General features: G+C 59.8%; 53 protein-coding genes and 1 pseudogene (1 of these 54 running past the window's edge). 32 read left to right on the plus strand and 22 right to left on the minus strand.

Features of this window, described 5'->3' with window-relative positions:
• Nucleotides 1-220: 220 nt before the first annotated feature.
• Nucleotides 221-895, minus strand: a complete 675-nt coding sequence (gene rpiA / locus J2W17_RS25950) for a ribose-5-phosphate isomerase RpiA (protein ID WP_064680309.1) — start codon at nt 893-895, stop codon at nt 221-223.
• 305 nt (nt 896-1,200) lie between these two features.
• Between rpiA and ilvA the strand changes: the two genes are divergently transcribed.
• Together ilvA and J2W17_RS25960 are read left to right on the plus strand one after the other, a co-directional pair.
• Nucleotides 1,201-2,715 (plus strand): threonine ammonia-lyase, biosynthetic, encoded by a 1,515-nt coding sequence (ilvA, locus tag J2W17_RS25955; RefSeq protein ID WP_307341443.1) that lies wholly within the window; start codon nt 1,201-1,203, stop codon nt 2,713-2,715.
• A 38-nt stretch (nt 2,716-2,753) separates the two neighbouring features.
• The gene (locus tag J2W17_RS25960) at nt 2,754-3,179 is read left to right on the plus strand and encodes a DUF2269 domain-containing protein (protein ID WP_307341445.1); all 426 of its coding nucleotides are present in this window, start codon (nt 2,754-2,756) and stop codon (nt 3,177-3,179) included.
• A 168-nt stretch (nt 3,180-3,347) separates the two neighbouring features.
• Here J2W17_RS25960 and J2W17_RS25970 read toward each other — a convergent pair whose 3' ends face one another.
• Complete coding sequence (locus J2W17_RS25970; protein WP_307341447.1) at nt 3,348-4,004, minus strand: HAD family hydrolase; 657 nt, start codon at nt 4,002-4,004, stop codon at nt 3,348-3,350.
• A 143-nt stretch (nt 4,005-4,147) separates the two neighbouring features.
• Here J2W17_RS25970 and J2W17_RS25975 point away from each other — a divergent pair, with 143 nt between their 5' ends.
• Both J2W17_RS25975 and ptsP read left to right on the plus strand, forming a co-directional pair.
• A complete protein-coding gene (locus J2W17_RS25975; RefSeq protein WP_307341449.1) occupies nt 4,148-4,627 on the plus strand; it encodes an RNA pyrophosphohydrolase in 480 nt (159 codons plus the stop codon).
• Between the two features lie 22 nt (nt 4,628-4,649).
• On the plus strand, nt 4,650-6,929 hold the full coding sequence (gene ptsP, locus J2W17_RS25980; protein ID WP_307341451.1) for a phosphoenolpyruvate--protein phosphotransferase: 2,280 nt from the start codon (nt 4,650-4,652) through the stop codon (nt 6,927-6,929).
• A 131-nt stretch (nt 6,930-7,060) separates the two neighbouring features.
• Here ptsP and J2W17_RS25985 read toward each other — a convergent pair whose 3' ends face one another.
• Nucleotides 7,061-7,807, minus strand: coding sequence for an NRDE family protein (locus J2W17_RS25985; protein ID WP_307341453.1), 747 nt, complete (start codon nt 7,805-7,807; stop codon nt 7,061-7,063).
• 133 nt (nt 7,808-7,940) lie between these two features.
• Between J2W17_RS25985 and J2W17_RS25990 the strand changes: the two genes are divergently transcribed.
• The 3 genes from J2W17_RS25990 to J2W17_RS26000 all read left to right on the plus strand — a co-directional run bounded on the left by J2W17_RS25990 (nt 7,941) and on the right by J2W17_RS26000 (nt 10,632).
• Nucleotides 7,941-8,723, plus strand: coding sequence for a sulfite exporter TauE/SafE family protein (locus J2W17_RS25990; RefSeq protein WP_128873646.1), 783 nt, complete (start codon nt 7,941-7,943; stop codon nt 8,721-8,723).
• Between the two features lie 82 nt (nt 8,724-8,805).
• Complete coding sequence (gene lgt / locus J2W17_RS25995) at nt 8,806-9,612, plus strand: prolipoprotein diacylglyceryl transferase (RefSeq protein ID WP_128873645.1); 807 nt, start codon at nt 8,806-8,808, stop codon at nt 9,610-9,612.
• Between the two features lie 48 nt (nt 9,613-9,660).
• Nucleotides 9,661-10,632, plus strand: a complete 972-nt coding sequence (locus J2W17_RS26000; protein ID WP_307341460.1) for a thymidylate synthase — start codon at nt 9,661-9,663, stop codon at nt 10,630-10,632.
• A gap of 135 nt (nt 10,633-10,767) precedes the next feature.
• Here J2W17_RS26000 and cadR read toward each other — a convergent pair whose 3' ends face one another.
• Nucleotides 10,768-11,217, minus strand: coding sequence for a Cd(II)/Pb(II)-responsive transcriptional regulator (cadR, locus tag J2W17_RS26005; RefSeq protein WP_307341463.1), 450 nt, complete (start codon nt 11,215-11,217; stop codon nt 10,768-10,770).
• Nucleotides 11,218-11,301: 84 nt separating this feature from the next.
• Between cadR and J2W17_RS26010 the strand changes: the two genes are divergently transcribed.
• The 5 genes from J2W17_RS26010 to J2W17_RS26030 all read left to right on the plus strand — a co-directional run bounded on the left by J2W17_RS26010 (nt 11,302) and on the right by J2W17_RS26030 (nt 18,527).
• Nucleotides 11,302-13,566, plus strand: coding sequence for a heavy metal translocating P-type ATPase (locus J2W17_RS26010; protein ID WP_307341466.1), 2,265 nt, complete (start codon nt 11,302-11,304; stop codon nt 13,564-13,566).
• Between the two features lie 16 nt (nt 13,567-13,582).
• Nucleotides 13,583-14,446 carry a LysR family transcriptional regulator gene (locus tag J2W17_RS26015; RefSeq protein ID WP_307341469.1) on the plus strand — a complete coding sequence of 288 codons (864 nt, stop codon included), beginning with the start codon at nt 13,583-13,585 and terminating at the stop codon, nt 14,444-14,446.
• Between the two features lie 222 nt (nt 14,447-14,668).
• Entirely contained in the window at nt 14,669-15,745 is a 1,077-nt protein-coding gene (locus tag J2W17_RS26020) for a putative 2-aminoethylphosphonate ABC transporter ATP-binding protein (protein ID WP_307341472.1), read from the plus strand.
• On the plus strand, nt 15,745-17,469 hold the full coding sequence (locus J2W17_RS26025) for a putative 2-aminoethylphosphonate ABC transporter permease subunit (protein ID WP_307341475.1): 1,725 nt from the start codon (nt 15,745-15,747) through the stop codon (nt 17,467-17,469). Before J2W17_RS26020 ends, J2W17_RS26025 begins: the two co-directional genes overlap by 1 nt.
• 32 nt (nt 17,470-17,501) lie before the next feature.
• A complete protein-coding gene (locus tag J2W17_RS26030; protein ID WP_307341478.1) occupies nt 17,502-18,527 on the plus strand; it encodes a putative 2-aminoethylphosphonate ABC transporter substrate-binding protein in 1,026 nt (341 codons plus the stop codon).
• 184 nt (nt 18,528-18,711) lie between these two features.
• Here the strand turns inward: J2W17_RS26030 and J2W17_RS26035 are convergent, their stop codons facing one another.
• Together J2W17_RS26035 and J2W17_RS26040 are read right to left on the minus strand one after the other, a co-directional pair.
• Nucleotides 18,712-20,088, minus strand: coding sequence for a GTPase/DUF3482 domain-containing protein (locus tag J2W17_RS26035; RefSeq protein ID WP_307341481.1), 1,377 nt, complete (start codon nt 20,086-20,088; stop codon nt 18,712-18,714).
• The gene (locus J2W17_RS26040) at nt 20,081-21,451 is read right to left on the minus strand and encodes a DUF2868 domain-containing protein (RefSeq protein WP_307341484.1); all 1,371 of its coding nucleotides are present in this window, start codon (nt 21,449-21,451) and stop codon (nt 20,081-20,083) included. Before J2W17_RS26040 ends, J2W17_RS26035 begins: the two co-directional genes overlap by 8 nt.
• Nucleotides 21,452-21,536: 85 nt before the next feature.
• Between J2W17_RS26040 and J2W17_RS26045 the strand changes: the two genes are divergently transcribed.
• The gene (locus J2W17_RS26045; RefSeq protein WP_307341486.1) at nt 21,537-22,049 is read left to right on the plus strand and encodes a dihydrofolate reductase; all 513 of its coding nucleotides are present in this window, start codon (nt 21,537-21,539) and stop codon (nt 22,047-22,049) included.
• Between the two features lie 113 nt (nt 22,050-22,162).
• Here J2W17_RS26045 and J2W17_RS26050 read toward each other — a convergent pair whose 3' ends face one another.
• Nucleotides 22,163-23,554 carry an L-cystine transporter gene (locus J2W17_RS26050; RefSeq protein WP_307341489.1) on the minus strand — a complete coding sequence of 464 codons (1,392 nt, stop codon included), beginning with the start codon at nt 23,552-23,554 and terminating at the stop codon, nt 22,163-22,165.
• A gap of 255 nt (nt 23,555-23,809) precedes the next feature.
• Here J2W17_RS26050 and J2W17_RS26055 point away from each other — a divergent pair, with 255 nt between their 5' ends.
• The 5 genes from J2W17_RS26055 to J2W17_RS26075 all read left to right on the plus strand — a co-directional run bounded on the left by J2W17_RS26055 (nt 23,810) and on the right by J2W17_RS26075 (nt 28,602).
• Nucleotides 23,810-24,877, plus strand: coding sequence for a haloacid dehalogenase-like hydrolase (locus tag J2W17_RS26055; RefSeq protein ID WP_307341492.1), 1,068 nt, complete (start codon nt 23,810-23,812; stop codon nt 24,875-24,877).
• A 645-nt stretch (nt 24,878-25,522) separates the two neighbouring features.
• A complete protein-coding gene (locus tag J2W17_RS26060; RefSeq protein ID WP_307341495.1) occupies nt 25,523-26,995 on the plus strand; it encodes a DUF2515 family protein in 1,473 nt (490 codons plus the stop codon).
• Nucleotides 26,992-27,609: a hypothetical protein gene (locus J2W17_RS26065; RefSeq protein WP_307341498.1), complete on the plus strand. Its 618-nt coding sequence runs from the start codon at nt 26,992-26,994 to the stop codon at nt 27,607-27,609. Before J2W17_RS26060 ends, J2W17_RS26065 begins: the two co-directional genes overlap by 4 nt.
• A gap of 28 nt (nt 27,610-27,637) precedes the next feature.
• Entirely contained in the window at nt 27,638-27,988 is a 351-nt protein-coding gene (locus tag J2W17_RS26070; RefSeq protein ID WP_307341501.1) for a DUF2515 family protein, read from the plus strand.
• Nucleotides 27,985-28,602, plus strand: coding sequence for a hypothetical protein (locus J2W17_RS26075; RefSeq protein WP_307341504.1), 618 nt, complete (start codon nt 27,985-27,987; stop codon nt 28,600-28,602). Before J2W17_RS26070 ends, J2W17_RS26075 begins: the two co-directional genes overlap by 4 nt.
• Nucleotides 28,603-29,207: 605 nt before the next feature.
• Here the strand turns inward: J2W17_RS26075 and ilvD are convergent.
• A complete protein-coding gene (ilvD, locus tag J2W17_RS26080; protein WP_307341507.1) occupies nt 29,208-31,049 on the minus strand; it encodes a dihydroxy-acid dehydratase in 1,842 nt (613 codons plus the stop codon).
• Between the two features lie 436 nt (nt 31,050-31,485).
• Between ilvD and J2W17_RS26085 the strand changes: the two genes are divergently transcribed.
• Entirely contained in the window at nt 31,486-31,944 is a 459-nt protein-coding gene (locus tag J2W17_RS26085; RefSeq protein ID WP_307341510.1) for an REP-associated tyrosine transposase, read from the plus strand.
• 130 nt (nt 31,945-32,074) lie between these two features.
• Here the strand turns inward: J2W17_RS26085 and J2W17_RS26090 are convergent, their stop codons facing one another.
• On the minus strand, nt 32,075-33,271 hold the full coding sequence (locus J2W17_RS26090; RefSeq protein WP_150767638.1) for a class I SAM-dependent rRNA methyltransferase: 1,197 nt from the start codon (nt 33,269-33,271) through the stop codon (nt 32,075-32,077).
• A 374-nt stretch (nt 33,272-33,645) separates the two neighbouring features.
• On the opposite strand from J2W17_RS26090, the gene J2W17_RS26095 reads away from it, so the two are divergent.
• The 3 genes from J2W17_RS26095 to J2W17_RS26105 are packed head-to-tail and all read left to right on the plus strand — an operon-like array spanning nt 33,646 to nt 35,674.
• Nucleotides 33,646-34,461 (plus strand): HDOD domain-containing protein, encoded by an 816-nt coding sequence (locus tag J2W17_RS26095; RefSeq protein WP_307341785.1) that lies wholly within the window; start codon nt 33,646-33,648, stop codon nt 34,459-34,461.
• A gap of 24 nt (nt 34,462-34,485) precedes the next feature.
• Nucleotides 34,486-35,298 (plus strand): bifunctional DNA-formamidopyrimidine glycosylase/DNA-(apurinic or apyrimidinic site) lyase, encoded by an 813-nt coding sequence (gene mutM / locus J2W17_RS26100; protein ID WP_307341515.1) that lies wholly within the window; start codon nt 34,486-34,488, stop codon nt 35,296-35,298.
• Nucleotides 35,299-35,350: 52 nt separating this feature from the next.
• On the plus strand, nt 35,351-35,674 hold the full coding sequence (locus J2W17_RS26105; RefSeq protein ID WP_307341518.1) for a multidrug transporter: 324 nt from the start codon (nt 35,351-35,353) through the stop codon (nt 35,672-35,674).
• Nucleotides 35,675-35,827: 153 nt separating this feature from the next.
• On the opposite strand, the gene J2W17_RS26110 is transcribed toward J2W17_RS26105, so the two are convergent.
• The 4 genes and pseudogenes from J2W17_RS26110 to J2W17_RS26125 form a co-directional block, all read right to left on the minus strand.
• On the minus strand, nt 35,828-36,079 hold the full coding sequence (locus J2W17_RS26110; protein ID WP_056738918.1) for a YfhL family 4Fe-4S dicluster ferredoxin: 252 nt from the start codon (nt 36,077-36,079) through the stop codon (nt 35,828-35,830).
• 194 nt (nt 36,080-36,273) lie between these two features.
• Nucleotides 36,274-36,753 carry a pantetheine-phosphate adenylyltransferase gene (coaD, locus tag J2W17_RS26115; RefSeq protein ID WP_307341523.1) on the minus strand — a complete coding sequence of 160 codons (480 nt, stop codon included), beginning with the start codon at nt 36,751-36,753 and terminating at the stop codon, nt 36,274-36,276.
• A 151-nt stretch (nt 36,754-36,904) separates the two neighbouring features.
• Nucleotides 36,905-36,985 (minus strand): annotated as a pseudogene (locus J2W17_RS26120) (twin-arginine translocation pathway signal protein); the annotation flags it as partial.
• Between the two features lie 28 nt (nt 36,986-37,013).
• Nucleotides 37,014-38,444 (minus strand): coniferyl aldehyde dehydrogenase, encoded by a 1,431-nt coding sequence (locus J2W17_RS26125; protein ID WP_307341525.1) that lies wholly within the window; start codon nt 38,442-38,444, stop codon nt 37,014-37,016.
• A 145-nt stretch (nt 38,445-38,589) separates the two neighbouring features.
• Here J2W17_RS26125 and J2W17_RS26130 point away from each other — a divergent pair, with 145 nt between their 5' ends.
• Together J2W17_RS26130 and J2W17_RS26135 are read left to right on the plus strand one after the other, a co-directional pair.
• Nucleotides 38,590-39,261: a TetR/AcrR family transcriptional regulator gene (locus J2W17_RS26130; RefSeq protein WP_307341527.1), complete on the plus strand. Its 672-nt coding sequence runs from the start codon at nt 38,590-38,592 to the stop codon at nt 39,259-39,261.
• Nucleotides 39,262-39,303: 42 nt separating this feature from the next.
• Nucleotides 39,304-40,158 carry a sulfurtransferase gene (locus tag J2W17_RS26135; protein WP_307341531.1) on the plus strand — a complete coding sequence of 285 codons (855 nt, stop codon included), beginning with the start codon at nt 39,304-39,306 and terminating at the stop codon, nt 40,156-40,158.
• Between the two features lie 13 nt (nt 40,159-40,171).
• Here J2W17_RS26135 and J2W17_RS26140 read toward each other — a convergent pair whose 3' ends face one another.
• From J2W17_RS26140 to J2W17_RS26165, 6 genes are all read right to left on the minus strand, one after another.
• Nucleotides 40,172-41,170 carry a hydrolase gene (locus J2W17_RS26140; protein WP_307341534.1) on the minus strand — a complete coding sequence of 333 codons (999 nt, stop codon included), beginning with the start codon at nt 41,168-41,170 and terminating at the stop codon, nt 40,172-40,174.
• Between the two features lie 156 nt (nt 41,171-41,326).
• Complete coding sequence (locus J2W17_RS26145; protein ID WP_307341537.1) at nt 41,327-42,595, minus strand: M16 family metallopeptidase; 1,269 nt, start codon at nt 42,593-42,595, stop codon at nt 41,327-41,329.
• A gap of 361 nt (nt 42,596-42,956) precedes the next feature.
• Nucleotides 42,957-44,198 (minus strand): M16 family metallopeptidase, encoded by a 1,242-nt coding sequence (locus J2W17_RS26150; RefSeq protein ID WP_307341540.1) that lies wholly within the window; start codon nt 44,196-44,198, stop codon nt 42,957-42,959.
• Nucleotides 44,199-44,331: 133 nt separating this feature from the next.
• Nucleotides 44,332-44,946 carry a 16S rRNA (guanine(966)-N(2))-methyltransferase RsmD gene (gene rsmD, locus J2W17_RS26155; protein ID WP_307341544.1) on the minus strand — a complete coding sequence of 205 codons (615 nt, stop codon included), beginning with the start codon at nt 44,944-44,946 and terminating at the stop codon, nt 44,332-44,334.
• Nucleotides 44,946-46,436: a M16 family metallopeptidase gene (locus tag J2W17_RS26160; protein ID WP_307341547.1), complete on the minus strand. Its 1,491-nt coding sequence runs from the start codon at nt 46,434-46,436 to the stop codon at nt 44,946-44,948. The genes rsmD and J2W17_RS26160 overlap by 1 nt, the downstream gene beginning before the upstream one ends.
• Entirely contained in the window at nt 46,429-47,784 is a 1,356-nt protein-coding gene (locus tag J2W17_RS26165; protein ID WP_064680269.1) for a M16 family metallopeptidase, read from the minus strand. Before J2W17_RS26165 ends, J2W17_RS26160 begins: the two co-directional genes overlap by 8 nt.
• Before the next feature lie 343 nt (nt 47,785-48,127).
• Here J2W17_RS26165 and ftsY point away from each other — a divergent pair, with 343 nt between their 5' ends.
• The 4 genes from ftsY to rpoH all read left to right on the plus strand — a co-directional run bounded on the left by ftsY (nt 48,128) and on the right by rpoH (nt 52,375).
• A complete protein-coding gene (gene ftsY, locus J2W17_RS26170; RefSeq protein WP_307341550.1) occupies nt 48,128-49,720 on the plus strand; it encodes a signal recognition particle-docking protein FtsY in 1,593 nt (530 codons plus the stop codon).
• Nucleotides 49,717-50,388 carry a cell division ATP-binding protein FtsE gene (gene ftsE, locus J2W17_RS26175; protein WP_064680267.1) on the plus strand — a complete coding sequence of 224 codons (672 nt, stop codon included), beginning with the start codon at nt 49,717-49,719 and terminating at the stop codon, nt 50,386-50,388. Before ftsY ends, ftsE begins: the two co-directional genes overlap by 4 nt.
• Nucleotides 50,385-51,407, plus strand: coding sequence for a permease-like cell division protein FtsX (gene ftsX, locus J2W17_RS26180; protein WP_307341555.1), 1,023 nt, complete (start codon nt 50,385-50,387; stop codon nt 51,405-51,407). Before ftsE ends, ftsX begins: the two co-directional genes overlap by 4 nt.
• 113 nt (nt 51,408-51,520) lie before the next feature.
• Complete coding sequence (rpoH, locus tag J2W17_RS26185; protein ID WP_007897890.1) at nt 51,521-52,375, plus strand: RNA polymerase sigma factor RpoH; 855 nt, start codon at nt 51,521-51,523, stop codon at nt 52,373-52,375.
• Between the two features lie 209 nt (nt 52,376-52,584).
• On the opposite strand, the gene mtgA is transcribed toward rpoH, so the two are convergent.
• Entirely contained in the window at nt 52,585-53,307 is a 723-nt protein-coding gene (gene mtgA / locus J2W17_RS26190) for a monofunctional biosynthetic peptidoglycan transglycosylase (RefSeq protein WP_307341558.1), read from the minus strand.
• A 74-nt stretch (nt 53,308-53,381) separates the two neighbouring features.
• Between mtgA and J2W17_RS26195 the strand changes: the two genes are divergently transcribed.
• The 4 genes from J2W17_RS26195 (at nt 53,382) to trmB (ending at nt 55,737) form a co-directional block, all read left to right on the plus strand.
• The gene (locus J2W17_RS26195) at nt 53,382-53,753 is read left to right on the plus strand and encodes a DUF423 domain-containing protein (protein WP_307341562.1); all 372 of its coding nucleotides are present in this window, start codon (nt 53,382-53,384) and stop codon (nt 53,751-53,753) included.
• A 193-nt stretch (nt 53,754-53,946) separates the two neighbouring features.
• The gene (thiS, locus tag J2W17_RS26200) at nt 53,947-54,147 is read left to right on the plus strand and encodes a sulfur carrier protein ThiS (protein WP_007897898.1); all 201 of its coding nucleotides are present in this window, start codon (nt 53,947-53,949) and stop codon (nt 54,145-54,147) included.
• A gap of 60 nt (nt 54,148-54,207) precedes the next feature.
• Nucleotides 54,208-55,002 carry a thiazole synthase gene (locus tag J2W17_RS26205; RefSeq protein ID WP_218395306.1) on the plus strand — a complete coding sequence of 265 codons (795 nt, stop codon included), beginning with the start codon at nt 54,208-54,210 and terminating at the stop codon, nt 55,000-55,002.
• 9 nt (nt 55,003-55,011) lie between these two features.
• Nucleotides 55,012-55,737, plus strand: a complete 726-nt coding sequence (gene trmB / locus J2W17_RS26210; RefSeq protein ID WP_307341566.1) for a tRNA (guanosine(46)-N7)-methyltransferase TrmB — start codon at nt 55,012-55,014, stop codon at nt 55,735-55,737.
• Nucleotides 55,738-55,857: 120 nt separating this feature from the next.
• Here the strand turns inward: trmB and J2W17_RS26215 are convergent, their stop codons facing one another.
• Both J2W17_RS26215 and hemW read right to left on the minus strand, forming a co-directional pair.
• Nucleotides 55,858-56,181 (minus strand): DUF3392 domain-containing protein, encoded by a 324-nt coding sequence (locus J2W17_RS26215; RefSeq protein WP_307341570.1) that lies wholly within the window; start codon nt 56,179-56,181, stop codon nt 55,858-55,860.
• 9 nt (nt 56,182-56,190) lie between these two features.
• On the minus strand, nt 56,191-56,240 hold the 3' portion of the coding sequence (hemW, locus tag J2W17_RS26220) for a radical SAM family heme chaperone HemW (RefSeq protein ID WP_307341573.1). The gene runs 1,156 nt beyond the window's last position; 50 of the gene's 1,206 nt are visible here — the last part of the coding sequence; its start codon lies off the right edge, out of view; its stop codon occupies nt 56,191-56,193.

Genomic DNA, 56,240 nt, shown 5'->3' on the forward strand with positions numbered 1-56,240 from the left:
CACATTCACCACAGATGTTGGCAGTGACACCACCTTCGCCCCTGTAGGAGCTGGCTTGCCAGCGAAGGGGCCAGCACATTCACCACAGATGTTGGCAGTGACACCACCTTCGCCCCTGTAGGAGCTGGCTTGCCAGCGAAGAGGCCATCACCTTCAACATCGATTTGAATGTTACGCCGCCTTCGCTGGCAAGCCAGCTCCTACAGGGGGGGCGTTCGAATTACTTCGCGCGCAGGGTTTTCACGCCTTCGCTGGTGCCCAGCAGCAACAGATCCGCCGGACGTGCCGCGAACAACCCGTTGGTGACCACGCCGACGATGGCATTGATCTGCGTCTCCAGCTCGACGGGGTTGGTGATCTGCATGTTGAACACGTCGAGGATGATGTTGCCGTTATCGGTCAGCACACCTTCACGGTAAACCGGGTCGCCGCCGAGCTTCACCAGCTCGCGGGCCACGTGGCTGCGGGCCATCGGGATCACTTCCACCGGCAGCGGGAATTCGCCGAGCACCGGCACCAGCTTGCTGGCGTCGGCGATGCAGATGAAGGTCTTGGCCACGGCCGCGACGATCTTCTCGCGGGTCAGCGCTGCGCCGCCGCCCTTGATCAGGTTCAGGTGCTCATCGCTTTCGTCGGCGCCGTCGACGTAGAACTCCAGGTCGCTGACCGTGTTCAATTCATACACCGGAATGCCATGGCCCTTGAGGCGCGCGGCGGTGGCTTCGGAGCTGGCGACCGCGCCGTCGAACGCGCCCTTGTGCCGGGCCAGGGCGTCGATGAAGCAGTTCGCGGTGGAGCCGGTACCGACCCCGACGATGCTCTTGTCATCGAGTTTCGGGAGGATGAAGTCGACGGCGGCCTGAGCCACTGCCTGTTTGAGTTGATCCTGGGTCATGCGGGCTCCGAGGTGCCGAAGGGGGACGAAAGGCCGGCATTATAGGCTTCGGGGCGGGGAAGGTCATTGCCCGATTGGCGGGTCAACGTCATGTCCGACACCTGTAGGAGCGAGCTTGCTCGCGATGGACGTGAACGATAACGCGAATTGTCTGAGTGAACGTGTCGCTCCAAGTCCATCGCGAGCAAGCTCGCTCCTACACGTATGAGCTATCCGGTCCAAAACCATGTGTTTAGTGTGGTCGCCCGGCCGAAAGCCGGGTTAGACTCCTTGACCCTGCCCAACTCGCTCAGTGATGCTTTCCGATGCTCGAACAGTACGTCAAAAAGATCCTCACCTCGCGCGTTTATGACGTTGCCGTAGAAACCCCGCTGCAGACCGCCCGCCAGCTCTCCGAGCGGTTGGGCAACGATATCTGGCTCAAGCGTGAAGACTTGCAGCCCGTGTTCTCCTTCAAGATTCGCGGCGCTTATAACAAGCTCACCCAGCTGTCCGACGAAGAGCGCGCGCGCGGCGTCGTGACCGCGTCGGCGGGCAACCACGCGCAAGGCCTGGCCCTGGCGGCCAAGGTGCTGGGGGTGAAAGCCACCATCGTCATGCCCAAGACCACGCCGGAAATCAAAGTGGAAGGCGTGCGCTCACGTGGCGGCAAGGTCGTGCTGCATGGCGATTCGTTCCCGGAAGCCCTGGCCTACTCGCTGAAACTGGTGGACGAAAAAGGGTATGTCTACATCCACCCCTACGACGATCCCCACACCATCGCCGGGCAGGGCACGGTGGCAATGGAGATTCTGCGCCAGCACCCTGGCCGCCTGGACGCGATTTTCGTCCCGGTGGGCGGTGGCGGGCTGATTGCCGGGATCGCCGCGTATGTGAAATACCTGCGTCCTGAAATCAAGGTCATCGGTGTCGAACCTGACGACTCCAATTGCCTGCAAGCCGCCATGGCTGCCGGTGAGCGCGTGGTGCTGCCGACTGTGGGCCTTTTCGCCGACGGCGTCGCGGTGGCCCAGATCGGCCAGCACACCTTCGATATCTGCAAGGAGCATGTCGACGCAGTGATCACCGTCAGCACTGACGAAATTTGTGCAGCCATCAAGGATATCTACGACGATACCCGCTCGATCACCGAACCTGCCGGCGCATTGGGCGTCGCCGGGATCAAGAAATACGTCGAACAACATGGCATCACCGGGCATACCTTCGTCGCAATCGATTCCGGGGCCAACGTCAACTTCGATCGCCTGCGTCACGTGGCCGAACGTGCCGAGCTGGGTGAGGGCCGTGAAGCTATCATCGCCGTGACCATCCCCGAGAAGCCAGGCAGCTTCAAGGCGTTCTGCGAAGCCATCGGCAAACGCCAGATCACCGAATTCAATTACCGCTACAACACCGGCAGCGAAGCCCATATCTTCGTCGGCGTGCAAACGCACCCGGAAAATGATCCGCGCAGCGCGCTGCTTGCCAGTCTGACCGAACAGGGCTTTCCGGTACTCGACCTGACCGACAACGAACTGGCCAAGTTGCATATCCGCCATATGGTCGGCGGGCGTGCGGCCCATGTCGTCGATGAAGTGGTGCTGCGTTTTGAGTTCCCGGAGCGGCCGGGTGCGCTGTTCAACTTCCTCAACAAGCTCGGCGGGCGCTGGAACATCTCAATGTTCCACTACCGCAACCACGGCGCGGCCGATGGCCGTGTGGTCGCCGGGCTGCAGGTGCCCCATGACGAACGTCATCTGGTGCCGGCGGCACTGGAAGAAATCGGCTACCCCTACTGGGATGAAAGCGACAACCCGGCCTATCAGTTGTTTCTCGGCTGAGGGGCTACGCTGATGGGCAGCCTATAAGGAATCGAACAATGGAAACGTTAACCGCCCTGAAAGTGGCGCACATCGTCGCAACGGTGCTGCTGTTGATCAGCGCGCTGGGGCTGGCGGTGTGGGTCTGGCGGACGCGGCGCAACGGCGATGCGACGGCTCACACTCGCACGCTGCAGCGGCCGGGGGTGTTTATCTGGGTGCTGATGGGGCTGGCATTGCTGAGCATGCCGTTCACCGGGTGGTGGATGGTGCATCTGGTGGGCTGGCCGCTGGGGCAGACCTGGTTGCTGGCCTCGAGTGTGCTGTACACCGTGGCGGCGTTGGGTTGGTTCTGGTTGGTGGTGCGGCTCAACAAGTTGCGCAAAGGGCCAGGAGGCAATGGCAGGTTCACTTTTGCCTTGGCATTGTTCAGCTTTGTTTGTTTGATCGCCATTGCGGGGTTGATGGGCGCCAAACCAGTGTAGGAGCGAGCCTGCTCGCGAAAAACTCAAGGTCGCCGCGGGGAGTCAGATGCCCCGCCTCATCGTTGACGACCAGCGCGGGCAAGCCAGCTCCTACATGTGATGCGTCGTGCCGAAATTTGGTGTTCAACGCAAAACCTTGTAGGAGCTGGCTTGCCAGCGAAGGCGTCATCAGTCGCGCAACGAAATCACCGGCCAGCCACGCTTCTCGGCTTCGGCCCGCAGATTAGGATCCGGGTCAACCGCCACCGGATTCGCCACCTGCTCCAGCAACGGCAAATCATTCATCGAGTCGCTGTAGAAATAACTGTCTTCCAGCGAATACCCGCTTTCTTCCAGCCAGCGCGCCAGCCGTGTGACCTTCCCTTCGCGAAAGCATGGAATGTCGGTGCTGCGCCCGGTGTATCGGCCATCGACCATTTCGCATTCCGTGGCGATCAAGGTTTCGACGCCGAGTCGCTGGGCAATCGGCCCGGTCACGAAACGGTTGGTCGCGGTGATGATCACCAGCTTGTCGCCGGCCTCGCGGTGCTTGGCCAATAGTTCGATGGCCTTGGGCAGTACGATCGGTTCGATGCAATCGCGCATGTAATCCAGGTGCCATTCATCAAGCGTGGTCATCTCCGTGCGACCCAGGACTTCGAGGCAGAAGTTCAGGTACGCATCGTTATCCAGCTTGCCGGCCAGGTAATCCTGATAAAACTCGTCGTTGCGAGCCTTGTACGCGACGGCATCGAGGAAGCCGCGTTCGCACAGGTAGTCGCCCCAGGCGTGGTCACTGTCACCGCCCAAAAGCGTGTTGTCCAAGTCGAATAAAGCCAGGCGCATTGCAGTTACTCGCTGAAAAGTCTGTAGAAAGGCGTCAAGAATACGGACTTTTCACAAGAGTGCACATAAGGTAGACCGGCTCGTTGCTGCTTTCACAACCTTTGTGGAACAATGCGGGGACATGCGTTTGCGAGGTTGTTGCCGTGATCGACCCCGATGGTTTCCGCCCCAATGTCGGGATCATTCTGACGAATGATGCCGGCCAGGTGCTATGGGCTCGCCGTATCAATCAAGATGCCTGGCAGTTTCCACAGGGAGGAATCAACCCCCAGGAGACGCCGGAAGACGCCTTGTACCGCGAGTTGAACGAAGAAGTAGGCCTGGAACGTGAAGATGTTGAAATTCTCGCCTGCACCCGGGGCTGGTTGCGCTATCGTTTGCCGCAACGTCTGGTAAGGACTCACAGCCAACCGCTGTGCATCGGCCAGAAGCAGAAATGGTTTCTCCTGCGCCTGATCTCCAACGAGCGGCGGGTGCGGATGGATTTGACCGGTAAACCGGAATTCGATGGCTGGCGCTGGGTCAGTTATTGGTATCCGTTGGGCCAGGTGGTGACATTCAAGCGCGAGGTGTATCGACGCGCTCTCAAAGAGCTTGCCCCGCGCCTTTTAACGCGCGACTGACGACGGAGTTCGACCCCGAGCCATGCTCAATACGCTGCGCAAGATCGTCCAGGAAGTTAACTCCGCCAAGGATCTCAAGGCGGCGTTGGGGATTATTGTGTTGCGCGTCAAAGAGGCCATGGGCAGCCAGGTCTGCTCGGTCTACTTGCTCGACCCCGAGACCAATCGCTTCGTGCTGATGGCCACCGAGGGCTTGAACAAGCGCTCGATCGGCAAAGTCAGCATGGCGCCCAACGAAGGCCTGGTCGGTCTGGTCGGCACGCGTGAAGAACCCCTGAACCTGGAAAACGCCGCGGATCACCCGCGCTATCGCTACTTCGCCGAGACCGGTGAAGAGCGCTTTGCCTCGTTCCTCGGCGCACCGATCATTCACCACCGTCGCGTCGTCGGCGTGTTGGTCATCCAGCAAAAGGAACGTCGCCAGTTCGATGAAGGTGAAGAAGCCTTCCTCGTCACCATGAGCGCGCAGCTCGCCGGCGTTATCGCCCACGCCGAGGCCACCGGTTCGATCCGTGGCCTGGGGCGTCAGGGCAAGGGCATCCAGGAAGCAAAGTTCGTCGGCGTACCGGGCTCGCCGGGTGCGGCGGTCGGTACCGCGGTGGTCATGTTGCCGCCGGCCGATCTGGATGTGGTGCCTGACAAGACCATTACTGACATCGCCGCCGAACTCGGGCTGTTCAAGACCGCCATCGAAGGCGTGCGCGCCGACATGCGCGCCTTGTCGGCCAAGCTCGCGAACCAGTTGCGCCCGGAAGAGCGCGCGCTGTTCGACGTCTACCTGATGATGCTCGACGATGCCTCGCTCGGCAGCGAAATCACCACCGTGATCAAGACCGGCCAGTGGGCCCAGGGGGCGTTGCGCCAGGTGGTCACCGAGCACGTCAACCGCTTCGAATTGATGGACGACGCCTATCTGCGTGAACGCGCCTCGGACGTCAAGGACCTCGGTCGGCGCTTGCTGGCTTATCTGCAGGAAGAGCGTCAACAGACCCTGGTCTATCCCGACAACAGCATTCTGATCAGCGAAGAACTGACGCCGGCGATGCTCGGCGAGGTGCCGGAAGGCAAGCTGGTCGGCCTGGTCTCGGTACTCGGCTCCGGCAACTCCCACGTGGCGATCCTGGCGCGAGCCATGGGCATTCCGACGGTGATGGGCCTGGTCGACCTGCCATACTCCAAGGTCGACGGCATCCAGATGATCGTCGACGGCTATCACGGCGAGGTCTACACCAACCCCAGCGAAGTGCTGCGCAAGCACTTCGCCGAGATAGTCGAGGAAGAGAAGCAGCTGGCCCTCGGGCTGGACGCGCTGCGGGATCTGCCGTGCATCACCCTCGACGGCCACCGCATGCCGCTGTGGGTCAATACCGGCCTGCTGGCGGACGTGGCACGGGCACAGAAGCGAGGCGCCGAGGGCGTCGGTCTGTACCGCACCGAAGTGCCGTTCATGATCAACCAGCGCTTCCCGAGCGAAAAAGAGCAACTGGCGATCTATCGCGAGCAGCTCGCCGCGTTTCACCCGCAGCCGGTGACCATGCGCAGCCTGGACATCGGTGGCGACAAATCGCTGTCGTACTTCCCGATCAAGGAAGACAACCCGTTCCTCGGCTGGCGCGGCATTCGCGTCACCCTCGACCACCCGGAAATCTTCCTGGTCCAGACCCGCGCGATGCTCAAGGCCAGCGAAGGCCTGAACAACCTGCGGATTCTGCTGCCGATGATCTCCGGCATCCACGAACTGGAAGAAGCCCTGCACCTGATTCACCGGGCCTGGGGCGAAGTGCGCGACGAAGGCTGCGATGTGCCGATGCCACCGATCGGCGTGATGATCGAAATTCCGGCGGCGGTATATCAGACCAAGGAGCTGGCGCGGCAAGTGGACTTCCTGTCGGTCGGCTCCAACGACCTGACCCAGTACCTGCTGGCCGTGGACCGCAACAACCCGCGAGTCGCCGACCTCTACGACTACCTGCACCCGGCGGTGCTGCAAGCGCTGCAGAACGTGGTGCGTGATGCCCATGCCGAAGGCAAGCCGGTCAGTATCTGCGGCGAGATGGCCGGTGACCCGGCAGCGGCGGTGCTGTTGATGGCAATGGGTTTCGACAGCCTGTCGATGAACGCCACCAACCTGCCGAAAGTGAAGTGGATGCTGCGCCAGATCAACCTGAGCAAGGCCAGGGAATTGCTGGCGGAGTTGATGACCATCGACAACCCGCAAGTGATCCACAGTTCGCTGCAACTGGCGCTGAAGAATCTTGGGTTGGCGCGGATGATCAATCCGGCTTCGGCCAAGACCCTTTAAAAGGCTGATGGCCTCATCGCGAGCAAGCTCGCTCCCACAAGGTTCTGCTGTATGGCATAGATGGCATATACACCAGAGAACGCTGTGGGAGCGAGCTTGCTCGCGATGGGGCCAGTCCTCACAACACACAACTAAACCTTGATCTCCACCTCCCCGAGATGCCCGCCATACGGCCCGAAACTGCGCTCGACCATATGCCGCGTCCCATCCGCATGCACGATCAACGCCGTACTCGCCCGCGTCCCGTAAGTCGGGCTGGCAATAAACACACTCGACAGTAACGTCTCGGTCGCCAACCCCACCCCGGTATCCGGCAACTCGGCAAAGGGCGCGGTCTGTGGGTCATTCAATAACGTCAGCAATGCCTCAGGCCGGGGATCTTCCAACACCGCCTCCAGCGCCTGGCGAGCCTTGAGCAATTTCGGCCACGGCGTATCCAGACCGGCGTTCGACAAGCCATAGACACCCGGTGGCAGCATCACTGCCTCAGCTGCCCGGGCATTGAAGTGCCACAATTCGTTGGCGTTGCCGATCAGCAAGTTAAATCCGGCATATTCCAGCGAACGTGCGACAACGTCGCTCAAATAGTCATCAATCGGCATCGTGCCTGCAAGAAACCGCGCCACCAGTTCCCCTCGCGATTTTCGCGCGGGCGGTTGATGAGGATCGCGAATATTGGTCAGCGCAGCGAAGCGGCCATCGGCACCGACGCCCAGCCAGGTGCCACCGGCCTCCAGATCGCGACCGGCATAGACCTGGGGATTTTCCGGCCATTGCGCCAGCGGCAGGCTGGGGCGGGCATAGAATTCGTCACGGTTGGCGGCGACGATCAGCGGGTGGGCGCGGCCGGGATGCCAGGCAAAGACAATCAGGCACATAAGGTGGTCCTGTGTGTTTTTTTGCCCACTCTACGCAGTCATCGAGCGGGTATCCATCGCCATCCAGTGGAGCTTGAGGCCATGCATCCGTTACCATGCCGCTCCTATTTTCGGGACGCGGGCGGGGACGGCCATGGAATTTCTGCTGTATCTGGCGCTGGGCGCCTGTGCAGGCGTGCTGGCCGGGCTGTTCGGGGTGGGGGGCGGAATCATCATCGTCCCGGTATTGGTGTTCAGTTTCACCTTGCAGGGCTTCGATGCGTCGATCTTGACCCACCTGGCCGTCGGCACTTCACTGGCGACGATCATCTTTACCTCGATCAATGCCATCCGCGAGCATCATCGCCGCGGTGCCGTGCGCTGGCCGATCTTTGCCTGGATGACCGTCGGTATCCTCATCGGTGCCGGTTTCGGCGCGCTGACCGCCGAAGCGATCTCCGGGCCAAACCTGCAGAAAATCATCGGCGTGTTTGCGCTGATCATCGCAGTTCAGCTTGCGTTGGATGTCAAGCCGAAAGCCAGCCGCACGGTGCCCGGCAAAGTCGGTCTGACCGTGGCCGGCAGTGTGATTGGCTGGGCTTCGGCGATTTTCGGAATTGGCGGCGGCTCGTTGACCGTGCCGTTCCTGACCTGGCGCAGCGTGCCGATGCAGCAAGCGGTGGCGACCTCTTCGGCGTGTGGGCTGCCGATCGCGCTGGCCAGTGCATTAAGTTTCATGATTCTGGGGTGGCACGATCCGTTGTTGCCGGCCCATAGTCTCGGTTTTATTTATTTGCCTGCGCTGCTGGGGATCGCCCTGACAAGCATGGTGTTCGCCCGCCTCGGTGCACGACTGGCCCACAGCCTGTCGCCGCGCTTGCTGAAAAGACTGTTTGCCGCTTTGCTGTTCTGCGTTGGCCTGAGCTTCCTGCTCTGACCCGCGTCGCAATGCTGGCTTAATCCTGGCGTGACAGCGTCCCCGGGAATTTTGAATGTTTCAATTCTAACGAGGAGTCGCAATGCTGCCTTACCCGCAGATCGACCCGGTGGCCCTGGCCATCGGTCCGCTGAAAATCCACTGGTACGGCCTGATGTACCTGATCGGCATCGGCGGCGCGTGGTGGCTGGCGTCCCGCCGGCTGAACCGCTTCGACCCGACCTGGAGCAAGGAGAAACTCTCCGACATGGTGTTCTGGATGTCGATGGGGGTTATCGTCGGTGGTCGCCTGGGCTATGTGCTGTTCTACGATCTGAACGCGTACCTGGCCAACCCGACATTGATCTTCGAGGTGTGGAAGGGCGGCATGTCGTTCCACGGCGGGTTCATCGGCGTGATGCTGGCGGCGTTGTGGTTCGGTAAAAAGAACGGCAAGTCGTTCTTCCAGCTGATGGACTTTGTCGCACCGATGGTGCCGATCGGGCTCGGTGCCGGGCGTATCGGCAACTTCATCAACGCCGAGTTGTGGGGCAAGGCGACCGACGTGCCTTGGGCGATGGTCTTCCCGACCGACCCTGCGCAACTGGCGCGTCATCCGTCGCAGCTGTACCAGTTCGCGCTGGAAGGCGTGGCGCTGTTTGCCATCCTCTGGTTGTTCTCGCGCAAGCCGCGGCCGACCATGGCGGTGTCCGGGATGTTCGCGCTGTTCTATGGCATCTTCCGTTTCATCGTGGAATTCGTTCGGGTGCCGGACGCGCAACTGGGCTATCTGGCCTGGAACTGGCTGACAATGGGCCAGGTACTGTGCATCCCGATGATCGTCGGCGGCCTGTTCCTGATCTGGCTGGCCTATCATCGCGCCCCGGCGGCTCCAGCGGCAGCCGTATAAATTCGAATCCCGGGGTGACGACTCCGGGTTCAAGGACACAGGTAATTCATGAAGCAATATCTCGATCTGGTCGCCCACATCATCAAGAACGGCACCAAACAGGCCAACCGTACCGGCGTGAACACCATCAGCTTTCCTGGCGCGATGCTGCGTTTTGACCTGAAAGAAGGTTTCCCGGCGATCACCACCCGCAAGATGGCCTTCAAATCAGCCATCGGCGAAATGTGCGGTTTTCTGCGCGGGGTGAACAACGCCGCCGAATTTCGTGCCTTGGGCTGCAAGGTCTGGGACCAGAACGCCAACGAAAACGCCCAATGGCTGGCCAACCCGTTCCGACAGGGCGAAGACGACCTCGGCGAGATCTATGGCGTGCAGTGGCGCAAATGGCCGGCGTACAAACAGATCCCGGTCAGCAACCAGGCCGCTATAGAGCAGGCCCTGAGCCAGGGTTATCGCCAGATCGCCGAAGGCGAGGAAGATGGCCAGGCGTACGTGGTGCTGTACAAGGCGATCGACCAGATCCGCCAATGCGTCGACACCATCATCAAGGACCCGGGCAGCCGCCGCATCCTGTTCCACGGCTGGAACGTCGCCCAGCTCGACGAAATGGCCCTGCCGCCGTGCCATTTGCTGTACCAGTTCCATCCGAATGTCGAGACCGGAGAGATCTCCTTGACCCTCTACATTCGCTCAAACGACTTGGGCCTGGGCACGCCATTCAACCTCACCGAGGGTGCCGCGCTGTTGAGCCTGGTCGGTCGCCTGACCGGTTACACGCCGCGCTGGTTCACCTATTTCATCGGCGACGCCCACGTCTACGAAAACCACCTGGACATGCTCAACGAACAGCTCAAGCGCGAGCCGTTCCCGATGCCGAAACTGGTGATCAGCGATCGTGTGCCGGAGTTTGCGAAGACGGGTGTCTACCAACCGGAATGGCTGGAGCTGATCGAACCGGGCGATTTCTCGCTGGAAGGCTACGAGCACCACGCGCCGATGACGGCGCCGATGGCGGTTTAAGCCTTAACGCATAACGCCTGTAGGAGCGAGCTTGCTCGCGATGGATTTGAAGGCGCCGCATTTTTCCAGGCTGCCCGCGTCATCGTTCACGTCCATCGCGAGCAAGCTCGCTCCTACAGGGGGGGTGTGGTGTTTTTAGTGGCCGTGACTTCGGCCGACATGTGACGGCTCAACCTCCGTCGCCACAACCCCGCCACTCACCTCCAACCGCTGCAAAATCCCGCACTGATCGATATCAGGCCCCTCGCCGCAGCGTTGGCGCAGGTCGATCAATTGTGTCTGCAACGCCAGCAATCCATCGATCCGCGCCTTGACGTGATGGATGTGTTCATCGACCAGCGCATTCACGCTTTCGCACTGATCATGCGGGCTGTCGCGCAGCGCCAGCAGGCTGCGGATCTCCTCGAGGGTCATGTCGAGGGTGCGGCAGTTGCGGATGAAAGTCAGGCGCTCGGCATGGGCCTGGGTGTAGACGCGGTAGTTGCCGTCACTGCGGGCCGGTTCCGGCAGCAGGTTTTCGCGCTCGTAGTAGCGGATGGTTTCCACGGCGCAGTCGGTGAGTCTGGCCAGTTCTCCTATCTTCATCGCGACAATCTCCAGAAGAGTGCTTGACCCTATAGTGGCTACAGGGTCTTTACTTGGCAACAGGCACCTTCATGGACGTGACCAATGAGCGATTCCCTGCATACCCACAAACCCGATGCCGCAGACGATTGCTGCGGCAGCAAACTCAAGCCTGTCCCTCAGCATGTGCATGGCGGTCAGGGTGATTCCTGCTGTTCGTCTACAACAGCGGCGCCTGCGCTGATCCAGTTGAGCGAAGCGCCGAGTGCCGATGCGCGGGTGGACAGTTTCCGTATCGACGCAATGGACTGTCCGACCGAACAGACGCTGATCCAGAACAAACTGGGCAAGCTGGCGGGTGTGCAACAGCTTGAATTCAATCTGATCAACCGCGTGTTGGGGGTGACCCACAACCTGCCGAGCACAGCGCCGATCATCGACGCGATCAAGTCCCTTGGCATGCAGGCCGAGCCGCTGAAGCAGGGCGTGGAAGCGCCGGCGCCGACTGCCGGGAAAAAGCCCTGGTGGCCGCTGGCGCTGTCCGGCATCAGCGCGGTGGCTGCCGAGGTGATCCACTTCACCAGTGCCGCACCCGACTGGGTGGTGGCCGTCATTGCACTGGTCTCGATCCTTAGCGGCGGCCTCGGTACCTATAAGAAGGGCTGGATTGCGCTCAAAAACCTCAACCTGAACATCAACGCGCTGATGAGCATCGCGGTGACAGGCGCAATCCTGATCGGTCAGTGGCCGGAAGCGGCGATGGTGATGTTTCTCTTCACCGTGGCCGAGTTGATCGAAGCCAGGTCGCTGGACCGGGCACGCAATGCCATTGGCGGCCTGATGCAGATGACCCCGGAACAGGTCACGGTGCAGTTGGCCGACGGCAGCTGGGTTGCGCAGGACGTCAAAATCGTTGAGCTGGGGGCACGGGTGCGCGTGCGTCCGGGTGAGCGGATTGGATTGGACGGTGAAGTCGTTGCAGGCACTTCCACCATCGATCAGGCACCGATCACCGGCGAAAGCCTGCCGGTCGAGAAGGCCATTGGCGACAAGGTGTTTGCCGGCACCATCAATCAGTCCGGCTCTCTGGAGTACGCGGTGACGGCTGCGGCCAATCATTCAACGCTGGCACGCATCATTCACGCGGTCGAACAGGCCCAAGGCGCGCGGGCACCAACCCAGCGTTTTGTTGACAGCTTCTCGAAAATCTACACGCCGGCAGTGTTCGTTCTGGCCATCGCGGTGGCCGTGATTCCGCCGCTGTTCATGGAGGCGTTGTGGTTCGACTGGATCTACCGCGCGCTGGTGTTGCTGGTGGTCGCTTGCCCCTGTGCACTGGTGATTTCGACCCCGGTGACCATCGTCAGCGGCCTGGCGGCGGCGGCGCGCAAAGGGATTCTGATCAAGGGCGGCGTGTACCTGGAAGGCGGTTACAAGCTTGATTACCTGGCGTTGGACAAGACCGGCACCCTGACTCACGGCAAGCCGGTGCAGACCGATTATGTTTCCCTCGATCCAACCGCTGATGAATCGGCTCCGGCCATTGCCGCGGCGCTGGCGGGTCGTTCGGATCACCCGGTGTCGATGGCCATCGCCAATGCGGCTGTGGATAAAACATCTGCGCCCTTGGTTGTGGATAACTTCGAGGCACTCGGCGGGCGGGGTGTGCGCGGTGAGATCAACGGTCAGACCTACCACTTGGGCAATCACCGCTTGGTGGAAGATCTGGGCCTGTGCTCGCCTGCGCTCGAAGCTCAGCTGTTCGCGCTGGAAAAACAGGGCAAATCCGTAGTGCTGTTGCTCGACAAGTCCGGCCCGCTGGCACTGTTCGCCGTGGCGGATACGGTGAAAGCCTCCAGCCGCGAAGCCATCCAGCAATTGCATGACATGGGCGTGAAAACCCTGATGCTCACCGGCGACAACGTTCACACCGCCCAGGCCATTGCCGCTCAAGTCGGCATCGATCAGGCGCAAGGCGATCTGCTGCCGACGGACAAGCTGCACGCCATCGAAGCGCTTTATGCACAGGGCCATAGAGTCGGCATGGTTGGAGACGGCATCAATGACGCTCCGGCGCTGGCCCGGGCGGAGATCGGGTTTGCCATGGCCGCCGCGGGGACCGATACCGCCATCGAAACCGCCGACGTCGCCCTGATGGACGACGATCTGCGCAAGATTCCGGCCTTCATTCGATTGTCGCGGCAGACCTCCAGCATCCTGAAACAGAACATCGCGCTGGCATTGGTAATCAAGGCGATCTTTCTTGGGGTAACCTTCGCCGGGATCGCCACCATGTGGATGGCGGTGTTTGCCGACATGGGCGTGAGTCTGTTGGTGGTGTTCAACGGTTTGCGCCTGTTGCGCAAATAAGTATTGAGGGAAGGCTGTGCTGAGTGCCGAGCTGAAGGCGTTTTACATGGTTGCCCGTTTGGGCAGCATCACCCTGGCGGCGAAAAAGCTTGGCCTTAGCCAACCTACGGTGACGACCCAGATCCGCAATCTGGAAAGTCAGTACTCGGTGGAACTGTTCTATCGCGGCGGCCGCCGCCTCAGCCTCAGCGATGAAGGCGCGCGGTTGCTGCCGATGGTCAAGGCACTGTTGCAGCAGGAAGCCGACATCGAGTTCTTCCTGCGTAACAGCGGTCAGGTGCAGGGCACGCTGCGCATCGCCGCCACGGCACCGTATTACATCCTCGACCTGGTGAAGACTTTCCGCGAGCGCTTGCCGCAAGTGGAAGTGTCGGTGGAAATCGGCAATTCCCAGCAGGTGCTCGAAGCACTTGAGGATTATCGGGTGGATGTCGCGGCGTCATCGCAGTTGCTCGAGGATGCACGACTGATTCGCCGGGTGCTCGGTAGCGATCCGTTGGTGTTGGCGGTGCATCGTAATCATCCGTTGGCGGTTCATGATCATGTGCCGCTGACGGCGTTGGCCGGGCATACATTGTTGATGCGGGAGTCGGGCTCGACTACCCGACGTCTGACTGAAGAATTGTTGGCCAGCGCAGGAGTGAGTTTCGGGCCGTTGCTGGAGATCGGCAGCCGTGAGTCGATTCGCGAGGCGGTGTTGCGCAACATCGGGATCAGCATCATTGCCCGCCAGGAAGTGCCCCATGATCCGCAGTTGCGGGTATTGACCATCGAGGATGCGCCGCAGATTCCCGAGTATCTGTATTGCCTCAAGGAGCGCAAAGGCGCGCGGTTGCCGGCGGCGTTTTTGGGGTTGGCGCAGGAAATGTCTCCGGTCTGAGTTTTGTGCTTACCGTGCTGACCTCTTCGCTGGCAAGCCAGCTCCTACAAGGGGACGCGATCCCCTGTAGGAGCTGGCTTGCCAGCGAAGGCGCTGGAGCAGACACCACATGACCCGAACCCAAATCCCCGAATACCACTATCAGCCATTTTTGCCTCACTGCCACATGACGTTCGCATTACCTCCCTAGGATGGCCTTCATCTGCTTGATGAGGTCTGTCCATGAACCACTCGATCGCAACTGCCCTGACTAACCCTGGCGCCCCGATGAAAGTGCGCGGCGTGCAGAAGCGTTTCGGCGCTTTTATCGCGCTGGATAACGTTTCCCTCGACGTCGCGGCGGGTGAGCTGGTGTGCCTGCTCGGCCCCTCGGGCTGCGGCAAGACCACCTTGCTGCGCTGCATCGCCGGCCTTGAGCAGCAGGACAGCGGCGAGTTGTATCTCGGTGACCGCGACGTTTCCCGCCTGGCGCCTCAGGCTCGGGACTACGGCATTCTGTTCCAGTCCTACGCGCTGTTTCCCAATCTGACCGTCGAAGCGAACATTGCCTACGGCCTCGCCGGCAGCGGTCGCGATGAAGTGCGCAAGCGTGTCGCCCAGATGCTCGAACTGGTCGGCCTGATCGGCAGTGAGAAAAAGTACCCCGGTCAATTGTCCGGCGGCCAGCAGCAGCGGGTCGCACTGGGCCGGGCTTTGGCGCCGGCACCGTCCCTGTTGTTGCTGGATGAGCCGATGTCGGCATTGGACGCCCGGGTCCGTGAGCACCTTTGCACCGAACTGCGCCAATTGCAGCGCAACCTCGGCATCACCACCCTGATGGTGACCCACAATCAGGACGAAGCCATGCTGATGGCGGACCGCATCGCCGTGATGAACAACGGCAAGGTCGAGCAGTACGCCACGCCGCAGGAAATCTACGACCGCCCGGCGACGCCGTTTGTGGCGGAGTTTGTCGGCCAGGGCAACTGGTTGCCGTTCAGCCGCAGCAGTGACAGCCATGCCCAGGTCGGCGGGTTGAACATGCGCCTGGCTGAAGGCAGCGCAAAAGCCGCCTCGGGTCGTCTGTTCTGCCGCCCGGAAGCGATCAACGTCAACCCGCCGGTGCATGAGGAAAACCTGTTCCCGGCCAAGGTTCGCGAGATCACCTTTCTCGGCAACCGCTGCCGCATGAGCTTCGAACTCGATCAGCTGCCAGGCCACGCCTTGCTGGCGGAACTGGCGCCGCAAGACATGCCGCGTCTCGGCGCACAGCAGATCATGGTCGCCTTGCCTCCGCGCAGCCTGCAGGTGTTTGCCTGATGAGCGCGAACATCGCGCTGCCGATGCCGCACAAACAGGTTCGGCAGGCCTCCCGTGCCGAGATCGGCGACCGGGTGTTCGTCGTGGGCGGCAAAGTCCTGTTGCTGGTGTTGCTCGGCGTTGCGGTGTTGATGCCGTTGCTGGCGATCTTCTGGCGCGGGTTCAGTCCTGAAGCCGGGCAGGGCGGTGGTCTGGTCGCCGCCCGTGAGTTGGTGACCAGCGCCAATTTTCACTGGCTGCTGGGTAATAGCTTGAAGGTTTCCCTCAGCGTCGCGGCAATCGTCGTACCGCTGGCTTACCTGTTTGCCTACGCCTTGCAACGCACATTGATTCCCGGCAAAGGCATCTGGCGCGGCATGTCGTTGTTGCCGTTGATGGCGCCCTCGATGCTGCCGGGGATAGCGCTGGTTTATCTGTTCGGCAACCAGGGCATGCTGCGCGGTTTGCTGTCGGACAACATCTACGGCTTCTGGGGCATTGTGCTGGGCGAGGTGATTTACACCTTCCCCCACGCATTGATGATTTTGCTGTCGGCCCTGTCCCTGGCGGATGCGCGACTGTTCGATGCCGCTTCCAGCATGGGCGCCAGTCCGGCCAAAGCCTTCCGCAGCATCACCTGGCCGGCGACGCGTCAGGCGGTGTTCGCCGCGTTCTGTCTGGTGTTCACCCTGACCATCACCGACTTCGGCGTACCCGTGGTGGTGGGTGGCGACTATCAGGTGCTGGCGCTGGAAGCCTACAAAGCCGTGGTGGGCCAGCAACAATTCGGTCGCGGCGCGTTGATTGGCATGGTGCTGCTGCTGCCGGCGCTGTTCAGCTTCGGGGTCGATGCATGGTTGCGTCGGCGTCATGGCGATTCCATGAGCGGTCGGGCGCAAGTCTTTCAACCTGCCCCGTCGAAACTGCGCGACGGTTGCTACCTGGCCATCGTGGTCCTGATCTGCGCAGTGTTGCTGCTGGTATTCGGCATGGCGGTGTTCTCGTCGCTGGTCAAGTTCTGGCCGTACAACCTGGCGCTGTCGCTCAACCATTACCAGTTCAACGACACGGCCGGCGGCGGCTGGCTGGCCTATGGCAACAGCGTGAAGATGGCGTTGTGCACGGCGTTGATCGGCAGCGTGCTGATCTTCACCGGCGCCTACCTGATGGAAAAAACCAAGGGTCAGCGCGGGCTGAATCTGACATTGCGCATGCTCAGTTTCGTACCGATGGCAGTGCCGGGCCTGGTGCTGGGCCTGGGTTACGTCTTCTTCTTCAACCTCACCGGCAACCCGTTGCATGTGCTCTACGGGACCATGACCCTGCTGGTGGTCTGCACCATCGCGCACTATCTGACCACCGCGCAAATGACCGCCACCACCACGCTACGTCAGCTCGACGCCGAGTTCGAAGCCGCCGCGCTGTCGCTCAAGGCCCCGCTGTATCGCCACTATCTGCGGGTCACGGTGCCGATCTGCCTGCCGGCGCTGCTGGACATCGTGCGCTACCTGTTCGTCTCGGCCATGACCACCGTCTCGGCAGCGATCTTCCTCTACAGCCCGGACACCATCCTTGCGGCGGTGGCGGTGCTGAACATGGACGACGCCGGCAACGTCGGCGGCGCGGCGGCCATGTCGACCCTGATTCTGTTCACCTCGGCGGGCGTTTCCCTGCTGCTGGCCTGGGCTTCGCGCGGTTTGCTGCGCCGCTCCCAGGCCTGGCGGCAGACCGCGCCTGGCCATTGATTCGCACCTTCAACTCATACAGGAATTGCACCATGTTCAAGCCTTTGGCCCTGGCCGCTGCTGTCCTCACCGCTTTCAGCCTGAACGCCGTCGCGGCAACCACCGAGTTGACGGTGTACACCGCCCTCGAAGCCGAACAACTGAAGACCTACAAGCAAGCCTTCGAAAAGGCCAACCCGGACGTCGAGATCAAGTGGGTGCGCGATTCCACCGGCATCATCACCGCCAAGCTGCTGGCTGAAAAAGCCCGCCCGCAGGCTGACGCGGTCTGGGGCCTGGCGGCGTCGAGCCTGGCGATCCTCGATCAGCAAGGCATGCTGCAAAGCTATGCGCCGAAGGACCTGGGCAAGATCGGCGTCAACTACCGCGACGCTGCCAATCCGCCGGCCTGGGTCGGCATGGACGTGTGGGCGGCGACTATTTGTTTCAACACCATCGAAGCCGAGAAGCAGGGTCTGAGCAAACCGGTGAGCTGGCAGGACCTGACCAAACCCGAGTACAAAGGCAAGATCGTCATGCCCAACCCGGCATCGTCCGGCACCGGTTTCCTCGACGTCAGTGCCTGGTTGCAAACCTTCGGTGAGAAACAGGGCTGGCAGTACATGGACGACCTGCACCAGAACATCGGCCAGTACGTTCACTCCGGCTCCAAACCTTGCAAGCTGGCGGCTTCGGGTGAGTTTCCGATCGGCATTTCGTTTGAATACCCGGCTGTGCAGCTCAAGCGCCAGGGCGCGCCGCTGGACATCATCCTGCCGAAAGAGGGCCTGGGCTGGGAGATCGAAGCCACAGCCGTGATCAAGGGTACGCCCCATGAAGAGGCGGCGAAGAAACTGGCGGACTTCTCTGCGAGTTCGGCGGCGATGGAGCTTTATAAAGAAAACTTCGCGGTCCTTGCGCAACCTGGGATTGCCAAGCCGCAGACTGAGTTGCCGGCGGATTATGAGCAGCGTTTGATCAAGAACGACTTTGCGTGGGCGTCGAACAATCGCGACGAAATCCTCACCGAGTGGCGCAAGCGGTATGACGGCAAGTCGGAGAAAGTGGCTGCCAAGTAAGATCTGTATTGGCTGACAGGCCTCTTCGCTGGCAAGCCAGCTCCTACAGGGTTTGTGAATGCCGAGGATTGAGTTGATCCCACAGGAAGGAGGTATTCCTTGCTGCCACAGGGTTGAGGTGCTCTTTGTGGGAGCGGGCTTGCCCGCGATGGGGCCCGCCCAAACACCACAGCTGCTGCGGCGTTTACAACTGCCGCGCCAACACCTCAACCTGCTCCTGCCTTTCCGCCTGATTCAACTTCGCATGCGGATTAAGCGACGACCACAGCGGATGCGCCCGGGCCTTGTTCAAGGCTTCGGGCAACTTGCCTTCGCGCCAGGTCTTGTCCTGTGGGGTGGCGACCTGAATGCTGTCCATCGCCGCATGCCCACGCGCATTCAACGCCTGCAGCAACTGGCGCTGGCGCAACGCCAACAGCCGCAGCACGCTGTCATCGACGGTCAGTTCGCGTTGCCCTTTGATCTTGCCCATTAATCGGCTGCCGTAACTACGGGCAGTTTGCAGGGCGCCGCCGGCAATGGCGCCCGCCAGCGCTGCAGCACCGAGGGTCAGCCCGCCTACCAGCAAGTCGACACCGGCACCTGCCGCCGCGCCGGCCGCGATACCGCCACCGACCCTCACGCCCAGTTGCTTGAGGGTTTCCGGGTTGAACAGATCATCACCCCAGCGGCCGTCGAGCAGCGGCAGATCAGTGGCCGACGCGTCCTGTGGGCGAAAGGCGTAGAGCTTGAGCAGGGCTTCGACGCAACGCTGTTCCCGCTGGCGAACGGCTTTGCGCAGCTCGTCGATGGCTCGCTGTTCCTGCTCGGCGTTGCTGATGACGCTACGTCGGCAGGCGGCGCAATCGATCAATAAATCGGCAATCAATTGCGCAGCGCTCTGCTCACGCGCCTGACGCTGTGCCAGTTGATCGGCGATCAGGCGCTCCAGTTGCTCACGGGAATTTTCCAGCAGCAGCGCGAGGCTTTCATAAAGTCGACGTTCGCCGTCTTCCGGCGGCGCGACGCTGTCGAAACGCACCAGTGCGTGCAAACCCAGGCGGGCCAACGCCTCGCGCCAGTCCGGCTCGCGGTGGTTGGCGCTGCTGACGAAGTTGAGCACCGGCAGCAACGGTTTGCCGCAGCTGGCCAACACGGCCAGTTCATCGCGGTACTTGGACAGCACCGGCTCGCGGGCGTCGATCACATAGAGGCCGGCGTCGCACGTCAGCAATTGCCGTAGCACCTTGGCTTCCTGTTCGAAACGCTGCCGGGCTTCGCTGCCTTCTAGGAATCGTGCCAGGCGTGCCGGGCCGTCGAGGCGTTCGCCGGGGCGCTCCAGGCGTTCGAGGTAGTCGAGCAGGGCGATGGCGTCTTCCAGCCCCGGTGTATCGAACAGGTCGAGCAAGGGTTCGCCGTCCACCGACAACCGTGCGCCTTCAACGTGGCGCGTGGTACTGGGTCGATGGGAGACCTCGCCGAAACCGACATCCCGGGTCAGGGTACGTAGCAGCGACGTTTTACCGACGTTGGTGTGGCCGACCACGGCGAGTTTCAACGGCGGTTTCCAGGGATTAGTCATGGCCGGTCTCCAGCCAGCTCAATGGCGCGCTGTCGGCGAATGGCAGTTCCAGCTGTTGCAGCGCCACGTGCCAGTCGCCGAGGCGCGCGGCATCCAGCGCTTCGCCGGGCGGCGCTTGCAGCAGCCAGATGCGGGTCGCGGTGGCGCTGCGCGCCAGTTCGGCGATCAGCGTCAGGCTGCCGCGATCCGGTGAACGTCGTGGATCGCAAGCGATGGCCAAGCGAGCCGGAGGGAAGCGGCTCAGTTGTTCGAGAAGTTTGTTGCGCGACTCGCGGCTGTCGAGGATGCCCGCGTTGTTCACGGTTTTGGGCAACTTCGGTGGCCACGGGCGTTGGTCATCCAGCTCGATGGCGACCAGCAGCGCGCCATCGCTAGGCAGGTCGCTGACGCCGTTTTCGATAGGGTGCAGTTGCTCGGGCGCGGCATCGCTGATCCCCAGGCGTTCGCTGGTCGGCATCAACCGCTCGCGCAGTTGGGCGTAGCCGGGCATGTTCAAATCCAGATGCAATCTTGCCTGGCCGGTTTTCCAGCGCCACCGGCAGAACAACGCCAGAAGCAGACGCGGTAATACACCGTAGACCAGCAACACGCCGACCAGCCAGGCGGCCCAGGCCTGGCGCGCACTTTCGATATTCAACGCGGCATCGCCACTGGCGCGGATCATTTCCACGGTGGGCACGCTGAAACCGAGTAGCGCCGGCAGGGCGCCGAGGGCCTGGGTCATGGCGACGAAAGTCTCGCCGCCGAGGATAGTGGTTTCCCAGACGAAGCCGTAACGCCGGGTCGCCATCAGCATCAGCACAATCACCAAGGCGCTGAGCATCGCCAATAACCACAAGCCGTTGACCAGCACGCCAAGCACCCAGCGATTGAGTTTGTGTCGTTGCAGTAACAGCAGCAGGGCCGGCGCCAGTTGCGCCGCCTTGGCATCGCGAGCGAGTTTTTCACTGAGCCACAGCCACAAGCGTCCCAGTGTTGCGCCGTGTTCACCGGCAAACACCAGGCCCAGCGCCCAGCTCAGCAACAGAATCAGGTTCAGCCCGAGCAGGCTGCCCAGGGCCCAAAACACATTCACCGGAGCCTGCCCGTCACCCAGCGCCGCGAATGCCAGGCCTGCGCCGCTGATTACGGCCAGCACCGCCATGACGATCAGCGCCAGCCGTGCCCCTTGCAGCCAATGTTGGAGGGCAGTGGTCAGCCCGTCACGCTCGGCCAGCCACAGGGCCCGGCGTTGAATCCGGGCCGACAGGTCACCGCCCGCGGTACGGGCCAGTCGATTGGCTTCCAGATCATCCAGGGGGCCGGCGTGTTCTTCACGCAGGCGAATGGTTTCCGTCAGCCAGAGGGTATTCAGTTCAGTCACGCGCCATCCCGTCGCTCAATTGAGTCGTGAGCATAACCGCTGTGACGCTTATCGGGGTACGGGAGGCTCTGGTATCCTCGCCGGCATGACTAAATCACTTCCCCTCAGCCTGATTGCAGCCCTCGGTGAAAACCGCGTGATCGGCGTCGACAACAGCATGCCCTGGCACTTGCCGGGGGACTTCAAATACTTCAAGGCCACCACCCTTGGCAAGCCGATCATCATGGGTCGCAAGACCTGGGATTCCCTCGGTCGCCCGCTGCCGGGCCGGTTGAACATCGTGGTCAGCCGTCAGGCGGACCTGGTGCTGGAAGGCGCCGAGGTGTATCCGTCGCTGGAGGCGGCCATTGTTCGCGCGCAAGCATGGGCGAACGAGCAGGGCGTCGATGAGGTGATGTTGATTGGTGGAGCGCAGTTGTATGCGCAAGGGTTGGATCAGGCGGATCGCTTGTACCTGACGCGTGTTGCGCTGAGCCCGGAAGGGGATGCATGGTTTCCGGAGTTTGATTTGGGGCAATGGAAATTGGTGTCGAATGTGCCAAACCCGGCGGAAGGGGATAAGCCGGCGTACAGCTTCGAGGTTTGGGAAAAGGCTTAAAAGCTTCGCTGGCAAGCCAGCTCCTACAGGGTGTGTATTGATCACGGATTTTGCGAACGACACAACCCTTGTAGGAGCTGGCTTGCCAGCGAAAGCGGTCTGACTGGCGCCAATCAAGCGTGAGCCAACTCTCCATGCTCATCCGCACCCAGCAACGCTTTATCCGTCTGTTGCATCACCTGACTGGTAATCGCCCCCGACGCAATCGACCCGCTGACGTTCAGCGCCGTACGCCCCATGTCAATCAGCGGCTCGACCGAAATCAGCAGCGCCACCAGTGACACCGGCAACCCCATCGCCGGCAACACGATCAACGCGGCAAACGTCGCGCCCCCGCCAACGCCAGCCACACCCGCCGAACTCAGCGTGACAATCGCCACCAGGGTCGCGATCCAAAGCGGATCCAACGGGTCGATGCCCACGGTCGGCGCTACCATCACCGCCAACATAGCCGGGTACAGACCAGCACAGCCATTCTGGCCAATGGTTGCGCCGAACGAGGCGGCGAAACTGGCGATCGACTGAGGAATGCCCAAGCGGCTGGTCTGGGCTTCGATGCTCAGCGGAATGGTCGCGGCACTCGAACGGCTGGTGAAGGCAAACGTCAGCACCGGCCAGATCTTGCGGAAGAAGCGCAGCGGATTGATTCCGGCGGCCGATACCAGCAGGCCATGCACCACAAACATCAGTCCCAGGCCGATGTAGGACACCACCACGAAGCTGCCGAGCTTGATGATGTCCTGCAGGTTGGAACCGGCGACCACCTTGGTCATCAGCGCCAATACACCGTACGGCGTCAATTTCATCACCAGGCGCACCAGGCGCATCACCCAGGCTTGCAGGGTGTCGATGGCGTTGATCACTTTTTGACCTTTCTCGACATCATCCTTCAGCAGTTGCAGCGCCGCGACCCCTAGGAATGCAGCAAAGATCACCACGCTGATGATCGAAGTCGGCTTGGCCCGCGCCAGGTCGGCGAACGGGTTTTGCGGGATGAACGACAGCAACAGCTGCGGCACATTCAGGTCCGCGACCTTGCCGGCATAGTCGGTCTGGATCGTTTGCAGCCGGGCTATTTCCTGAGTGCCGGCCACCAGGCCTTCGGCGGTCAGGCCGAAGAGGTTGGTCAAGCCGATACCGATCAGCGCGGCGATGGCCGTGGTGAACAACAGCGTGCCGATGGTCAGGAAACTGATTTTGCCCAGCGCCGAAGCGTTGTGCAGACGGGCTACGGCACTGAGGATCGAGGCGAACACCAGCGGGATCACGATCATTTGCAGCAACTGCACATAACCGTTGCCCACCAGGTCGAACCAGCTGATCGAAGCCTTCAGCACCGGATTTCCGGCACCATACACCGTGTGCAACGCCACACCAAACGCCACGCCCAGCACCAGGGCAAGCAGGACTTTTTTCGCCAGGCTCCAGGTGGTGTGGCGGGTTTGTGCGAGACCGAAAAGTAACGCGAGGAATACCAGCAGATTGAGGATCAGCGGCAGATTCATGAGAACTCCGAAAGTGACTTGTGCCAGCCACCTTCCGGGGCAGCTGCGAACCGGCAAGCCTAACAGCTTGATATCTAATGAATTAATATCAAAAAAGTCTGAATACTGTCGTTTTTGGAATAAGAAGGCGTCGCTGTCAGGAATGCAGCTGACGTAATAGAGACGCGGGCGGTCGCAGGCAGGCGAGGACTGTCACAGCAATTTGTTAGCGTCGATGTCTTTAAATCAGGGTCTTTTCAATAAGGAAGCATGCCGATGAATTTCGCACCGAAATTTCTCTCTGCCGCACTGGGATTGGGTCTAAGTCTGGGCCTCGTCGGCCAGGCACTCGCCACGGATTTGAAGCATTGGCCGGTCGATCAGGCCAAGGCGCTGGACGCGATGATTGCCGCCAACGCCAACAAGGGTAACTACGCGGTATTCGACATGGACAACACCAGTTACCGTTACGACCTCGAAGAGTCGTTGCTGCCGTTCATGGAAAACAAGGGCCTGATCACCCGCGACAAACTCGATCCCTCCCTGAAACTGATTCCGTTCAAAGACACGGCCGAGCACAAGGAAAGTCTGTTCAGCTACTACTATCGCCTCTGCGAACTCGACGACATGGTCTGCTATCCATGGGTCGCCCAGGTGTTCTCCGGCTTCACGCTCAAGGAGCTCAAGGGCTATGTCGACGAGCTGATGGCGTCCGGCAAACCGGTGCCGAGTACCTATTACGAAGGCGACGTGGTCAAGACCATCGACGTCAACCCGCCGAAGATTTTCACCGGTCAGCAAGAGCTCTACACCAAACTGATGGAGAACGGCATCGAGGTCTACGTGATGACCGCCGCCTCCGAAGAGCTGGTGCGCATGGTCGCCTCGGACCCGCAGTACGGCTACAACGTCAAGCCACAGAACGTGATCGGCGTGACCCTGCTGCTCAAGGACCCCGCGTCCGGGGAGCTGACCACGGCCCGCAAGCAGATCACCGCCGGCAAGTATGACGAGCAGGCCAACCTCGGCCTCGAACTGACGCCCTACCTGTGGACCCCGGCGACCTGGATGGCCGGCAAGCAGGCAGCGATCCTGACCTACATCGATGAGTGGAAAAAGCCGGTGCTGGTGGGCGGCGATACCCCGAGCAGCGACGGTTATATGCTGTTCCACAGTGTTGACGTGGCCAAGGGTGGCATCCACTTGTGGGTCAACCGCAAGGACAAGTACATGACCCAGATCCAAGGCATGATGGCCAAGAACGCCGCAGCCCAGGCCAAGGAAGGGCTGCCGGTGACCGCGGACAAGAATTGGGTGATCGTGACGCCGCAAGAAATCCAGTAAGGGTTTGGATTCACTGTAGGAGCGAGCCTGCTCGCGATGGTAGTTAACGATGACGCGTACTGTCTGGTTTAACGCGGTGTCCTTACGTTCATCGTCGGAACGCCGCCCGGAGCAAGCTCGCTCCTACAGTTGATCCCGGTTATTCACACATAGCAGTTCACTGAAGACCCATTGTGGGAGATTCTATGGTTGAGGGGAAGCCTTCAACCGGCTTTAGGTTGGTATTCGCTCTCTCCTTTCAGTAGAGCGAATACTATCCGAGCAAGCTTGCGAGCCAGTATCACCAGGCGCTGGATAACCTCGACCCGCAGGATTAATACAAAAGATCGTCAGAGACGATGCTCACTGTAGGAGCGAGCCTGCTCGCGATGGATGTCAATGATGACGCGGGCAGTCTGAATGCCCGCATTGTCTGGAAGTCCATCGTCGGAACGCCGCCCGGAGCAAGCTCGCCCCTACAAGAGATAGACGCAAAAAAATGCCCCGCACGTGGCGGGGCATTCCCTCGCTTCATCGCCAGCATACCGACGGGCATCCAGCCTCATATTCAGAAATGCCCTACATCAATCAAAGAAGCATCTGATTTTTCCTCCACTTCGCCTCTTCTAACTTGCGTCCTTTCGCTCTGAAAAGGACATATTTCGCATGAAGCGCTACAACATCACCGTCGGGGCCAAAACCACCGTCGACGGCACGGTCGTCAGCGGTTGGCATCGCGGCAACATCAATGGCCAGGCCATGGCCCGCGAAGGCGATGAGGTCACATGCCCTGAATGCGACAGCACCGGGACAATCGTCTGCGTCGGCCCACGCCTGTCGGAGGATTGGGAAGGACGCAAGCCCGCGCTGGATGGCGACCTGTGCAAGTGCAAGTGCGATCCATCGCCCAAGTTGATCGCCAATCAGACCATCAGGAGCCAACAGATCGACGTTGGCAGCGTCGCGCCGGCTGCCCGAGCCACCGTTCAACCCGCGTCGCCGGCCCCAGCGCGACAACCGGCAGCCGAGCCGCGCCCCTCCAACTTCACATCGCCCCCGAGCCCGATAACGAGCTATAGCGACTTGCCAGGGCTGGTCTGCCAGAACCTGTGGCGTGGATACCAACAAAGAGCAGAGGCTGTCGTGGCGCCGGGCGGCGTTCTGATCGCAGACCCCAAGGCGCGTAATCGCGCGATCAATGCGGCCTACGCCAGTATGTGGCTTGAAGACCAGCGCTTCCAATGGGCCGGTCTCGCGGCCTTCGCCTCCAAGCAAGTGGGTTGTGGATTGCTGCATGCTGCTGATTCGATCGACAAGATCGATGCGGAAAAGGAGGCAAAACAACGGCGGGTGGAGGCGCACAGGAGAAAGCCCGCTGGCTTGTTCGGCTGGTTCAGCAAGAGTGAAAGGCAGGCGGCAGCAAGCGAACTTGAGCAGGCTGAACGGGATTACGAGCAAGCCCGCCGCAACAATCCGACGTGGTGGCTCGACGCGCGGAGCCCGAACGAACCGTTGTCACTCGTGCAGAAACAACTCCTGTTTGTTTACGACATGCTGGCGCTGGGCAATACCACGCTGTTTCTGGATGTCTTTCCGCTACATGCTTTTTACAAGGAGCGTGGGTTGCAGGCGCTCAAGACTTGTCTGGAATCACGTCAAAAAATTTATGGTCATGATCAGTATCCGGTCCTGTGGCCGATTGAACAGGAAAAGTTGAAGTTCGGCTATGACTACAAGGAAATCCTGCAAGCTTTCCAAGCCATTGAGGTTGGTAATATCGCCGAAAGTGTTGTGCATCTGGCTTGGCATGAACAGCAAAACATCCTGCAACCGGTGATGTACAGCGACGAACAACTGGTAACTCTACTGCGCAGAAATCAGTTCGCTTTTGTCACGGGCATTCCACCTGGTGCTGCAGCCGCCGTCGAACTTACCTTGGCCAGCCAGTGCCATCCCAGCGAAGACGGTCGCACCGTGGGTTTCAGCAGTGAGAATTTCGCCAATTTGGCCGATATTGATCAGCGCATGTCGTTTGTGCTTAAGGCCGCGTCGCAGTTTGATCAGCTACTGCGGCGTTCTGATCGCCATCTAATCGAAGAGGCGATCCTGGACATTGCCGCAGGTCGAGGTGTGCGATGACTTTGCGGCGACGCGTTGGTTGGCGACGTGGGATTTTGTTATTCGCCGGCGCAGCCCTGTTGATCTTCTCGATGGTTCGAGCGCTTTCGAGCGAACCTGAGATTGCGCTGATGATTGGCGAGCCTTGGGAAGCGATGCGACAGCGCTCGAGCGCTGTGATCGATCCGGTCATTCCCGGCCATTTTTGGGGAAGATTACCAAAGTCGGATTCTCGTCTTCGTTTCCTGGAGCCGCAATACGGATTTGTGACTCCGTTAGCTCGCTTTTTTACGGTTAGTTTCGATAGTGACGGGTTAGTCAGCAGTCTCCGTATGTCCCCACAGATCGAGCCTCTCCTGCTCGACGACACGCTCAAGGTTCTGTTGGATCTGCAGGACCAATGGCGCCAAGGGGGCTGGACGCCCATCCGGCTCAATGACTTTCCGTCGTTCGCTGACACCCCTCAATGGCGCGCACGATTACGAGACGTGAACATTGGCGGCACTGCTTACTGGCGAGCTGACGACAAGTATCAGGTAATGCTGGGAGTTAATCGCTTCAGGGACGATAAGCGTCCCACAGAAGAGCGTTACCTCATTACGTTGCAACTTGCCACTCCATGGGGAAGTCCATGAGACTGCGTTTCGAGAAAAGGACGCAACAATGGTTCCGATCAAAACACATTTACAGAAGAACATCCTGCAACCAGCGATGTACAACAACGTGCAATTGGTACGTTTGCTACGTGGCAACCATTTCTCCTATTTCACGAATTTCCCCTCCGATGCTGCGGCAGCGGTTGAGCTGACTCTGGCCAGCCAGTGCCATTCCAGTGAAGACGGGCGCACCGTGGGCTTCAGCAATGAATACTTTGCCAACCTGGCCGATATCCATCAGCGCATGCCTTTCGTACTCAAGGCCGCGGCGCAATTTGATGAGCTGCTACGACGCTCTGATCGTCATCTGATCGAACAGGCGATTCTGGACATTGCCGCTGGACGGGGTGTGCGATGAATCTGGTGCGCCGCATGAATTGGCGACGGAAGGTTTTGGCCATTGCAGTCGCGGCTCTGCTGACAATGGCGGTGATGCGAGCGCTATCGGATGAGCCGGAAATTGCGCTAGTGATCGGCGAACCTTGGGAAGCCATGCGCCTGCGCTCCAGCGCGGTCATTGATCCGGTTTTTCCTGGGTACTCCTGGTTCAATACACCCAAGTCTGACGCGCGCCTACGTTTTATCGATTATCAATTTGGGTTCGTGACCCCGTTGGCTCGCTTTTTTACGGTTAGTTTCGATCGTGATGGGTTAGTCAGAAGTCTCCGCATGTCCCCGCAAATCGAGCCGCTGTTACTCGACGATACACTCAAGGTCGTGCTGGATTTGCAGGAGCAATGGCGCCACGGCGGCTGGATACCCGTTCGGGTCAACGACGACCCACCATTTGCTGACACTCCCGAATGGCGGGCCCGATTGCGAGACGTGAATAAAGGAGGCACGTCTACCTGGCAAGCAGGTAATCAGTATCAAGTGATGCTGGTGGTCAATCGCTTCAGAGACGACAAGCGCCCCAAAGAGGAGCGTTATCTTATCAAGTTACAAGTTGCCAGGCCGTGGGTGAATCCTTGACTTCGCGAGTCGAAGGCATAAGTAACGCTCTCATTTGGCCGAGAATTTATGCAGCTTAAGAGTTATTTTAATGGAGTAGATTAGACATGGTGCTACGCATTCTTTGGTCAGCAATGTATCTAATTGGAGGCGTCTTGCCTGCTTTCGGATTGGCTCTGCTAACCTCGTTCCTTATGATTTCAGGGGAAGCCTTTGGCATAATAATAAGTATATTCATATGGTCAGGGGCCGCTGGTCTAGGTTTGGCGGCGCTGAATACGCCCAAAGATACCGGGTCGCGTCGCAGGCGTATTGTTTCGGTAATGTTAATAATGGGGTTGATAGTCATGTCCCCAGTATTGTTTGTTTCGTTAGAGAACCCCAGCGACAAGGTTTGGTTTAATGCGTCAATTTTGGGTCCGACATTATTGGCATTTCTATATCTCGGGCAGGCTGCGTTTATTTCTAGCTCCGACAAGTGATGACGCTCAGCCCTGAATATGCCCTCTGGAGTTTGCTTTGCGTTGGTAAGTTAGAAGTCACAAGACGTGATGTAATTGGCTGATAATTCATCCCAAAAAAATACCCCGCACTTGGCGGGGCATTTTTATTGCGACAACTGACGCTTACAGCCCATCAAGCATCGCCTTGTTACGCACAGCACCCTTGTCGGCACTGGTCGCCAGCAAGGCATAGGCCTTCAACGCAGTAGTCACCTTACGCGGACGCTTCTCCACCGGTTTCCAACCCTTCTGATCCTGCTCAGCCCGGCGACCGGCCATCTCTTCATCGCTGATCAACAGGTTGATCGAACGGTTCGGAATGTCGATCAACACCTTGTCGCCGTCCTGCACCAGACCGATCGCGCCGCCAGCCGCCGCTTCCGGCGAAGCATGGCCGATGGACAGGCCCGAAGTACCGCCGGAGAAACGGCCATCGGTGAGCAGGGCGCAGGCTTTGCCCAGGCCTTTGGATTTCAGGTAGGACGTCGGGTACAGCATTTCCTGCATGCCCGGGCCGCCTTTCGGGCCTTCGTAACGGATGATCACGATGTCGCCGGCCTTCACTTCATCGGCGAGGATGCCGCGTACGGCGCTGTCCTGGCTTTCGAAGATCTTCGCGTTGCCTTCGAAGACATGGATCGACTCGTCGACGCCGGCCGTTTTCACCACGCAGCCGTCCTGGGCGATGTTGCCGTAGAGAACGGCCAGGCCGCCTTCTTTCGAATAGGCGTGTTCGACACTGCGGATGCAGCCGTTTTCACGATCGTCGTCCAGGGTTTCCCAACGGGTCGACTGGCTGAAAGCTGTTTGCGTCGGGATACCCGCCGGGCCGGCCTTGAAGAAGTGATGCACCGCTTCGTCGTCGGTCTGGGTGATGTCCCACTTGGCGATGCCTTCGGCCAGGGTCTTGCTGTGTACGGTCGGCAGGTCGGTGTGCAGCAAGCCGCCACGGGACAGCGAGCCGAGGATGCTGAAGATCCCGCCGGCGCGGTGCACGTCTTCCATGTGGTACTTCTGGATGTTCGGCGCGACTTTGCACAGTTGCGGCACGTGGCGTGAAAGACGGTCGATGTCGCGCAGGTCGAAATCGATCTCGGCTTCCTGGGCCGCGGCCAGCAAGTGCAGGATGGTGTTGGTGGAACCGCCCATGGCGATGTCCAGGGTCATGGCGTTTTCGAACGCCTTGAAATTGGCGATGTTGCGCGGCAACACCGACTCATCGTTGTCGGTGTAGTAACGCTTGCACAGCTCGACGATGGTGCGGCCGGCCTGCAGGAACAGCTGTTCGCGGTCGCTGTGGGTGGCCAGGGTTGAACCGTTGCCCGGCAATGCCAGGCCCAGCGCTTCAACCAGGCAGTTCATCGAGTTGGCGGTGAACATGCCGGAGCACGAACCGCACGTCGGGCAGGCGCTGCGCTCGTACTCCGCAACCTTCTCGTCAGAAGCGCTGGAGTCCGCGGCGATCACCATGGCGTCGACCAGGTCGAGGCCGTGGCTGGCCAGTTTGGTCTTGCCGGCTTCCATCGGGCCGCCGGAAACGAAGATCACCGGAATGTTCAGGCGCAGGGCGGCCATCAGCATGCCAGGGGTGATCTTGTCGCAGTTGGAGATGCAGACAATGGCGTCGGCGCAGTGGGCGTTGACCATGTATTCGACGGAGTCGGCGATGATCTCGCGGCTCGGCAGCGAATACAGCATGCCGTCGTGACCCATGGCGATGCCGTCATCCACGGCGATGGTGTTGAATTCTTTCGCTACACCGCCAGCGCGTTCGATCTCGCGGGCGACCAGTTGGCCCAGGTCCTTGAGGTGGACGTGGCCCGGTACGAACTGGGTGAAGGAGTTGGCAATGGCGATGATCGGCTTTTTGAAGTCGTCATCTTTCATCCCCGTGGCGCGCCACAATGCGCGGGCACCGGCCATGTTGCGGCCGTGGGTGGATGTTTTCGAGCGGTAATCAGGCATGAAGCACTCCGGGCGGTTAATCAGGTATCAAAAGGGAAGTGAGCTTCTATTGACGTCTGGAACACCCGGTAATGGCCGTGTGTCTGGAAGTTGCCGATAACTTTGCGGGATCGCCGCGCGCTTCAGCTTGAGCTCATAAACCCGCCGGGGGATGACTGGCGATGAATGTGGCGATTCTACACGGCTGGCGGTGGGAGGGAATGCCTCCAAGCCATTCATGAGACATGTGGAATAACGCAATCCTGTAGGAGCGAGCATGCTCGCGATGAACCTGAGAACGCCGCTGGGTGTCAGACACCCAGCGTTATCGTTAACGACCATCGCGAGCATGCTCGCTCCTACAGATAAAACGACATAATTCGATTCTCTATTATCACGACAGCTTCGCACGTGGCGTCTAACGTTTTCTCTTCCATCCATTGAAGAGGACGACGGAATGTCCAACACGCCACACGGCCACCGTTTGCGCTCAGGCCGGCACTCAGAACAGGGCCGCAATTACCTGCTCACCGCTGTAACCCACGAACGAAGCCCGGTTTTCAAGGATTGGCGTATGGGACGACTTCTCGTGCACGAATTCAGAAGGGCGCATGAAGCCGGAAAGGTTACCTCCATCGCTTGGGTAGTCATGCCGGATCACTTCCACTGGCTGATTGAGTTGCACAGCGGTGATTTGCCGAAACTGATGCAAGCCACCAAAGCCCAAAGTGCTCGCGCTATCAACCTGAAGCGAGGTCAGCCGGAGAGGCTATGGCAGAAGGGCTATTTCGACCGGGCGTTGCGCTGGGAGGAGGATCTGAAAGTGGCCGCTCGATACATCATCGCCAACCCGTTACGCGCGGGGCTTGTCGACCACGTCGGTGAATATCCGCTGTGGGATGCAATGTGGTTCTGACGCGCCTTTAACGCCCTCTGTAGGAGCGAGCACGCTCGCGATGAACCAGAAAACGCTGCTGGGTGTCAGACACCCAGCGTTATCGTTAGCGACCATCGCGAGCGTGCTCGCTCCTACAGGGGGACAGGGGTTAGCTGTTTGGCAGCAACCGGCACGTAATGCTCTTGATGTAACGAGTCTCGGCAATCGCCGGGTGAACGGGATGATCCGGCCCTTGGCCGCCGCGTTCCAGCATCTGGATGTTGCGGTCCAGGTGGCGGGCGCTGGTCAGCAGGATGTTCTGCAGATCGTCTTCCGGCAGGTGCATCGAGCACGAAGCGCTGATCAGGATGCCGTCTTTACTGAGCAGGCGCATGGCTTGCTCGTTCAGGCGGCGGTAGGCGCCTTCGCCGTTCTTCATGTCTTTCTTGCGTTTGATGAATGCCGGCGGGTCGGCGACGATGACGTCGAAGCGTTCTTCGCTGGCTTTCAATTCCTTCAGGGCTTCGAACACGTCGCCTTCGATGCAGGTCATCTTCTCGGCGAAGCCGTTCAACGCGGCGTTGCGCTCGACGCCGTCGAGGGCGAAGGCCGAAGCGTCGACGCAGAACACTTCACTGGCGCCGAACGCGGCGGCTTGCACGCCCCAGCCGCCGATGTAGCTGTACAGGTCCAGTACGCGTTTGCCTTTGGCGTAGGGTGCCAAACGTGCGCGGTTCATGCGGTGATCATAGAACCAGCCGGTCTTCTGGCCCTGGATGACGGGCGCTTCGAATTTCACGCCGTTCTCTTCCAGCGCGACCCATTCCGGCACCAGGCCGAACACGGTTTCGACGTAGCGGTTGAGGCCTTCGGCATCGCGTGCGGCGGAATCGTTCTTGAACAGAATGCCGCTTGGCTTGATGACTTGAGTCAGCGCCGCGATCACGTCTTCTTTATGGGCTTCCATGGTCGCCGAGGCGATCTGCACCACCAGGATGTCGCCGAAACGATCGACCACCAGACCTGGCAGCAGGTCGGAGTCGCCGTAGACCAGGCGGTAGAACGGCTTGTCGAACAGGCGCTCGCGCAGGGACAGGGCCACGTTCAGGCGGTGCACCAGCAGCGATTTATCCAGCGGCAACTTGATATCCCGCGACAGCAGGCGCGCACAGATCAGGTTGTTCGGGCTCATGGCAACGATGCCCAGCGGCTTGCCGCTGGCGGCTTCGAGGATCGCCTGATCACCGGCCTTGAAGCCGTGCAACGGCGTGGCGGCGACATCGATTTCGTTGCTGTAGACCCACAGGTGGCCGTTTCGCAGGCGTCGGTCGGCGTTGGCTTTGAGGCGCAGGCTAGGCAGGGACATGACGTCGCTCCGGAAAAAAGAGCGGGAGTATAGCGTGTTGCGACTTGTGACGGGCTTGGTGGCGATGAAACGCGGACGACGTCTTCGCCGGCAAGCCGGTCTCGCTCCCACAGTGATTTCCAGTGAACTCAAGATTTGTGTGCGACGCAGATCCACTGTGGGAGCGAGCCTGCTCGCGAAAGCGGTTTCGAATTTTACGCAGAGGACGTGCTAATCAATTCACGATTAAACGCAGCAATATCAACGGCGATTGGCACGTCGGTGTGTCGGATCCAACTTCTTAACGGTTAGAATTGCCACCTGACCCTGAGTGCGTATTTATGTTCCAAGAGCTGACCACTGAACAGATCCGACAGTCCCTGCAAGGCATCAGCGTGCCGGCCCAACCGCAAATCATGGTGGATTTGCAGATGGAGCAGTACATGCCCGACCCGGATCTGGACGTGATCGCCAGGTTGATCTCCCAAGACCCTGGCCTCTCTGGCTCGTTGCTGAAAATCGTCAATTCGCCCTATTACGGCTTGAGCAACAAGATTGCCTCGATCAAGCGGGCGGTGAATCTGCTGGGCAGCCGGTCGATCATCAACCTGATCAACGCACAGTCGATCAAAGGCGAAATGAACGACGACACCATTGTCACCTTGAACCGTTTCTGGGACACCGCCCAGGATGTGGCGATGACCTGCCTGAACCTGGCCAGGCACATCGGCACCCAGGCGGGCGATGAAGCATATGCACTGGGCCTGTTCCACGATTGTGGCGTACCCTTGATGCTCCAGCGTTTCCCGAACTACATGAGCGTTCTGGAAGAGGCCTACGCCAGCGCCAGTGCGGAATGCCGGGTGGTGGACACCGAGAATCGGATGTTCAACACTAACCATGCAGTGGTCGGTTATTACACAGCCAAGTCCTGGCGCCTGCCGGAGCATGTGACCACGGCCATTGCCAATCACCATAATGCCCTGGCGATCTTCAGCGATGATTCGTCGCGCAACAGCCAGCTGAAAAACCTGCTGGGGATCCTGAAGATGGCCGAGCACATCTGTGCGTCTTGTCGGGTGCTGGGTAACCAGACCGAGGACCACGAGTGGAACAGCATCGGGCCCTTGGTTCTCGATCACGCCGGCCTCTCGGATTACGACTTCGAGACCCTCACACAAACCCTTCGCGACCTCAGCGCTCATCGCTGAGCGACAGCCTGATTCGAGAGCCCTATGCCTGAACTGCCGGAAGTCGAAACCACCCGCCGCGGGATTGCGCCACACCTGGAAGGCCAGCGCGTCAGCCGGGTCATCGTGCGGGATCGCCGTCTGCGTTGGCCGATCCCGGAAGACCTCGATGTGCGGCTGTCCGGCCAGCGCATCGTGCTGGTGGAACGACGGGCCAAGTACCTGCTGATCAATGCCGAAGTTGGCACACTTATCAGTCATTTGGGGATGTCGGGCAATTTGCGTCTGGTGGAAGTCGGCATGCCGGCGGCCAAGCACGAGCATGTGGACATCGAGCTGGAATCGGGGCTGGCCCTGCGCTATACCGACCCGCGCCGGTTTGGCGCGATGCTCTGGAGTCTGGATCCGCTCAACCATGAATTACTGATTCGCCTGGGGCCGGAGCCGTTGACCGATCTGTTCGATGGCGAGCGTTTATTTCAGCTGTCGCGAGCACGCTCCATGGCGGTCAAGCCGTTCATCATGGACAACGCGGTCGTGGTCGGTGTCGGCAATATCTACGCCACCGAAGCGCTGTTCGCCGCAGGCATCGACCCGCGCCGGGAGGCGAAAAGCATTTCCCGGGCGCGCTATCTGAAGTTGGCGATAGAGATCAAACGCATCCTCGCACACGCCATCGAGCGCGGCGGCACCACATTGCGCGATTTTATCGGCGGTGACGGTCAACCCGGTTACTTCCAGCAGGAATTGTTCGTTTACGGCCGCGGCAATGAGCATTGTAAGATCTGCGCAACGCAATTGCGGGAAGTCAAACTCGGGCAGCGTGCCAGCGTGTTTTGCCCGCGTTGTCAAAGCTGACAGGTCCTTGGGGCTATAGTCAGTACTCACTGCCTAGCCGAAGGACCGTGCCATGAACCTGTATCGAACCCTTGTCGTCGTTCTGCTGCTGAGTGTCGGTACGCCCGTGCTGGCGGCGAACTCGGGTAGCGGCGACCCGCGTTACACCATCCAGAATCCCCCCGCATACGCCATGATCGGCGATTTGCTGATCGCCCGACCCTTGCTGGTCGTGGCGACGGTGATCGGTGCCGGGGTGTTTGTGGTGTCGTTGCCGTTCACCGTGCTGGGCGGTGGCGTGGGCGATGCCGGCCAGGCGTTGGTGGTAGACCCGGCGAAAGCGGCGTTTGTGCGATGTCTGGGGTGTATCGGGGAGGGGTTTGAGCAGAGGGAGTGAATTCGGTGTGGCTGATGGCCTGATCGCGGGCAAGCCCGCTCCCACAGTAATCTGTTGTGTTCACTCCATCGGATCAACAACACAGATCCACTGTTGGAGCGAGACCTGCTTGCCGGCGAAAAAGCCGGCACAAACGCTACAAAAACATCAGGCTCACGCCTTGCCGGTAATCTTCAGGTACTTCTCCATCAACTGCTCTTCAGTCTCCGGATGCGCTTCGTCCAGCGGAATGCAATCCACCGGGCAAACCTGCTGGCACTGTGGTTCGTCATAATGGCCAACGCACTGGGTGCACAGGTTCGGGTCGATCACATAGATCTCTTCGCCCTGGGAGATGGCGGCGTTCGGGCACTCGGGTTCGCAGACGTCGCAGTTGATGCAATCGTCGGTGATGATCAGGGACATGCTAACTCCAGCCAGGGCGGAATACCCGGGCACAATAAATCAATGCGCACAATTGTGCCGCATTAGCGCCCGCAGTGCACGCAGGTGCGACGTACTGTCGGGTCGGCTTGCTGCGGGCGGCGTTCCGACGAAAGCGGTGTTCAGGTACACCGCGTTGCATTGATCGCCAGCAAGCCGGCTCCTACAGTCCGGAATTACTTCTTGAAGCGTTCGGTCAGCGCGTCCGCTACCGCCGGGTGGACGAACTTGGTGATATCACCGCCCAAGGTTGCGATTTCACGCACCAGCGTCGAAGAAATGTACGAATAACGCTCGGACGGAGTAAGGAACAGACTCTCCACATCCGGTGCCAGCTGTCGGTTCATGTTGGCAAGCTGGAATTCATATTCGAAGTCCGACACCGCACGCAAGCCACGCAGGAACACGTTGGCGTTCTTCTCTTTGGCGAAGTGCGCCAGCAGCGAAGAGAAACCGACGACTTCTACGTTGGGCAAATGTTTAGTGACCTCGCGTGCCATTGCCACACGCTGTTCCAGGGGAAACAGCGGGTTTTTCTTCGGGCTGGCTGCGACGGCGATGATCACATGATCGAACAGGCGCGAGGCGCGTTCGACCAGATCGCCATGGCCCTTGGTAATAGGGTCGAAGGTACCTGGGTACAACACTCGGTTCATCGCGTCGTCCTGGCGGGAGTCCGTTGGGGACTCGGATGGTATCGCAGCCTTCCCTGTCGGGAAAGTCGCCTGTTGGGTAAGAAAGCACTATAGACGATCGCAATATTCTCCCTTTTCACGGGTTTTTCAAACGTTCGGCCAAGGAAGCGATTAGAAAGGCGCTGGCACCCAAGCTGAATTTCAACAGGTCGCGCCGGGACAATTCGTGGGTATCGGACAGACTGAGGCTTATTATTTTTATCACCCGGCAGTAACGATCGCTAGCGGATAAACAGCTTCTGAATCAGTTTCTGAATGGATTTGCCATAGGGCGGGTAGATCAGTTTCGCCGCGTTGAAGCGTTGTTTGGTCAGCACGCCCTTGGCCTTGCTGAAGGTCAGGAAGCCTTCGTGGCCGTGGTAATGACCCATGCCGGAGGCGCCGATACCGCCGAACGGCATATCGTCCTGAGCGACATGCAGCAGGGTGTCATTGAGGCAGACCCCACCGGAATGGGTCTCGCTGAGCACGCGGTTTTGCTCGCGCTTGTCGTAGCCGAAGTAATACAGCGCCAGCGGACGAGGTCGTTTGTTGATGTAGGCAAAAGCTTCGTCCAGATCCCTGTAGGGCACGATCGGCAGCAGCGGACCGAAGATCTCGTCTTGCATCACCGTCATCTCGTCAGTGACATTGAGCAGCAGGCTGTGGCTCATGCGCCGGCCCTGGCCCTGATCGAACAAAGGAATCAGCAGCGCGCCTTTGCTGGTGGCGTCGCTCAGGTATCCGTTGAGGCGCTGCAGCTGTCGTTCATTGATGATCGCGGTGTAGTCCGGGTTGTCCGCCAGGGTCGGATAAAACCCGCGAACGGCACGGCGATACGCCTCGACGAAGGAACCCACACGATCTTCCGGCACCAGTACGTAGTCCGGGGCCACGCAGGTTTGTCCGGCATTGAGCGTCTTGCCGAACGCGATGCGTTCGGCGGCATCCTTGAGGGGCACGTCGCGAGAGACGATGGCCGGAGACTTTCCGCCCAGTTCAAGGGTCACCGGTGTCAGGTTCTCGGCCGCCGCGCGCATCACCTGTTTGCCGACACTGGTAGCGCCGGTGAACAGCAGGTGATCGAAGCGCAACCGGGAGAAGGCCACGCCGATATCGGTTTCGCCCAGCACCACGCAAACCAGGTCCTGGGGAAAGATTCTCCCCAGCAGTTCCTTGAGCAGCAGCCCGGTGGCAGGCGTGGATTCGCTGAGCTTGAGCATCACCCGATTGCCCGCTGACAACGCGCCCACCAGCGGGCCGATGGCCAGGTACAACGGGTAGTTCCACGGCACGATTACGCCGACCACGCCCAACGGTTGATAAACGACCTTGGCCGAGGCCGGTTGAAAGGCAATGCCGACCTTGCGTCGTGACGCTTTCATCCAGCTTCTGAGGTGCTGGCTGGCGTAATGGATGCAATGCAGGCTGGGCATCAGTTCGGCAAGCAGGGTTTCATCGGCGCTGCGATGACTGAAGTCCTGGTCGATCGCATCGATCAAGGCCTGGCGTTCATTGCTCAGAAGATCCCGTAGCGCCTTGAGCCATTGCTGGCGTTGTGCCGCTGGCGGCATGGGGTTGCCGGCATACGCGGCACGTTGGGTGTCGAACAAGGCTTGGAGTTCTGCCAGTGGCTGCTGTAGGTTCTGCAGGTAGGCGATGTCAGCAGTCATTGTCAGCTCCGGATTATTTTTTATGAGGAACTTTTTAGAGTCTATACTCTATAAAGTCAAATGGCATCTGACGCAGCTTTGTTTTATCCGCGTCCGGATAGGTCGTAAGATGCCCGTCACCGCACTCTGAATTTAAGCTCAAGCCATGGCCCCAAGGATCAAAACCAGCGAGCGCATCGTGCAGAACAGCCTGGAGCTGTTCAATCAGCAGGGCGAGCGCAGTATCAGTACCAACCACATTGCCGCCCATATGGAAATATCTCCCGGCAATCTGTACTACCACTTCCCTAACAAGCAGGCGATCATCGCCGTGCTGTTCAGCGAGTACGAAAGTCTGGTGGACAGTTTCCTGCGCCCGCCCCAGGGCCGCGCCGCGACGGTCGAGGACAAGCGTTACTACCTCAAGGAATTGCTCGCGGCCATGTGGCGCTATCGATTTCTGCATCGCGACCTGGAGCATTTGCTCGACAGCGATCCAGAGCTCGCCGCACGTTACCGACGCTTTTCCCAGCGTTGCGTGATTCAGGGATCGGCCATCTACAAGGGGTTCGTCGAGGCCGGTATCTTGAAGATGGACCGGGTGCAGATCGAATCCCTGACTATCAACGCCTGGATCATTCTTACGTCCTGGGTGCGTTTTCTGTGTACGACGCGGGAAAACTCCAACCACTTGAGCGAACAAGCTATTAAACGCGGTGTTTATCAGGTGCTGGTGCTGGAGGCCGGCTTCGTCACGGATCAGTCCCGGGAGGCGGTCAACGCGCTGTTCGAGGAGTTTTACGTGCCACTGGCCCAGGCGCTTGAAGAAGTGGGTTAGAAAGAGCTACAGAATCGACTACCGCCATCACAGGAGCCCGTTATGCCCATTGCGCAACTGATCAGCCCGCAAGCGTTGGACCTGAAGAAGGATCAGCCGGGGCTGGTGATTCTGGATTGTCGTTATGCCCTCGAAGACCCGGACTATGGCCAGCGCAGCTATGCCGAAGGGCATATTGCCGGTTCGAGCTTTGCCGATCTTGAGCGTGATTTGAGCGGGGCGGTGGTCAAGGGGGGGACGGGTCGCCACCCGTTGCCTGAGCCTGAAGCCTTGATCGAACGCCTGCAAGCCTGGGGCATCGATGCCGACAGCGATGTGGTTTTGTACGACGACGGTCCCGGTGCCTTCGCGGCGCGGGCCTGGTGGTTGCTGGCCTGGCTGGGCAAGCGCGACGGCGTGTTTATTCTTGATGGCGGGCTGAAAGCCTGGCATGCCGCAGGTTTACCGCTGAGTCTGGATGCGCCCGATATTGAACGCGGGACCTTCACGGGGGGGCCGGACAACTCGCTCATCCTGGACGCCGAAGCCCTTGCACAACGTCTCGGCCAGCCTGGGCTGACCTTGCTCGACGCCCGGGCCTTGCCGCGCTTCAAGGGTGAAGTGGAACCCATAGACCCGATCGCCGGGCATATCCCGGGCGCGCAATGTGCGGCGTTCACCGACAACCTGGGCAGCGACGGGCGTTTCCTGCCGGCCGATCAGCTCAAGCAACGGTTCGCCGCAAAACTTGGCGATCGTTCGCCGACTGATCTGGTGGCGTATTGCGGTTCCGGGGTGACGGCTTGTCACAACCTGTTCGCCTTGTGCCTGGCGGGTTATCCGTTGGGGGCGTTGTATGCCGGATCGTGGAGCGAGTGGATCAATGATCCGACGCGGGGCGTCGCCACTGGCGAGTGAACGCAAAACCGGTTTACTCACGACCCGCAGCGGCCAGCCACTGCGGAATGCGCCGTTCCAGGTAGTAACCCGGCTGCCTTAACGAGCCATCGACGAAGCCGACATGCCCGCCCTTGGCTTGTAGCTCGAATTGAATGCAGTCGGAAAGCTCTTCTGCTTGCGGCAGGCTGTGAGGGAAGACAAAAGGGTCGTCCGCCGCCTGGATGATCAGGGTCGGCGTGCGGATCTCTCCCAGGAAATAACGGCTCGAAGCGCGACGATAGTAATCATGCGCATCGACAAATCCATGCAGCGGCGCTGTTACCCGGCCATCGAAATCCCAGAACGTGCGCATGTTTTCCAGCGAACCAAGGGCCGTCAATGCCGCCAGTCCATCCTCGCGCCCGTCATGCAAGAACTGGCGCTGCTTATTCTTGATATAGGCCACCATCTCGCGCATGAAATGCGCCTGGTAGACCTTCGACAGTCCCTGGCCGATACGGTCGGCGCACTGATCGAGGCGAAACGGCACCGACACCGCCACGGCACCGAGCACGCCGCTGTCACTGCCAGTCTCGCCCAAATGCTTGAGCAACACGTTGCCCCCCAGGGAATAACCAACCGCATACAGAGGGGCGAGCGGCCGTTTGGCCCGCAGGTGCTTGATGGTTTCCGCGAGATCTTCGCTGGCACCGGAATGGTAGCTGCGCGGTAACAGATTGGGTTCGCCCGAGCAGCCGCGCCAGTTCAGCGCGACGCTGGCCCAGCCCTGAATAGCCAGCGCCTTTTGCACTCCGGCTACGTAAGGCGAATTCGACGAACCGGTGAGTCCGTGCAACACCAGCACCAATGGCGCATCGGCGGTGTGCGGGCCGTGCCAGTCCAGGTCGAGGAAGTCTCCATCCTCGAGCCACAGGCGTTCGCGCTTGCGTTCGATATGGGTGGTTTTGCGCCAAAGGGGTCCCCACAAGGTTTGCAAGTGTGGATTGCCCAGGCCGAAGGCGGGGATGAAACGTTCTGATGGAAGGGGCACGATGGCTCTCGATGCAGCGGTGCGCAACCGTTGCGCACCTTTTTTCAGGCCGATCGGTTAGTCGGCGACCTCTGCCATACGTTGCCACAATGAGTAGCCTGTCCGCCCGGTTTTTTGCTGATGCAAGTAACCACCCAGAGCGGATGCCTGACCCTTTTATTCCTCGATGTCGCCACTTTCCTGTGTGACAGGAAAGATGTGCCCGACGCTTACACGGTCACGGGTGAGACAGGTCTGGACGGCGTACTGGATATCAGCCGGGGTGACACTTCGCAATTGTGCAACTTCAAGGTCTAGCAGCTGCCAGGGGTATCCGTTGCCTGCCAGCATGGCGATGAGTTCCGACTGTGCCCCTATGTCATCATAGGCACGCTGCCGTTCGGTGCTGACGGTATCGATGGCTTGCTCTATGTCGGCCAGGGAGAGCGGTGTGCTTCTCACCTCTTCCAATAACCTCCAGAAGCCGGCTTCCGCCTCATCGGGATCCCCATCGAAATAGTAAGCAAAGCTCAACCGGGCATCGCCTCGCTGATAGCGGTGCGAGTTGGAACGTATCAATGCAGGGTTTTGCCCGATAGTTGTCAGGTGCGCAGGCGTTGCCTGGGACAACAGGGCACCAATCACCTGCAGGGCCCTGACGGTTTGATGGTCCGTTGCAGTCGCGCTTGGGGTGTTGAAGACAATCAGCATCAGGGGATAACTGGTATCAAGATGCTGTGTAATCCGGCGATATCCCGGAGCTGACGGCCCACGAGCAACGGGTCGGTGTGGCGCATCGCACTTGGGAATACTACCGAAGTGTTTCTCCGCCAAGAATTTGACCTCGTCGGGCGTGATGTCGCCAGCAATGGACAATACTGCATTGTTCGGCCCATACCATGTCTTGTGCCATTGTTTGACTTGTTCCACAGTCAGTCGCTCAAGGTTGGCGGTAATACCCTCTGGCGGCCTGTAATAACTCGTACCAACCTCGATCAATGCTTCGAGTTCCGGGCTGAAGGAAATGGCCGATACAAACATCGACTTTTTTTTGCTACGCAAGATCATGAGATCCAGATAGCGGCGAATGACTTCATCCTGAAGGTCTTTCGTCATGATCGAGGACTGGATCTCGAATGCTGTTTCCAGATGTTCTCGCGGCAGGCGTACAACCTGGCTCAAGTTCTCACCGCCCCAACCTGTAGAGCTGCCGCCCAATTCTTTGGCGAGAGCAGTTTCACGCTCATAACCATCGAAAAGCGAATACAGAAGAAGTGAGCCAAGTCCCCATTCTTCGGGGTTTTCGTAGCTATCGCCTACGCAGTAGACGACTGTCGAACAAAATTCCGGGTTGCGGTGATCTTCACGCACAATGATCTTCAGGCCATTGTCGAGTGTGATCTCATGAGTGGGGCGAGAGGTGAGTTCGTTAGTGGGTATGTTCATGCGTTATTAGTCCAATGCGTCCATGCGAGTTATTTCGCACGTTGACGATGACTAAAAGCTGATGAGTCAACAACTGTAGATGTGTTGCTGCTTGAAAAAATGCGAAGGGACTGGAATGGCTGCAAGGATATTCGTTGATCAGCTTTTTGGACCCTCGATCAACCATGGCTATTGGGCGCTCGCTGCGTCCTCAGCGGACGCAGCGTTGTCCGTTGGATTAAGACTTCTGAGGTGATTTCGCCGCCATAACGCGTCATACACCCGCCTTATCTCCTTGGCCTTAGCCGGATTCCGCCCGGTGAGCTAAATGACCTCCTTGGCCAGTTGTTCGCGCTTCGCGGTGGCTTCTTCAGTTAGTTGTTCACCCAAGATCGCTTTTCATGGGAAAGATATGCGCGAGACTGGCTCTTTCCCGGGTAAGGTATGTGATAGCGGCCTTTTGAATATCCTCAGGAGTGACACTTTTAATTCGGGTTATTTCAAGCTCGAGAAGTTCCAATGGATAATCCCGTGTTGCCACTCGGCTGATGAGCAGCGATTGTCCAGTCACAGTATCCATGGTGTTTTGCAGGGCAGCGCTGAAGATCTTGATTGCAGGCTCAATTTCGTCGCAGGTAAAAGGTGTTTGCTTGATCCTCTCCAGTATTGTCCACATATGATCCTCAATTTCATCCGGCTGCAAAGTATAACCAAGAGCAAAGCCGAGCATGCCGTCGCCCCGCCCGTACCGGCTACGAGCAACCATCGAAGGAAGATTGGGGTCAAGCTTCAATAGTCGTGCTGGTGCTGAACGTGTAAAAAGTTCTGTCATAAGTTGCAAGGCACTTGCCGCTTGAGGGGCCGTGGTAGTTTCAAGTCCAGGTATGTTAAATATCACTTGCAACATTGGTTGCGGGATATCTTGCTGAGCGGTTATCTGGCGGTAACCAAGTTCCGGGACCGTCAGCACTTGAGTGGCCCGGTTGGGACTACCATGCCTGGCAATCTCGCCGAAGTACTTTTCAGCGAGACGTTTGACCTCGTCAATCGAAACATCGCCGGACACGACCAGCACCGAATTGTTCGGGCCATACCAGTCCTGATGCCAGGATTGCAGCTGCTCAAGCGTTGGCTCAGTGCCCTCAGCTGCACCTGCGGGCGGTAGATAATGGCTTCTGCCCTTATCCGCCAGCATCTCGAGTTGGTGATTGAATCCAAAACGAAGGGTTGGTGGAATCGTATTTTTCTTTTTTCCAAATCTCCAGATTTCCAAATGGCGGCGTAAAACATCTTCCTGGAGGACCTGTCGCATAAAGGAAGACTTTGCCTCGAACGCCATTTCCAAATGCTCACGGGGCAACACTATTCCGTCGAAACCTGTTTCCCTGCCGCCAACGTTTGGCAGTTGTTCGATCGTTTCGTCATCATAGCTATACATGGCATCCAGAACGGCTTCATTGATGCCTTTCTGATGTGGATGTTCATCATCTGAATCTACTTTATATTGGAGGGTCAAACAGGCTTCGGCGGTTCGGTGGTCTTCGTGCACGATGACCCTCTGCCCGTTTTCGAGAATGAACTCGTGAGTGGGCCGAGAGAAAAGTTCAGTGGTAAATACATTCATCCGTTATTAGTCCTTTGCGTCCTGGCGAGTTGTTTCGCAAGTTCACCATGGCTAAAAATGGATGAATGAGCCAAATACTGATTTGTTGCCGTTTGAAAACACCGAACGGATTGTTAGTCCATCCGGATAATATTCAAGCGGGCAGCTCAAGGCTGCGCTGCCACAACGCGTAATACACCCGCCCGGATTTCTGCTCCCGATGCAGGCGCCAGTTCGCTGGCAGGCCAAGCGTCGAAGGCGCGTTTTCGCTTTCGGTGTAGATCCAGGCGTCATTGGCCAGCCACTGACGTTCTTCCAGCAACGTGCACACAGTCGGCAAAAGATTCTGGTTGAATGGCGGGTCGAGGAACACCAGGTCGTAGGCCACCGCCGGCTGGGTTTCCAGATAGCGCAGGGCGTCTGCTGTCTGGACCTGGCCGGTGGTGCAGCGCAGCGTCCCCAGGTGTTCCTTGAGGCTGGACACGGCGAGGTTGCTGGCGTCCAGCGCCTGACCCATGGCCGCGCCACGGGACAGTGCTTCGAGGAACAGGGCGCCGCTGCCGGCGAACGGATCCAGTACCTTGGCTCCGGCGACATACGGCGCGAGCCAGTTGAACAGGGTTTCACGCACCCGGTCCGGGGTCGGGCGCAGGCCCGGGGCGTCGGGGAAGCTCAGCTTTCGGCTGCGCCATTCGCCGCCGATGATGCGCAGTTGATTCACACCGTTATGTACGTTGTGAACGGGTTTTTTCGGGCGGGAAGTGGCCATCAATGCTCCGGAACCCCGAGCGGTTGCTCGGCAGGTTTATCAGAAGGGGCCGGTAACGGCTTTTGCGGCACGGTCGGGCCAGCGCTGACGATGACCAGTTTGTCCGTGCTCAGGTGTTTGTTCAGTGCGGTCTTGACCTGTTCAACGGTCAGGCTCTGGGACTGCTGCATGAAGTCTTCCAGGTAGCTCAACGGCAGGTTGTAGAAACCCATGGCGCCGAGCTGGCCGACGATATCGGCGTTGCTGGCGGTGGACAACGGGAAGCTGCCGGCCAGCTCGCGCTTGGCGTCATCGAGCTCTTTTTCCGTCGGACCGGTCTTGAGGTAGTCGGCGAGTACATCCTGCACCAGTTTCAGTGTGCCTTCGCTCATCTCGGCGCGGGTTTGCAGGTTGATCATGAACGGACCGCGCGCCTGCATCGGGGTGAAGCCCGAATATACACCGTAGGCCAGGCCACGCTTCTCGCGCACTTCGCTCATCAGCCGAGTGCCAAAACCACCGCCGCCAAGGATCTGGTTGCCCATGGACAGCGCCGCGTAATCCGGATCGTCACGGTCAATGCCCAGCTGCGCGAGCATCAGGTTGGTCTGCTTGGACGGAAACTCGATGTGGCCGATGCTGGCTTTCGGTTCTGCCGGTTGCGCGATCTTCGCCAGGGCCGGTCCTTTGGGCAGCGCACCGGAAACCTGTGCGGCAATCGCCTCGGCTTCGGCGCGGGACAGGTCGCCAACCAGCGCTATCACCACATTGCCGGAGGCGTAGGCTTTTTCATGGAACGCCTTCAGTTGCGCCAGGGTGATCGCCGGTACGGTTTTCGCCGTGCCATCGCTGGAATGCGCGTACGGGTGATCGCCGTAGAGCCGATTCATCAGCTCCAGGCTGGCCAGCTTGCCGGGGTTCTGCTTCTGGTATTCAAAACCGGCGAGCATCTGGTTCTTGATGCGCGTGAACGAATCGGCAGGGAAGGTCGGTTTGCCGACCACTTCCGAGAACAGTTTCAGCGCGGGTTCGCGTTTGTCCGGGGCGCTGAGGCTGCGCAGGGACGCCAGTGCCATGTCCTTGAATGCGCCGTTGCCAAAGTCCGCGCCCAGGCCTTCGAAGCCCTGGGCGATGGCGCCGACATCCTTACCTTCCACGCCTTCGTTGAGCATGGCGTTGGTCAGTACGGCCAGGCCCGGCGCGTCGGCGTCCTGGCTGCTGCCTGCGGAAAAGATCAGGCGCAGGTCGAACATCGGCAATTCCCGAGCCTCGACGAATAGCACCTTGGCGCCTTCGGCGGTGTTCCAGGTCTGCACATCCAGCCTGCGGTGGCTGGGCGCCTTGCCATCGAGCTCGGCCAGCGATTGCAGTTTCTGGCTGGCCTTGGCCTTGTCCAGGACCTCGCTGGCCTTTGATTCGTCGGTCTTTGCAAAGTAAAAGGCGGCAGACCCGATCAGTGCGACGGCAACCAGGCCGATCAGGGCCAGGCGCGGTTTTTTACGCTCACTCATGAGTCGTCTCCTGTGGCAGTACATGGGCGACGCTGAGACGTTCGCGGGTGAAGTACAGCTTGGCGGCGTTCTGGATGTCTTGCGGCGTCACGCTTTCCAGGTCGGCCAGTTCGGTGTCCATCAGCTTCCAGGACAGGCCCACTGTTTCCAGCTGGCCGATAGCGGTGGCCTGGCTGGTGATCGAGTCACGCTCGTAGACCAGGCCGGCAATGACCTGAGCGCGTACGCGTTCGAGTTCTTCGGTGGACGGCGCCGTGGTTTTGAGCTGTTCGAGCAGCTTCCACAGACCGGCTTCAACCTCGGCCATGGTTTTGTTTTTCTGGGTGTTCGGTGTTGCCGACAGGGTGAACAGGCTGTCGCCACGGGTATAGGCGTCGTAGCTCGACGAGCCGCCGGACACCAGTTCTTCGCCGCGCTCCAGTTGAGTCGGGATGCGACCGCTGTAGCCGCCATCGAGCAGGGCCGAAATCAGGCGCAAGGCATTCACCGGGCGCTTGTCTTCGGCGGTGGCGATGCTGGGCACATTGAAGCCCAGCATCAGGCTCGGCAGCTGGGTCTGCACGTGCAAGGTGATCTGGCGTTCGCCCGGTTCAGCCAATTCCAGCGGGATTTTCGCCGCCGGCACGTCACGCTTGGCGATCGGGCCGAAGTAGCGTTGGGCCAGGGTTTTGACTTCATCCGGCGTCACGTCGCCCACCACCACCAGGGTGGCGTTGTTCGGCACGTACCAGGACTGGTACCAATGGCGCAGTTCTTCGACTTTCATGCGGTCCAGGTCCGCCATCCAGCCGATGGTCGGCGTGTGGTAACCGCTGGCCGGGTAGGCCATGGCCTTGAACCGTTCGTAGGCCTTGGACATCGGCTTGTCGTCGGTGCGCAAGCGGCGTTCTTCTTTTATCACCTCGATCTCGCGGGCGAACTCGTCCGGCGGCAGGCGCAGGCTGGCCATGCGGTCGGCTTCCAGCTCGAAGGCCACGCCGAGGCGGTCGCGGGCCAGGACCTGGTAATAAGCGGTGAAGTCGTCGCTGGTGAAGGCGTTCTCTTCGGCGCCGAGGTCGCGCAGGATCAGTGACGCCTCGCCGGGACCGACTTTCTCGCTGCCCTTGAACATCATGTGTTCCAGGGCGTGGGACAAACCGGTCTGGCCCGGGGTCTCGTAGCTTGAGCCGACCTTGTACCAGACTTGGGACACCACCACCGGCGCGCGATGGTCTTCGCGCACCACGACCTTCAGGCCGTTATCGAGGGTGAATTCGTGGGTGGGTTGTGGATCGGCAGCCAGGGCCGAAAGGGGCAGACAAACTGTGCTGAGCAGCAGGCCTGCAGCGCGGCGGGCTAGAGCATTCATTCGTTTTTAAACCTTTGGGGCTGCCCGCTTGTTCTTAGCGTCAGCGGGCGAGAGGGTGCTAGGATACTGATCCGTTTTACTTGCGGCCACGCCTATCAGGCCTTTGCGTTTGATCAGGTTGTATGGGTTTGCGGCAAAAGGCTGTGGTTTATCAACTAGACTTTGCTTTTTCGCCGACTTTGCCGCTTCAGTCCTTCGTGAAATCGATTTTGTAAGGTGCCGTTTGCACCCAGATAAAATGTTGCGCGTGAACAAGCTGGATCAATCGCAGTCTGTTCAGCATCGAATATTCATTTGCCGAGGCGCCCGTTGGCGCGTCGCTACTGTGAGATAGCCGTCCTCCATGTTTGGTTCCAACGACGACAAGAAAGCCCCAGCTGCGGCTGGCGAGAAGAAAAGCCTGTTCGGATGGCTGCGCAAAAAGCCGCAGGAACCCGTCGTCGAACAGCCACAGCCACTCCCTGAGCCAACCGCTGCGCCGTTAATCGACGAAAAGCCCGCGCCGACGGTCTTGCCGATCGCCGAGCCGGTGCTGCAACCGGTTACCCAGCCCGAGCCCCGTGTTGCGGCCGACACCGTGCCCCCGTTGCCGCTGACCCCCGCTGCCGAGCCTTGGCTGACATTGCCTGTGGCGGAAGAGCCGGTGGCCTTGGTCGAAGATGAGTTGGCGCCGCACATGGCGCCGCCGATTCCGGCACCGACGGCCTTTGCTCCCGAGCCGGTTCAGCCACCGGTGGTGGCGCCCGCTGTCGCGCCAGTGGTGGTGGCCGAGCCTGTTCCAGTGATCCCGGCACCCGTGGCTCCAGCATTTATTGCTCCGGTTGCTCCAGCTCCTGTTCCCGTTGCTTCGCCGGTTGTTCCTGCCCCGATTCCTGTTGCACCTCCGGTTGCTCCAGCACCCGTCCCTGTTGCTGCCCCGATTGCTCCAGCCCCCGTTCCCGTTGCCGCGGCACCTGTCGTGCCCGTCGAAGCTCCCGCAGAGCCTGTGCGTACCGAAGAAACCAAAGCCGGTTTCTTCGCCCGCCTCAAGCAAGGTTTGTCCAAGACCAGCGCCAGCATCGGCGAAGGCATGGCCAGCCTGTTCCTGGGCAAGAAGATCATCGATGACGAGCTGCTAGAAGACATCGAGACCCGCTTGCTGACCGCCGATGTGGGCGTCGAAGCCACTTCGGTGATCATCCAGCGCCTGACCCAGAAGGTTGCACGCAAAGAGCTGGCGGATGCGAACGCGCTCTACAAATCCTTGCAGGCTGAACTCGCGGCAATGCTCAAACCTGTCGAGCAGCCGCTGAAGATCACCTCGCAGAACAAGCCTTTCGTGATTCTGGTGGTGGGCGTCAACGGTGCCGGCAAGACCACTACCATCGGCAAGCTGGCGAAGAAGCTGCAGCTCGAAGGCAAGAAAGTCATGCTCGCGGCTGGCGACACGTTCCGCGCCGCAGCGGTCGAGCAATTGCAGGTCTGGGGCGAGCGCAACAAGATCCCGGTGATTGCCCAGCACACCGGCGCCGACTCGGCATCGGTTATCTTCGACGCCGTGCAGGCCGCCAAGGCCCGTGGCATCGACGTCCTGATTGCCGACACCGCCGGTCGCCTGCACACCAAAGACAACCTGATGGAAGAGCTGAAGAAAGTGCGCCGGGTAATCGGCAAGCTCGATGCCGACGCGCCACACGAAGTGTTGCTGGTACTGGATGCCGGCACCGGCCAGAACGCCATCAACCAGGCCAAGCAGTTCAATCAGACCGTCGAACTGACGGGCCTGGCATTGACCAAACTCGACGGGACCGCCAAGGGCGGGGTGATTTTCGCCCTGGCCAAGCAATTCGGCCTGCCGATCCGCTACATCGGCGTCGGCGAAGGCATCGATGATTTGCGTACTTTTGAAGCAGAACCCTTTGTCCAGGCACTGTTTGCCGAACGGGAGCGTTCATGATTCGTTTCGAACAGGTCGGTAAACGCTACCCGAACGGTCACGTCGGCTTGCATGAGCTGAGCTTTCGAGTCCGTCGGGGCGAATTCCTGTTTGTCACCGGCCATTCCGGTGCAGGTAAAAGCACCTTGTTGCGGCTGCTATTGGCCATGGAACGTCCGACCACTGGCAAATTGCTGCTGGCCGGGCAAGACCTGGCCACCATCAGCAACGCGCAGATACCTTTCCTGCGTCGGCAGATCGGCGTGGTGTTCCAGAACCACCAGCTGTTGTTTGATCGCACGGTGTTCAATAACGTCGCGTTGCCGCTGCAGATTCTCGGCCTGTCCAAGGCCGAGATCGTCAAGCGCGTGGACTCGGCCCTGGAGCGCGTGGCGCTGTCGGACAAGACCGATCTGTACCCGGGCGATCTTTCTACCGGACAGCAACAGCGCGTCGGCATCGCCCGTGCCATCGTCCACCGCCCGGCCTTGCTGCTGGCGGACGAACCAACCGGTAACCTTGACCCGCGCCTGGCAGCCGAAATCATGGGCGTCTTCGAAGACATCAACCGCCTGGGCACCAGCGTACTGATCGCCAGTCACGACCTGGCGTTGATCGCTCGCATGCGGCATCGCATGCTGACCCTGCAACGTGGCCGATTGATCGGCGACGGGGAGGCCGCCGTATGAGTGCGACACGCAGCCCCAAGGTTTCCGAACGCGTAGCGCCCAAGGGTGCCGACCCGCAACCGCAGAAGAAAAAACGCGACGATGACGACGGTCCGGATTTTGCCACGCTGTTACGCGCCTGGATCGAAAGCCATCGTGCCAGCCTGCTGGATAGCTTGCGTCGCCTGGGCAAACAACCCGTCGGCAGTTTTTTCACCTGCATGGTGATGGCGGTTGCCCTCAGTCTGCCCATGGGCCTGTCACTTTTGCTAGGCAATGTCGAGCGCCTCGGCGGTTCCTGGCAGCGTGCGGCGCAGATTTCCCTTTATCTGCAAATCGACGCCAGTCCGACCGAGGGCGAGGCGTTGCGTGAGCAGATCAAAGGCATGCCTGGTGTCGCGGAGGCCGAATATGTCGGCCGCGACCAGGCGCTGGAAGAGTTCCAACAGCAGTCCGGCCTGGGCGAGGCGCTCAAGGAATTGCCGGACAACCCGCTACCAGGCGTGGTGCTGGTGACCCCTGACGAAGTCGACAAGCCTGCCCTTGAAGCATTGAGACAAAAACTTTCCGAGTTGCCGAAGGTACAACAGGCGCAACTTGATTTAGTCTGGGTCGAGCGTTTGGCGGCGATCCTCAAGCTGGGTGACCGTTTTGTCTTCGGTCTGACCGTGCTTCTGGTTTCTGCATTACTTTTGGTGATAGGCAATACCATTCGTCTTCATATTGAAAACCGCCGCACAGAGATAGAAGTGATTAAACTCGTGGGCGGCACTGACAGCTATGTGCGCCGACCCTTTCTGTATATGGGGGCGCTTTATGGCTTTGGTGCGGGGATTTTTTCATGGGGCGTGCTGGCGTTCGGCCTGGACTGGCTGAACGATGCGGTAGTCGGGCTGGCCGGGTTATACGGCAGTGATTTCGCACTGGCTGGCGTACCGGTTGCCGATGGTCTGTCACTCTTGCTTGGCGCGGTGCTGTTGGGGTATATCGGTGCATGGATTGCAGTCGCACGCCACCTGAGGGAGCTTGCGCCAAAGTAATATCATTTTGCTCGTATTGACCTTTCAGCGTTTATGGGAACTTGTCTTTCGGTTTCCGGTCAATTTTCGCAGTGCTGAACTGCACGAGTTATGTAAGTCGGAGGTTTTTTCGTATGACCAATTCTTTGCAACCTGCATATGCTCTGGTCCCGGGTGCGAACCTGGAGGCCTATGTGCACACGGTGAACAGCATTCCATTGCTGACGCCGGAGCAGGAGCGCGAACTGGCCGAGAGTCTCTATTATGAGCAGGATTTGGGGGCGGCTCGGCAGATGGTGCTCGCCCACCTGCGTTTTGTCGTACATATCGCCCGTAGCTATTCCGGCTACGGTCTGGCTCAGGCTGACCTGATCCAGGAAGGCAACGTCGGCCTGATGAAGGCCGTGAAGCGTTTCAACCCGGAAATGGGCGTGCGCCTGGTGTCTTTTGCGGTGCACTGGATCAAGGCGGAAATCCACGAGTTCATCCTGCGCAACTGGCGCATCGTGAAAGTCGCGACCACCAAGGCCCAGCGCAAGCTGTTCTTCAACCTGCGCAGCCAGAAAAAACGCCTGGCGTGGCTGAACAACGAGGAAGTCCACCGTGTGGCGGAAAGCCTCGGCGTAGAGCCGCGGGAAGTGCGCGAGATGGAAAGTCGCCTGACCGGCCATGACATGGCCTTCGACCCGGCCGCGGAAGCGGACGACGACAGTGCATTCCAGTCGCCGGCCAATTATCTGGAAGACCACCGGTACGACCCGGCCCGTCAACTGGAAGACGCCGACTGGAGCGACAACTCCAACCACAACCTGCACGAAGCGCTGGAAGTGCTGGATGACCGCAGCCGTGACATCCTCTACCAGCGCTGGCTGGCCGAAGAAAAAGCCACGCTGCACGACCTGGCGCAGAAGTACAACGTGTCGGCCGAGCGTATTCGTCAGCTCGAGAAGAGCGCGATGAACAAGCTCAAGTTGTCGATCGCCGCGTAACCGGCGAACGGCAATATAAAAACGCCCCGATCATTGATCGGGGCGTTTTTGTTTGTGCCCAGTTTTCCCGAATTGCCTCTGCCCCCTGTGGGAGCGAGCCTGCTCGCGAAAGCGGTCGGTCATTCAGCTTATATTGTGACTGACCGGACGCCTTCGCGAGCAGGCTCGCTCCCACAGGGGATTTTTGGTGTTCGGGAGATAGCGATCGGTTATTGAGACCAAGGCGCTCGGCGTGAATCGTTGATGCCCACCAGATAACTGTCGCCACCCAGCTGACTCATCTGCTGCCGAATCCACCCCGCCCGCCGAGCTACGTAGTTGGTCGGATGGCTGGCACTCCACACGCGCGGGTTTGGCAGTACGGCCGCCAGCAAGCTCGATTGCTGTCGGCTCAGACCCTTGGCGCTTACGCCAAAGTGATGCCTGGCCGCCGCTTCGGCGCCGAATACCCCTTCATCCCATTCGACGCTGTTGAGGTACACCTCAAGAATCCGCTGCTTGGGCCAAAGCACCTCGATCAGTCCGGTGAACCAGGCTTCCAGACCTTTGCGCAACCAGCTGCGGCCAGACCACAGGAACAGGTTTTTCGAGACTTGCTGGCTCAGGGTGCTGGCCCCCCGGACAGTGCCGCCGAGCTCGTTATGGGCCAGGGCCTTCTGAATCGCGCCAAAGTCAAAACCCCAATGCTCCGGGAATTTCTGATCCTCGCCCGCAATCACCGCGACTTTCAGGTCGTCGGAGATTTCATCCCAGGGCTTCCATGTGCGTTGCAGGTCAATTGGCTCGCCGTCGATCCAGGATTCGATCTTGCGCTCGACCATCAGCGTGGTCCCTGGCGGCGGCACCACGCGGAAAATCAAGACCAGCAGTACACTGCCCCCCGCGAACCAGAGCAGGGCCTTCGTGAATCGTCGCAAAAATATACGCAGCATAGAGATGGCTTGGCCGAACCCGTCGAGCGGGCCATTATACAGACCCTGTGGATCGAGTCTGACTGGAGTTCTTCATGCTGCGTGGCTTTCTGATGCTGGCCGCTTTCTTCGGCTTCACCGGCGTTGCCCTTGGCGCGTTCGCCGCTCATGGCTTGAAAAGCCGTCTGACGCCAGAGTACCTGGCGATCTTCCATACCGGCGTCACCTACCAGCTGGTGCACACCCTGGCATTGCTGGGTGTGGCGCTGCTGGCCACGCAGATCCCCGGTCGCTTGATCACTTGGGCCGGAGCGTCCTTTGCCATCGGCATTGTGCTGTTTTCCGGTAGCTTGTACCTGTTGACCATGACCGGCATCAGCAAGCTCGGCATCATCACGCCCTTTGGCGGCCTGGCATTCCTGGTCGGCTGGTTCTGCCTGGGCCTCGCCGCCTGGCGGCTGGCGTGATCACCTGTAGGAGCGAGCTTGCTCGCGATGGACGTCAACGATAACGCGTGCTTATTGATAAAACGTGTTGCTCTGACGTTTTTCGCGAGCAAGCTCGCTCCTACAGGGGGTGTATTTCAAGACGAATGGCTTGGGTCGCCAAGACTGATCGGGCTAGAATGCCAGCCCCTAAAAATGATGGCGGCCATTCGGTATGCGCATTCAATTGAACGGCGAATCCCTTGAACTGCCCGACGGCGAAACCGTTGCGGCCTTGCTGACCCGTCTGGAGCTGACCGGGCGCCGGGTGGCGGTCGAACTCAATCTGGATATCGTCCCGCGCAGCCAACACGCTGAAACCACGCTGAACGACGGCGATTCGGTCGAAGTGGTTCACGCCATCGGCGGCGGCTAGTCGTCCGGCACCAAAGGGCACAGAATTCTGCAAGAACCTCACCCCTACAGAGGATTTCCCATGAGCATCGTTCGTAGCGACAAGCCCTTCGTCCTGGCCGGTCGTACCTACCAGTCGCGTTTGCTGGTAGGCACCGGCAAGTACCGCGACATGGAAGAAACCCGCCTGGCCATCGAGGCCTCGGGTGCCGAGATCGTCACCTTCGCCGTGCGCCGCACCAACCTCGGCCAGAATCCGGGCGAACCGAACCTGCTCGAAGTCCTGTCGCCGGAGCGCTACACCTTCCTGCCGAACACCGCCGGTTGCTTCGACGCTACCGAGGCTGTGCGCACCTGTCGCCTGGCCCGTGAGCTGCTCGGTGGCCACAACCTGGTGAAGCTGGAAGTGCTGGCGGACCAGAAAACCCTGTTCCCCAACGTGATCGAAACCCTCAAGGCCGCCGAAGTGCTGGTCAAGGAAGGTTTCGACGTGATGGTCTACACCAGCGATGATCCGATCATCGCCCGCCAACTGGCGGAAATCGGCGTTATCGCGGTGATGCCGCTGGCCGGTCTGATCGGCACGGGCCTGGGGATCTGCAACCCGTACAACCTGCAGATCATCCTCGAAGAAGCCAAGATTCCGGTGCTGGTGGACGCCGGTGTCGGTACCGCTTCCGACGCCACCATTGCCATGGAACTGGGCTGCGAGGCGGTGCTGATGAACTCGGCCATCGCCCATGCCCAGCAGCCGATCATGATGGCTGAAGCCATGAAACACGCGATCGTCGCGGGCCGCCTGGCCTACCTCGCCGGGCGCATGCCGAAAAAACTCTATGCCAGCGCCTCCTCGCCGCTGGATGGTCTGATCAAGTAAGAGCCATTGATGACTGAATCGAACGAAACGCCTATCCAGACGGAAGAAGGCGAAGAGCGCCAACACCGCCGCATCAAGAGTTTTGTGATGCGCGCCGGGCGCATGACCGAAGGCCAGCAGCGCGGTCTGGACCAGGGCACGCCGCTGTTCGTGCTGCCATTGGCCGATGCGCCGGTGGACTTCGATCAGGTATTCGGCCGTTCGGCACCGCGCTCGCTGGAGATCGGTTTCGGCATGGGCCATTCACTGCTGGAAATGGCCGCCGCCTCGCCGGAACAGGATTTCATTGGCGTGGAAGTGCACCGTCCGGGGGTTGGCGCGCTGCTCAATGGCGTGCTGACCCAGGGGCTGACCAATCTGCGGGTCTACGATTGCGATGCGATCGAAGTGCTCAACCGTTGCGTGGCCGACAACAGCCTCGATCGCCTGATGCTGTTCTTCCCCGACCCGTGGCACAAGAGCCGCCACCACAAGCGTCGTATCGTTCAGGCGTCGTTCGCTGAGCTGGTGCGCAGCAAGTTGAAGGTCGGCGGGGTGCTGCACATGGCTACCGATTGGGAGCCCTATGCCGAATACATGCTGGAAGTGATGAATGTCGCGCCGGGTTATCGCAACCTGGCCGAAGACGGCAAGTGCGTCCCGCGCCCGACCGAGCGCCCGATCACCAAGTTCGAACGCCGTGGCGAACGGCTTGGGCATGGCGTGTGGGATCTCAAGTTCGAAAAACAGTCCTGAGCCCTACGCCACACACCTGTAGGAGCCGGCTTGCTGGCGATGGAGTGTCAGACACATCAATATTGACTGACACCCATCGCCAGCAAGCCGGCTCCTACAGGTTTTTTTGCGTGTCTAAAATCAGCGGCGGTCTGCGACCACGCCGATCAGCACCAGCACCACCAGCAATACCGGCGCCAGGCTGTAGTTGTTGAACTGGCTCAGCCCCTTGATGATCCACGGCGTGGCGTAGATCAGCGCCACGCCGCTGCCGACCATGCACACCAGGGCCATCAGCGGCACGCGCAAGGCGCCGGCGATGCTGCCCAGGCGTTGTTCGACCCAGCCTTTGATATCCGCGCCAAACAGCACCAGCAGGCAGCCTACCAGGGCCAGGGCGATTTCCGAGAGATTGCTGCGACTCCAGCGGGACGCCGTGGCGAGCAGGTCGAGTACCAAGTCCATTCGATTTCCTTATGTCAGAAATTTCTGCAGCAAGTCATTGAGAAACAGTTGCCCGCGCA

The sequence above is a fragment of the Pseudomonas lini genome (genome assembly GCF_030812475.1).
GTDB classification, from domain to species: domain Bacteria; phylum Pseudomonadota; class Gammaproteobacteria; order Pseudomonadales; family Pseudomonadaceae; genus Aquipseudomonas; species Aquipseudomonas lini_A.

Coding starts and splice junctions, on each gene's coding strand:
- J2W17_RS26045 (WP_307341486.1), top strand. CDS start 21,537: ATGACTAAATCACTTCCCCTCAGCCTGATTGCAGCCCTCGGTGAAAAC.
- lgt (WP_128873645.1), top strand. CDS start 8,806: ATGCTGCCTTACCCGCAGATCGACCCGGTGGCCCTGGCCATCGGTCCG.
- J2W17_RS26110 (WP_056738918.1), bottom strand. CDS start 36,079: ATGTCCCTGATCATCACCGACGATTGCATCAACTGCGACGTCTGCGAA.
- J2W17_RS26135 (WP_307341531.1), top strand. CDS start 39,304: ATGCCCATTGCGCAACTGATCAGCCCGCAAGCGTTGGACCTGAAGAAG.
- J2W17_RS26105 (WP_307341518.1), top strand. CDS start 35,351: ATGAACCTGTATCGAACCCTTGTCGTCGTTCTGCTGCTGAGTGTCGGT.
- J2W17_RS26150 (WP_307341540.1), bottom strand. CDS start 44,198: ATGAATGTATTTACCACTGAACTTTTCTCTCGGCCCACTCACGAGTTC.
- J2W17_RS26090 (WP_150767638.1), bottom strand. CDS start 33,271: ATGTCCCTGCCTAGCCTGCGCCTCAAAGCCAACGCCGACCGACGCCTG.
- thiS (WP_007897898.1), top strand. CDS start 53,947: ATGCGCATTCAATTGAACGGCGAATCCCTTGAACTGCCCGACGGCGAA.
- J2W17_RS26000 (WP_307341460.1), top strand. CDS start 9,661: ATGAAGCAATATCTCGATCTGGTCGCCCACATCATCAAGAACGGCACC.
- ptsP (WP_307341451.1), top strand. CDS start 4,650: ATGCTCAATACGCTGCGCAAGATCGTCCAGGAAGTTAACTCCGCCAAG.
- J2W17_RS25970 (WP_307341447.1), bottom strand. CDS start 4,004: ATGCGCCTGGCTTTATTCGACTTGGACAACACGCTTTTGGGCGGTGAC.
- ilvA (WP_307341443.1), top strand. CDS start 1,201: ATGCTCGAACAGTACGTCAAAAAGATCCTCACCTCGCGCGTTTATGAC.
- mtgA (WP_307341558.1), bottom strand. CDS start 53,307: ATGCTGCGTATATTTTTGCGACGATTCACGAAGGCCCTGCTCTGGTTC.
- ftsX (WP_307341555.1), top strand. CDS start 50,385: ATGAGTGCGACACGCAGCCCCAAGGTTTCCGAACGCGTAGCGCCCAAG.
- ilvD (WP_307341507.1), bottom strand. CDS start 31,049: ATGCCTGATTACCGCTCGAAAACATCCACCCACGGCCGCAACATGGCC.
- cadR (WP_307341463.1), bottom strand. CDS start 11,217: ATGAAGATAGGAGAACTGGCCAGACTCACCGACTGCGCCGTGGAAACC.
- coaD (WP_307341523.1), bottom strand. CDS start 36,753: ATGAACCGAGTGTTGTACCCAGGTACCTTCGACCCTATTACCAAGGGC.
- J2W17_RS26145 (WP_307341537.1), bottom strand. CDS start 42,595: ATGAACATACCCACTAACGAACTCACCTCTCGCCCCACTCATGAGATC.
- J2W17_RS26035 (WP_307341481.1), bottom strand. CDS start 20,088: ATGACTAATCCCTGGAAACCGCCGTTGAAACTCGCCGTGGTCGGCCAC.
- J2W17_RS26165 (WP_064680269.1), bottom strand. CDS start 47,784: ATGAATGCTCTAGCCCGCCGCGCTGCAGGCCTGCTGCTCAGCACAGTT.
- J2W17_RS26125 (WP_307341525.1), bottom strand. CDS start 38,444: ATGACTGCTGACATCGCCTACCTGCAGAACCTACAGCAGCCACTGGCA.
- J2W17_RS26055 (WP_307341492.1), top strand. CDS start 23,810: ATGAATTTCGCACCGAAATTTCTCTCTGCCGCACTGGGATTGGGTCTA.
- J2W17_RS25985 (WP_307341453.1), bottom strand. CDS start 7,807: ATGTGCCTGATTGTCTTTGCCTGGCATCCCGGCCGCGCCCACCCGCTG.
- mutM (WP_307341515.1), top strand. CDS start 34,486: ATGCCTGAACTGCCGGAAGTCGAAACCACCCGCCGCGGGATTGCGCCA.
- J2W17_RS26215 (WP_307341570.1), bottom strand. CDS start 56,181: ATGGACTTGGTACTCGACCTGCTCGCCACGGCGTCCCGCTGGAGTCGC.
- rpoH (WP_007897890.1), top strand. CDS start 51,521: ATGACCAATTCTTTGCAACCTGCATATGCTCTGGTCCCGGGTGCGAAC.
- J2W17_RS26160 (WP_307341547.1), bottom strand. CDS start 46,436: ATGAGTGAGCGTAAAAAACCGCGCCTGGCCCTGATCGGCCTGGTTGCC.
- ftsY (WP_307341550.1), top strand. CDS start 48,128: ATGTTTGGTTCCAACGACGACAAGAAAGCCCCAGCTGCGGCTGGCGAG.
- J2W17_RS26205 (WP_218395306.1), top strand. CDS start 54,208: ATGAGCATCGTTCGTAGCGACAAGCCCTTCGTCCTGGCCGGTCGTACC.
- J2W17_RS25990 (WP_128873646.1), top strand. CDS start 7,941: ATGGAATTTCTGCTGTATCTGGCGCTGGGCGCCTGTGCAGGCGTGCTG.
- J2W17_RS26075 (WP_307341504.1), top strand. CDS start 27,985: ATGAATCTGGTGCGCCGCATGAATTGGCGACGGAAGGTTTTGGCCATT.
- J2W17_RS26010 (WP_307341466.1), top strand. CDS start 11,302: ATGAGCGATTCCCTGCATACCCACAAACCCGATGCCGCAGACGATTGC.
- ftsE (WP_064680267.1), top strand. CDS start 49,717: ATGATTCGTTTCGAACAGGTCGGTAAACGCTACCCGAACGGTCACGTC.
- J2W17_RS26020 (WP_307341472.1), top strand. CDS start 14,669: ATGAACCACTCGATCGCAACTGCCCTGACTAACCCTGGCGCCCCGATG.
- J2W17_RS26130 (WP_307341527.1), top strand. CDS start 38,590: ATGGCCCCAAGGATCAAAACCAGCGAGCGCATCGTGCAGAACAGCCTG.
- J2W17_RS26050 (WP_307341489.1), bottom strand. CDS start 23,554: ATGAATCTGCCGCTGATCCTCAATCTGCTGGTATTCCTCGCGTTACTT.
- J2W17_RS25960 (WP_307341445.1), top strand. CDS start 2,754: ATGGAAACGTTAACCGCCCTGAAAGTGGCGCACATCGTCGCAACGGTG.
- J2W17_RS26030 (WP_307341478.1), top strand. CDS start 17,502: ATGTTCAAGCCTTTGGCCCTGGCCGCTGCTGTCCTCACCGCTTTCAGC.
- J2W17_RS26025 (WP_307341475.1), top strand. CDS start 15,745: ATGAGCGCGAACATCGCGCTGCCGATGCCGCACAAACAGGTTCGGCAG.
- J2W17_RS26195 (WP_307341562.1), top strand. CDS start 53,382: ATGCTGCGTGGCTTTCTGATGCTGGCCGCTTTCTTCGGCTTCACCGGC.
- J2W17_RS26085 (WP_307341510.1), top strand. CDS start 31,486: ATGTCCAACACGCCACACGGCCACCGTTTGCGCTCAGGCCGGCACTCA.
- J2W17_RS26070 (WP_307341501.1), top strand. CDS start 27,638: ATGGTTCCGATCAAAACACATTTACAGAAGAACATCCTGCAACCAGCG.
- rpiA (WP_064680309.1), bottom strand. CDS start 895: ATGACCCAGGATCAACTCAAACAGGCAGTGGCTCAGGCCGCCGTCGAC.
- rsmD (WP_307341544.1), bottom strand. CDS start 44,946: ATGGCCACTTCCCGCCCGAAAAAACCCGTTCACAACGTACATAACGGT.
- J2W17_RS26060 (WP_307341495.1), top strand. CDS start 25,523: ATGAAGCGCTACAACATCACCGTCGGGGCCAAAACCACCGTCGACGGC.
- trmB (WP_307341566.1), top strand. CDS start 55,012: ATGACTGAATCGAACGAAACGCCTATCCAGACGGAAGAAGGCGAAGAG.
- J2W17_RS26065 (WP_307341498.1), top strand. CDS start 26,992: ATGACTTTGCGGCGACGCGTTGGTTGGCGACGTGGGATTTTGTTATTC.